Genomic DNA, 57,299 nt, shown 5'->3' with positions numbered 1-57,299 from the left:
TCTCGTGGGTGACGACCATCATCGTCATGCCTTCGCGGGCGAGCTCGATCATCACGTCGAGGACCTCGCCGACCATCTCCGGGTCGAGGGCCGATGTCGGCTCATCGAACAGCATGACGATGGGGTTCATCGACAGGGCGCGGGCGATGGCGACGCGCTGCTGCTGTCCGCCGGAGAGCTGGCCCGGATATTTGTGCGAATGCGCCGAGAGGCCGACCCGCCCGAGGAGCTTCAGGCCGCGGTCATGGGCATCGTCCTTGGCCCGTCCCAGCACCTTGCACTGGCCGAGCATCAGGTTGTCGATGATCGACAGGTGGGGGAACAGCTCGAAATGCTGGAACACCATGCCGACGCGGGCGCGCAGCTTGGGCAGATTGGTGCCCTTGGCCTGGACGCCGATGCCGTCGACGGTGATCGCCCCCTTCTGGATCGGCTCCAGGGCGTTGACCGTCTTGATGAGGGTGGACTTGCCCGACCCGGAGGGGCCGCAGACGACGACCACCTCGCCCTTGGTGACCTGCGTCGTACAGCCGTTGAGAACCTGGACCGGGCCATACCATTTGCTGATGTTGTCGATGGCGATCATCGGCTTCGTCGAAGCCTGGGGATCGATGGCGGACATGACGGATCCTCGAGAGCTTAGCGGATGATGGCGACGCGGCGCTGAAGACGCCGGACGAGGGTCGAGGCGGTGATGCAGATCACCAGGTAGACGGCCGCGGCGAACAGATACATCTCCACGAGACGACCATCGCGCTGGGCGACCTTCGAGGCGGCGCCGAGGAAGTCGGTGAGGGAGATGACGTAGACCAGGGACGTGTCCTGGAAGAGCACGATGGTCTGGGTCAGCAGCAGCGGCAGCATGTTGCGGAAGGCCTGCGGCAGGATCACCGTCCGCATGGTCTGGCCGTAGGTCAGGCCGATGGCCTGCGCCGCCGCCGTCTGCCCCTTCGGGATCGCCTGGATGCCCGCGCGCATGATCTCGGAGAAGAACGCCGCCTCGAACAGGGTGAAGGTGACGAGGGCCGAGGTGAAGGCACCCACCGAGATCGGCCGCGACGCGCCCGTCATCCATTGGCCGATATAGGGAACGAGGAAGTAGAACCAGAAAATCACCAGAACGAGCGGCAGCGACCTCATGAAGTTCACGTAGATCTTGGCCGGGAGCGCCAGGGCGGTGATCCCGGAGAGACGCATCATCGCGATGATGGTGCCGAGGATGATGCCGCCCGAGGCGGCGAGCGCGGTGAGCGTCAGCGTGAACACCATTCCCGTCCCGAACAGGTACGGCAAGGATGAGAGGACGACTCCGAAGTCGAAATCCGTGAACATCGGTCCTCTAGTCCCGTCTGACGGTCGCGAAGGATGGGGAGAAGGAACGCGCCGTCATCAGCGCGATCCCGGGACGGCGATGCGGGTCTCGAGCTTGCTCGACACCGTCACGACGATCAGGCTGATGCCGAGATAGATGACCGTCGCCGCCGTGAAGGATTCGAAGACCTGCGAGGAGAATTCCTGCATCGAGCGTGCCCGCGCGGTGAGTTCGAGCAGGCCGATGGTGAGCGCCACCGAGGTGTTCTTGAGGTTGTTCAGGAACTCGGAGGTCAGCGGCGGCAGGATCACCCGGTAGGCGTTGGGCAGCAGCACGTAGCGATAGGTCTGCCACGTGGTGAGGCCCAGAGCCGTGCCGGCCATGCGCTGGCCGCGCGGCAAGGTCTCGATGCCGGTGCGGACCTGCTCGGCGACGCGGGAGGCCGTGAAGAAGCCGAGGCAGATGACCGCCGTGTAGAACGACGAGTTCGGCAGTTGCTTCAGCCAGGTCCCCCAGGAGCCGGGCAGGATCTCCGGCACCACGTAGAACCAGAGGAACATCTGCACGAGGAGCGGGATGTTGCGGAACAGCTCCACATAGGTGGTGCCGACCCGTTGGGCCCCCCGGCTCGGAAGGGTGCGCAGCACCCCGATGAGCGAGCCGAGGGAGAAGGCGATGATCCAGGAACAGAGCGCCGTGGCGATCGTCCAAGAGAGGCCGGAGAGAAGCATGTCGGCATAGGTGCCGGTGCCTTCCGGCGACGGTTCGAAGAAGATCCGCCAGTTCCAGTTGTAATTCATCGCCTGTCGTCTGCTCCGATGCGGCGGCTTAGTAGGCGGCCGGGTCGGCGCTGTCGCTCGGCGACTCGAAGGCCTTCTTCATGGGCTCGCTCATGGGAAGGCTGAGGTTGATGCCGCGCGGCGGGATCGGCTTGGTGAACCAGGTCTCGTACAGGGCCTTGCCCTCGGGGCTCTTGTAGAGCTTGGCCGTCGCCTCATCGACCACGGCCTTGAACGGCGCGTCGTCCTTGCGGAGCATGATGCCGTAGGGCTCGGGCTTCGACAGGGCCTCGCTGGAGATGGCGTAGGCACCCGGCTCCTTCGAGCTGGCGGCCAATGACGCGAGGAGCACGTCGTCCATCACGAAGGCGGCGGCGCGGCCGGTCTCGACCATGAGGAAGGCTTCGGCGTGATCCTTGGCGGGCAGGATCGTCAGGCCGAGGCTGCGGGCGGTGTTGGCCTCGTTGATCTGGCGGATGTTGGTGGTGCCCGAGGTGGACACGACGGTCTTGCCCTTCAGATCCTCGATCGTGTCGAGCTTGGCCGACTTCTTCGCCACGTAGCGGGTGGCGGTGAGGAAGTGGGTGTTGGTGAAGGCGACCTGCTTCTGGCGGTCGACATTGTTGGTGGTCGAGCCGCATTCCAGATCGACGGTGCCGTTGGCGATCAGCGGGATCCGGGTGGCGGAGGTGACGGGATTGAGCTTCACCTCGAGCTTCGTCAGCTTCAGGTTGGTCTTCACCGCCTCGGCGATCTTCTTACAGATCTCGAAGGCGTAGCCGACCGGCTTCTGGTCGCCGTCGAGGTAGGAGAACGGGACCGAGGCGTCGCGATAGCCGATGGTGATTTCGCCGGTCTCTTTGATCTTCTTGAGGGTGCCGGTCAGTTCCTGGGCACTGGCACCGGATGCGCCGAGCGTGATGCCCATTGCCGATGCGAGGACGACCGCCGCCGACAGAGCGGTGGACCTGTGATGACCAAAATGCATGTGAAGGCTGGCTCCCGGAGGGGTTCTCGCCGATCGGACGACCGGCACGTGAGGCTCAACGTAGCAGCGGTCTCGCCCATCGCAATCGGTGAATGAGGCCTCACCGGAGATGTCAACCGCTCGACGACGTTATAGCAATCGGCGTGCCGTGCGCGCGACCGGGATCCATTTCGGCGAAACAATGCCCCGCATTTGAAATTGCAACAGGTCTGAGAAGATGAGGACCCCGGACCGGCACAGCACATGAAAAAGGCCCGGCTTTGCAGCCGGACCTTTTTCAGAACATCTTGAGTGATCTTGCGGGATCGGAGCATGGCTCCGATCCCGCCGACCATCGATGCTTAGAAGTCGCGCTGGACGCGCATACGCACCTGGTAGGTGTCGTCGGCGGTCACGGTGCGAACGGCGCCGGAGGCGATGTTCGCAGCGTTGACAGTGCCGCTCGACTGGGTGCGATCCACGACGCGGCCGTTCTGAACGCCGACCTTGGTGTAGAAGCCTTCGACACCGATATCGAGATCCTTCACCGGCGACCAGATCAGGCTCGCGCCAGCGACGATCTGGTAGGTGTCACGCAGAACCGGGCTGACGTCGAAGGAGACCTGGCCGGGAACGCCGGTGAACTGACCAGTCGCACCGGTGGTCTGGAACGCCGCCGCATTGGCGGCGCGAGCGCCACGGGCGAAGGAGAGCTCGCCGTAGCTGCCGAACACGGCCGAACGCCACTCAGGCGACCAGTAGTGCAGGAACGAACCGACCACGGTGAAGCTGGTGGACAGCTCGATCTTGCCCGTGAAGGGGTTGAGCGTGGCGTCGGACATGAAGGGATCGAAGGCAGCGCCGTTGATGGTGCTGGCGATGGATGTGTAGCTGCCGTTGTAGGACGAGTAGCCCGTGTAGAGGGTGGAACCCTCGCCATAGGCACCCTGCAGGTACAGGGTATCGCCGGGAGCGATGAACGGGGTGTTGATCTTCACGCCACCCTGGACAGCCCAGCCGTATTCGTTAGACGGCCGCTCGGTGACCGCAGAGAAGCCGCCGAATCCGGGAGCTGTGGCAACGCTTGTCACGCCAGCGATCGTATTGCCGACATTGACTTCCTTGACGGCGGCAGAGATCTGAGCCGAACCCCAGGCAGCATCATAGCGCAGGACGCCGACGAAGTCGGGCATGCGGTTGCGCTGGGCAACGTCGAAGTTCTGGAAGTTGCTGCCAAGCCCACCGGGGCCGACGAAGATCGGTGAAGGCGCACTGGCCGTACCGGCGCCGACAACGTAGGTCTGCGAGTAGATCGTGTTGCGACGGAAGGTCGGGTCTTCGAGCGAAACCGTAGCCGAGAAGCCTTCACCGAACTTCGCGGAATAGGCGAGGAGGTTGGTGGACTGGACGTCGGAGTTGAGCGTCGCGCCGGCGAACTCGAAGTCGTGTGCGTAGAAGTCGAAGAACGAGGAAGCGCGACCGGCGGTGAGGCCGGCGAACTGGATGAACGCCTTGTCGGTGTTCACGAACTGCTGGGCGCGACCGAACTGATCCTGACCGGTGGCGCTGAAGGCCGAGCCGATGCGCTCCTGGGTGCCGGAGCGGAGGCCGCCGGTGGAGCCGGTGCGCGAGGCGAACTGGATGCGGGTGAAGGCGCGCAGGGTGCCGTAGGCCGTCTGGGTGCGGGCATCGACGTTGATGCGGGCGAGACCGATATAGCCGGTCGTGTCGCCGTTGCCGCCGGAGCGGCTGTCCGTCGGCTGGTAGCCGATGTCGAGGCGGGCGCGGCCCGAGAGACGGATGCAGGTATCCGTTCCGGGGATGTAGAAGAAGCCGGCGCCGTAGGCGGAGCAGACGCGGACGTATTCGATCGGCACGGCCTTCTTCACGGGAAGGTCGGCGGCATGCGCTCCAGCGACCGACGCAAAGGCTGCGGCAGTACCGAGGAGTGAGCTCTTCAAGAGCTTCATTGATATCTCCAAAAGCTTCGAGACCCGAGGGACAGGCAACTTCAACCCGGCATGGACCGGCGTTCGTTTGCCTTTATTTGTTAGCCGGCAGGACTTGAGTGCCCCGTTCCGACCGCGCCCCGGGGTTTCCCCAGTGCGTATTCACTCTGTGCGAGCGGGTTCCTGCGAGCAACTCGGAATCGCGAATGCCACATCGGTTCTGAACTGCTGTGGCGGCGCTGCAACGTTCGTCAGGCGGCAAACCATGTCATCGCCGGGACAGATCGATGTGGAGAGGGAGGGCTCGGAGAAGAAAACCAATGCATCCTGCGGCGCTATTGAGATGAGTTGACCCCGCCAACGCACCCTTTGCTTAGTTTTTGTGCTTCGCACCGTCACCGGACCGTCATGAATCGGACCTTGGCCCGATCCGGCGCCGGCCGACGCATCCGTGCCGGAGGGAGGGAGGGGTCATTTTTTGGCGATGGCCGTCAGGCTCCTGGATTGTTGCGCCTCACACGGGACGGACGGGTCATCGCCTCGAGTTCAAGCAGGTGATCGAGCTGGGTCTCCGTCAGAAGTCCGTCCTCCAACACGATGTCGGCGACCGGGCGATTCTCCGCCAGGGCGCGCTGGGCCACCCTCGAACACGCCTCGTATCCCAGTGCCGGCACCAGGGCGGTCACGAGGCCGATGGAACCATGGACCAGGGAGCGGCAGCGTTCACGATCGGCCTCGATCCCTTCGATGCAGCGTTTCGTGAGGGTATCCACCGCGGCGGTGAGCATGCGCAGGGAACTGAGAACGCAGTATCCGATGGTCGGCTCGAAGGCATTGAGCTGGAGTTGCCCTCCCTCGGCGCAGAGGGTCACGGTGAGGTCGTGGCCGATCACCAGGAAAGCGACCTGATTCACCACTTCCGGGATCACCGGGTTGACCTTGCCCGGCATGATCGAGGAACCGGCCTGGACGGCCGGCAGCCGGATCTCGCCGAAGCCAGTGCGCGGCCCGCTCGAGAGCAGGCGCAAATCGTTGCAGATCTTGGAGAGCTTCACCGCCACGCGCTTCAGCACGCCCGAGAACAGCACGAACGCGCCGAGATCGGACGTCGCCTCGATCAGGTTCGAAGCGAGCACCATCGGGTGCCCGGAGATGCGCGACAGCTCCTCCACCGCCAGGGACGCATAGCGCGGGTCCGCGTTGATGCCGGTGCCGATGGCGGTGGCACCGAGATTGACCTCGCGGAACAGACCGACGATCTCGTTCAGCCGGGCCACATCCTCCTTCATGGTGGCGTGGAACCCGTCGAATTCCTGGCCGAGGGTCATCGGCACCGCGTCCATGAGCTGGGTACGGCCCATCTTGAGGACATCGGCGAATTCCACGGCCTTGCCCTTGAAGGCGTAGGCGAGGTCGTCGAGGGCCTTGATGAGGGGCTGGGTCGCGAACATCACGGCCAGGCGCAGGGCGGTCGGATAGGCGTCGTTGGTGGATTGCGCCATGTTGACGTCGTCGTTGGGATGGAGCGCCGCGTAATGCCCCAGCGGGTGCCCCATCAGTTCCAGGGCGACGTTGGCGATCACCTCGTTGGCGTTCATATTGGTCGACGTGCCGGCCCCGCCCTGGATCGCATCCACCACGAACGATTCGGCAAAGCGCGGCTCGGTGGCGACGAGGGTGCAGGCGCGGTCGATGGCATCGGCCTTGTCGGCGGAAAGGTAGCCCAGCCGCCGATTGGCGCGAGCGGCCGCCTGCTTCACCAGGGCGAGGCTTTTGACGAATTCGGGAAAGTGCCCCACCGGCACGCCGGTGATGGGGAAGTTGGCGACCGCGCGCTTGGTGTGGATGCCCCAATAGGCGCCGGCCGGCACTTCGCCATAGCCGAGGAGATCGTGCTCAGTCCGCGTCCGCGCGCCCTCCATCTCGACGGTCCGCACGGTGGCGACGGCAATGTTCTCGGCCGGCGCCTCGGTGGGCTTCTGCGTGTCCGTCGCCATCGGTTGTCTCCCTCGCGCCACGCTCGCGGCGGCTCCGCCGAAGGCCACATGCGGTGATGGAGCCGTCAAGCGCCGTGGGCCGGCAATCCTGACATCGGCTCAGTCCTGAAGCCCGATGACCTGGAAATTCGTTCTCAGCTCGTCGGACATGGGCACGTTCAGGCGCTCGCCGTTCGGCAGCCGCTTGAGGAACCAGCGCTCGTAGATCCAGCGCAGCTCGCGCGACTCGGCGAGACGTTCGAAGGTGGCGTTCACCACGCCGGCGAATTGCAGGTCGTCCTTGCGGAACATCAGGCCGTAGGGCTCGAAGGAGAGCTTGTCCGCCAACACGGTATAGGACGCCCCGTCCGAGCCGGCGGCCGCGATGAGGCCATAGAGCAGGACATCGTCGAGCCCCAGCGCGTCGGCCCGGCCGTCTCTGACCATGGCGAAGGATTCGGCGTGGTCGCGGCCCGTGACGATGGTGGCGGAGAGGTTCAACCGCGCCATCAGCGCGCGCAGGGCCGCCTCGTTGGTGGTGCCGGCGGTAACCGCGACGGTTTTGCCGGAGAGGTCGCGATAGGAGCCGATGGACGCGCCGCGCTTCACCAGGAGCTTGGTGGCGCTGAAATAGGTGATGGGCGAGAAGGCCACGAGCTTGCGGCGCTCCGCATTCGCCGTGGTCGACCCGCATTCGAGATCGATCCTGCCCGAGGTCAGCGCCGCGATTCGGGTTTCCGGGGTGACGGGCTCGTAGCGCACGGCGAGATCGGTGCGGCCGATCTCCTTGCCGATGGCATCGACCACTTCCAGGCAGAGATCGATGGCGTAACCCACCGGATGTCCGGCCGCATCCTTGAACGAGAAGGGCAGCGAGTTTTCGCGATAGCCGAGAGTTACGGCCCGCGATTCGCCGATCTTCTTCAGCGTTCCGGTAAGAACATCGATGGCGGCGGCGGGTGCGGTGCTCAAGGCGAGCACCAGGGCGCCGGCGACCGCTGCCATCATGCCCTTCGCGTGCATTGTCCGTGTCCCGTCATGCCATTGCGGTTGCCGGCGGCAGCGAGCGATGCCGCCGGCGGTTCAGGCCGGCTCGGCCAGGGGCGACACGTCCCGGTCGAGGCTCTGGTCGGTCAGTTCCAGCTGCCCCTCCCATTTCGCCACGGCGACGGTGGCGACGCTGTTGCCCAGGACGTTGGTGGCCGAGCGGCCCATGTCGAGGAACTGGTCGATGCCAATGATGAGCAGGAGCCCGGCCTCGGGGATGTGGAAGGTCGAGAGCGTGGCGGAGATCACCACCAGCGAGGCGCGGGGCACGCCGGCCATGCCCTTCGACGTCACCATCAGCAGCAACAGCATGGTCATCTGCTGCCCGAGGGTCAGCGGGATGTTGTAGGCCTGCGCGATGAACATCACCGCGAAGGTACAGTACATCATCGAGCCGTCGAGATTGAACGAATAGCCCATCGGCAACACGAACGAGGTGATCTTGTTGGGCACGCCGAAGCGCTCGAGGTTCTGCAGGGTCTTCGGATAGGCCGCCTCGCTCGATGCGGTGGAAAAGGCGAGGAGGAACGGCTCCTTGATCAGGTTGAGGAGCCGCCGCATCTGCTTTCCGACGAGCAGGAAGCCGGCGAAGGCCAGCAGGCACCAGAGCATGGCGAGGCTGAAGTAGAACTCCACCATGAACTTGCCGTAGGTCACCAGGACGCCGATGCCCTGCGTGGTGATCGTCGCCGCGATGGCCGCGAACACCGCGACGGGGGCAAAACCCATGACGTAGCCGGTGATCTTCAGCATCACGTCGGCGAGGCCCTCGATGCCCTCGGCCAGGAGCTTGCCCTTCTCCCCCAGCGCCGCGAGGGCCACGCCGAAGAAGATCGAGAACACGACGATCTGCAGGATCTCGTTGTTGGCCATCGCCTCCACGGGGCTTTTCGGCACCAGATGGGTGACGAATTCCTTGAGGGAGAGCGACGCGGCCTTGAGGTTGGTGGTGGCGCCGGCATCCGGCAGCGGCAGGTTCAGGGCGTCGCCGGGCCGCAGGATGTTGACCATCACCAAGCCGAGCAGCAGCGAGCACAGGGACGCGCCGACGAACCACAGCATCGCCTTGCCGCCGACGCGGCCGACGGAGGCGGTGTCGCCCATATGCGCGATGCCGACGACGAGGGTCGAGAAGACCAGCGGCGCGATGATCATCTTGATCAGCCGCAGGAACACGTCACTGACGAGGGCGATGTAGCCGGAGATTTCCTTGGACGTCTGAGGGTCTGGCCACGTGATGTTGCAGAGATACCCGACCCCGATGCCCAGAAGCATGCCGATGAAGATGTAAGTCGTTAGCCTGGACTGCATCGCACTTCCTCGCCGGCAGAAACGTCTCCAAGGTCCTGCATGCCACATGCCATGCTTGGCGACGTCACATCACGAAGTCTCGATACCGAGTGATCTACTTGGCCGATCCAACACGTCCCGCATGGAGCGGGCTCGGGCATTCGGCGGTGCTTCAGCCTCGATACATGCATTCTTCGTAAAGTCGATCCGGGAGGAGGCTATTCCTTTTCCTTTGCCACGCAAGCATTCATCTCCCGGTTTCAGACCTCGTCCGGCGAAGCCCCGAAGACCCGTGGATCGATACGGCGGGTCAATGCGGGCGCAGGCCCGACGCGACCCTCGCCGCCCGGCGGATGGCTTCCGGCTGCGGCTCGCCGGCCGGGACGACCCAGCTGCCGCCAACACAGAGGACCTGCGCGATCTTGAGCCAATCCGGTGCCGTCGCTTCGGTGATCCCGCCGGTCGGGCAGAAGCGGACCTGCCCGAACGGGCCGGTCAGCGCCTTTAGCGCCTTGATGCCCCCGGCGGCCTCGGCGGGGAAGAACTTGAACCGGTCGAGCCCGTGGTCGAGGCCGCGCATGATGTCGGCGGCATTGGCGACTCCCGGCAGGAAAGGGATGCCCCGAGCGATCGCGGCCCTCGTCAGCGGATCGGTGAGACCAGGGCTGACGATGAACTGCGCGCCCGCCTCCATCGCCGCGTCGAGATCCCGCTCGTTGAGCACGGTGCCCGCGCCGACCACGGCCCCTTCCACCTGCGCCATGATGCGGATCACCTCCAGGGCGGCGGGGGTCCGCAGGGTCACCTCCAGGGCCGTCAGGCCGCCATCCACCAGCGCCCTGGCGATCGGCTCGGCATGGGCGGCCTCCTCGATCACCAGGACGGGGATCACGGGAACGGAGCGCATCAGCGCGTCGATGGTCATCATGAAATGGTCCTCAGGATTGTGGAAATGACACGATGTCCGTTCGATCGCTCCGGGTCGAGCGGTCTCAACAGGCGCCCTCTCCCTCCAGGAGAGGGGAACCGCGCTTTGCTTCCCGTCTCGGAGACACGCGCGAACCGATGGGCCGCAAGACTTCCTATAATAGGACCGCCCTACAATCCCGCGGCGGCGAGCATGGCGGAGGCACCCTGCTCCGCCCCGTCCGCCCCGTGGCGCATGAAGGCGAAGAGTTCGCGGCCGGTCCCGAAAGCCGGCGGCGGCGCGGTGGCGCCCTCCCGCGCCTCCCATTCCACCGGGTCGACGATGGCCTGGAGCGTTCCGTCCTCGGCGCTGAGGCGGACGATGTCGCCGTCGCGCAGCTTGCCGAGCGGACCGCCGCCGAGGGCCTCCGGGCTGAGATGGATCGCCGCCGGCACCTTGCCCGACGCACCGGACATGCGCCCGTCGGTGATGAGGGCGACACGGAAGCCGCGATCCTGCAGGACGCCGAGCTGCGGCGTGAGCTTGTGCAATTCGGGCATTCCATTGGCTTTCGGCCCCTGGAAGCGCACGACGACGACCACGTCCCGCTCCAGTTCGCCAGCCTTGAAGGCGGCCATGACGTCGTCCTGATCGTCGAACACCCGGGCCGGGGCCTCCACCGTCCAGCGCGAGGGATCGACGGCGCTGGTCTTGAAGGTGGCTCGGCCGAGATTGCCCTTCACCAGCCGCATCCCGCCATCCGGCTGGAAGGCGTTCGCCGGGCCGCGCAGGATGCTCTCGTCATGGGAGGAAGCGGGGGCGTCCTCGAACACGAGTTCGTCCTCGATGAGTTTCGGGTCGCGGGCATGGTCGCGCAGGCGCCCGCCGGCCACGGTGAGGATGTCGTCGTGCAGCAGGCCCGCATCGATCAGGCTGGCGATGACGTAGGACATGCCGCCCGCCGCGTGGAAGTGGTTCACGTCCCCGGAGCCGTTGGGATAGACCTTGGCCACCTGCGGGATGACCGCCGAGAGCCTGTCGAAATCCTCCCAGTCGACGATGATCCCGGCGGCCCTGGCGATGGCCGGCAGGTGGATGGCGTGGTTGGTGGAGCCGCCGGTGGCCAACAGGCCGATGATCGCATTGACGATCGCCTTCTCGTCGACGCAGCGCCCGAGGGGCCGGTAATCGTTGCCGGCCGCACCGATCTCCGTGAGCCGGTGGACGGCCGCGCGGGTCACCGCCTGGCGCAGCTTCGTGCCGGGATTGATGAAAGAGGCGCCGGGCATGTGCAGGCCCATCACGTCCATCATCATCTGGTTGGAATTGGCGGTGCCGTAGAAGGTGCAGGTCCCCGCCCCGTGATAGGACGCGGATTCCGATTCCAGCAGCTCGTCGCGGCCGACCTTGCCCTCGGCATAGAGCTGGCGGATGCGCTGCTTCTCCTTGTTGGCAAGGCCCGAGGGCATCGGCCCGGCCGGGATCAGGATCTGCGGCAGGTGGCCGAAGCGCAGCGCCCCGATGAGCAGGCCCGGCACGATCTTGTCGCAGATGCCGAGCAGGGCCGCCCCGTCGAACATGCCGTGGCTGAGCCCCACCGCCGTGGAGAGCGCGATGGTGTCGCGCGAGAACAGCGACAGCTCCATGCCGCGCTGGCCTTGGGTGACGCCGTCGCACATGGCCGGCACGCCGCCGGCGACCTGGGCCGTGGCACCGACCTCGCGGGCGAACAGCTTCATCTGCTCCGGGTAGCGACCGTAGGGCTGATGCGCCGACAGCATGTCGTTATAGGCGGTGACGATGCCGATATTCATGCCCCGGCCGGCCTTGATCGCCGGCTTGTCCTCGCCGGAGGCCGCGAAGCCATGGGCGAGGTTGCCGCAATTGAGCATCGGCCGATGCACGCCGCCGTCGCGTTCGCGGGCGATCAGGTCGAGATAGGCGTGCCGGCTCGCCTTGGAGCGCGTCACCACGCGCTCGGTGACGGCTGCGACTTCCGGGTGAAGTTCGGTCATGGCAGATCCTTCCCTCGCTGATGCGAAGCCACCTGCTGTCAGGAACGTAGAGGGCTCGTCTCGCAGGCGATAGATCGGTCGCCGCGCGGTACGATCAATGACCGGATCGGCTCAGCACGATTCAGGCCATCGCGGTTCGACGCGGGCGATGGTGCGGACGGCGGGACTCGAACCCGCACAGCCTTTCAGCCGCAAGATTTTAAGTCTCGTGCGTCTACCGGTTTCGCCACGTCCGCATGCCGCCACGAGGGGTAGCGATGCACGGGCGGGAGATCAAGGCACCACGACCCGCTGCTGCCGTCACGGAGCCCAGCCGTAGAGCCAGTCGTAGCGGCGGCCCATCCCGGCGGGACCGAGGCGGCGCATGACGAGGTTGCGGGCAAAACCGACGAGCCCGCCCGCATGGTAGGTCCGGCCATTGCCGCGCGCGGCCGATTGCACGCGCCGGGTGCGGGGGGCGCGCAGGCCGGCATAAGCCGCCAGGGACGCCGCCACGTCGTCGGCCTGCAGGGTCAGGGCGAAGACGGCCGCGTCCTCGATGGCCAGCGCCGCCCCCTGCGCCAGGAACGGCAGGACCGGATGGGCCGCGTCGCCGATGAGGGCCACCCGGCCCCGCGCCATGGGCCGCGCCGTCGGCCGGTCGACCAGCGACCAGACCAGCCAGGAATCCGGCGCGGTCAGGAGCTCGGCCAGAACCGGGGTCGCGTCCGGAAACTGCGCGCGCAGGACGGCGGGTTCGCCGAGCTGGCCCCAATCCTCGCTGCCGAGGCGCTCGGGCACCACGGCCACGATGTTGATGCTCCGCCCGCCCTGGATCGGGTAATGCACCACGTGGCGGCGGCGCCCGAGCCACAGGCCGGTCTCGTCGCCCTGCAATTCCGGTGGCGCGGCATCGCGCGGGATCGTGGCGCGCCAGGCGGCCTCGCCGCAGGACCGCAACCGCCTGCCGTCGAAATGGCCGCGCAGGGTGGAGCGCACGCCATCGGCCCCCACCACGAGGTCGACGGCCAGCGTCTCGGATCGCGAGCCTTGGCCGCTTTCCAGGGTCAGCTCGACGGAGGTGTCCGATTCGGCGAGCCCCCTGACGTCCCGCCCCATCAGCAGGCGGATACCCGGCCGGCTGCGCACGGCATCGAGCAGGAGCGTCTGCAGGTCGGCCCGATGGATGACGTAATAGGGCGCGCCGTGGCGGCCGCGCAGTTCGGCCCCGAGTTCGACGCCGCCGATCTCGCGGCCGGTCCCGAGGGCACGCACCACCACCCGTGGCGGCTCGCTCGCCGCCCGGCGCAGGGCGGCGCCGAGGCCGAGGGAGATCAGCACGCGGCTGGCATTCGGGGAGAGTTGCAGGCCGGCGCCGACCTCGCTGAACCCGGTCCTGCGCTCGACGAGCGTCACCTCATGCCCTGCCGCATCCAGGGCGAGGGCGGCGGTCAGGCCTCCTATGCCCGCGCCGACGATGGCGACGGCGAGGCCGGGGGCGGCGTGAGGGGCTCGGGACCCATGGGAACCGTCGGACACCTGCGGATCTCGCCCTCGCGAATCGTGTGCGATCAGGCGGCCTTCGCGCCGTTTTCGTCCCAGACGGCGGCGGCCGGATCGGCCGTGCCGGCCTTCAGGCCGGCGCGATAGCGGTAGAGCGTCGAGCAATACTGGCAGATGATCTCGTCGTCGGTCCCCATGTCGAGGAAGACGTGCGGATGATCGAAGGGCGGCTTGGCGCCGATGCACATGAACTCCTTGGAGCCCACTTCGATCAGGGCAACTCCGAGGTCGTTGTGGAAATGCGGCACCGCCTTGTCAGCCATCGCCCGATCCTGCCTCCGTCCCGCCGGGGCCGAGCCCCGCCCGGGCACCATTGCTCCGTCCGGGCCATTCTCTACCCGCTCGTCGCCCTCAAGCCTAGCGCCGACGATTCCCCAAGCCCAGCAAAAAGCCGGTCTCGTCGAGGCTTGGCCTCCCGCGCAGGCCGCCGTAGAGAGGTATGTCTCTCAGCCGCTCTTACGAAACCACGTTCCTCATGACCCAGAACGAACAGGCCGTCGTCGAAGGCGGTCGCCGCGCGCCTCGGCCGCCGATTCACGGTCCCGAAGGGTTCGAGGGCATGCGCAAGGCCGGCCGCCTCACGGCGGAGGCCCTCGACGTGCTGATGGAGGCCACCGCCCCCGGCGTGACCACCGAGGCGTTGGACCGCCTCGCCTACGAATTCGCCATGGACAACGGCGCCTACCCGGCCTCGCTGCTGTATCGCGGCTACCCGAAGTCGATCTGCACCTCGATCAACCACGTGGTCTGCCACGGCATCCCCAACGACAAGCCCCTGCGCGACGGCGACATCGTCAATCTCGACATCTGCCTCATCGTCGACGGCTGGCATGGCGACAGCAGCCGCATGGCCTATGTCGGCGAGGTGCCGCGCAAGGCGGCACGCCTGTGTGAGATCACCCACGAATGCCTCATGCGGGGTATCGCCGCGATCAAGCCGGGCGGCTCCACCACGGATATCGGCCGGGCGATTCAGGCTTATGCCGAAGCCGAGCGCTGCTCCGTGGTGCGCGATTTCTGCGGGCACGGCCTCGGGCGCATCTATCACGACGCCCCGACCATCCTGCACTATGTCGAGCCGAGCTACGACGTAGCCTTCGAGCCGGGGCAGTTCTTCACGGTCGAGCCCATGATCAATCTCGGCCGCCCGGCGGTGAAGGTGCTCTCCGACGGCTGGACCGCGGTGACGCGGGATCGCTCGCTCTCGGCGCAGTTCGAGCACACGGTGGCGGTGACGGAGACGGGGGTCGAGGTCTTCACCTTCTCGCCCAAGGGCCTGCATCAGCCGATCGCCCCCTCCGCCTGACGATGCCGGGATCCGGAGGCAAGACGATGCCGCGCCTCCCCCTCGAATCGCCCGCCGGCGAGGCGGCCCCGGACGCTCCCCATTATCTCGGGCACCGCGACCGGCTGCGGGCGCGCTTCGCCCAGGCCGGGGCGGATGCCCTGCCGGATTACGAACTCCTCGAACTCGTCCTCTTCCGCGCCATCCCGCGGCGGGACGTGAAGCCCCTGGCCAAAGCCCTGATCCGCCGCTTCGGCAGTTTCGCCGAAGTGGTGAGCGCGGAGCCGAACCGCCTCGCGGAGGTGGAAGGCGTGAGCCAGGGCGTCATCGCCGATCTCAAGCTTATCGAGGCGGCGGGCCATCGCCTGGCGAGGGGCGCCATCGCCGCGCGACCCCTGCTCTCCTCTTGGGCGGCGCTCCTGGAATATTGCCGCGCCACCATGGCGTTCTCGCCGCGCGAGCAGTTCCGCGTGCTGTTCCTCGACAAGCGCAACCACCTCATCGCCGACGAGGTCCAGGGCCGCGGCACCGTCGATCACACCCCGGTCTATCCGAGGGAGGTGGCCCGCCGCGCCCTCGAACTCTCGGCCACCGCCATCATCCTCGCGCACAACCACCCCTCCGGCGATCCGGCGCCGTCGGCGGCCGACATCAGGATGACGCGGGAGATCGTGGCGATCCTCGACCCGCTGGGGATCGTCGTCCACGACCACGTCATCCTCGGCCGGGATGGACACGCGAGCCTGAAGGGGTTGAAGCTGATGTGAACGTGCTACTCTGACGATCGGATCGCGGCGGATCGTTCGCTCCGCGGTGATCGGACGACACCATCGGTCTGCTGCGAAGCGCACATCGTCCCGGTGGCGCGCCTCTTGCGAAGATGCCGGGATAAAAGGGGAGGCGCGAATGGCGCTCGCTGCGTTCGACGAAATGAATGGGATACCGGGAGCCGCCCTGGGCGATGCCTCGGTTCGCGAAGCCTATGACAGCCTGAAATCGTGGCTCGAGACGACGCCGCCCGAGCACTTCAACACGCGGCGCAGCCAGGCCGAGATGCTCTTCCGGCGCATCGGCATCACTTTCGCCGTCTACGGTGCCAACGAATCCACCGAACGGCTGATTCCCTTCGACATCATCCCACGGGTGATCACGAAGCCGGAATGGAGCTTCCTCGAGCGGGGGCTGAAGCAGCGCGTCACGGCGATCAATGCCTTCCTCAGCGACATCTATGGCGCCCAGGAATGCATCAAGGCCGGAATCATTCCAGCCGATCTGGTCTATCGCAACCCGCATTACCGGATGGAGATGCGGGCCTTCAAAGTCCCGCACGACCTCTACGTCCACATCGCCGGCATCGACATCGTCCGCACCGGCGAGAACGACTTCTTCGTGCTGGAGGACAATGCCCGCACGCCGTCCGGCGTCTCCTACATGCTGGAGAACCGGGAGGTGATGCTGCGGCTCTTCCCGGAACTGTTCTCGCGCCATCGCGTGGCGCCGGTGGAGAACTATCCCGACGCGCTCCTGGCGACCCTGCGCAGTCTCGCCCCGCAGACGGCGACGCGCGACCCCTCCGTCGTGCTGCTCACCCCGGGCCGCTACAATTCCGCGTTCTACGAACACTCGTTCCTGGCCGACAAGCTCGGCGTCGACCTGGTGGAGGCCTCCGACCTCTTCACCAAGGACGACGTGGTCTACATGCGCACCACGGAAGGCCCGCGCCGGGTGGACGTGATCTATCGCCGCCTCGACGACGACTTCCTCGACCCCCTGGTGTTCCGGCCCGATTCGGTGCTCGGCGTGCCCGGCCTGATGAACGCCTACGAGCGCGGGACGGTGACCCTCGCCAACGCGGTCGGCACCGGCATCGCGGACGACAAGGCCGTCTACAGCTACATGCCGGAGATCGTGAAGTTCTTCACCGGCGAGGAGCCGATCCTGCACAACGTGCCGACCTATCGCTGCCGCGAGAAAGAGGCCTTCTCCTACGTGATGGACAACCTCGCCGACCTCGTCGTGAAGGAAGTCAACGGATCGGGCGGCTACGGCATGCTGGTGGGCCCGCACGCCACCAAGCGGGAGATCGAGGATTTCAGCCGCAAATTGCGGCATGCGCCGGACGGGTTCATCGCCCAGCCGACCCTGGCGCTGTCCACCTGCCCGACCTTCGTCGCATCCGGCGTCGCGCCGCGCCACGTCGACCTGCGGCCCTTCGTGCTATGCGGCTCCGACGAGATCCGGATCGTTCCCGGCGGCCTGACCCGCGTCGCCCTCAAGGAAGGGTCGCTCGTCGTCAATTCGAGCCAGGGCGGGGGCACCAAGGATACCTGGGTGCTGGACGCCTGACGCTACGTCAAAGCCCACCCCGGATGCGGGGTGGATCGTTTTCTCGCCCATCGCCTTAACGGAAGCCCATGCTGTCCCGGACCGCCGACAATCTGTACTGGCTCTCGCGCTACGCCGAGCGGGCCGAGTTCGTCGCCCGCATCCTCGATGCGGCCCATCGGCTCGCCGCCCTCCCCTCGAGCTATGGTGGCGGCGAGACCAACGAGTGGGCGTCGGCCCTGGCCTCGGCGGGCGACCCGGAGGTGTTCAAGCCGCTCTATGACAGCGTCAACGAAGCGACGGTGTGCAACTTCCTCGCCTTCTCGCCTCACAACCCGTCCTCGATCCGCTCCTGCATCGAGACCGCGCGCGAGAACGCCAGGTCCGTCCGCACCGCCCTGACCACGGAGATGTGGGACGCGATCAACGGTGCCTGGCTCGAACTGCGCAACTACGAAGGCCGCGATCTCAATCGCGACGAGTTCAGCCGCTTTCTCGAATGGGTGAAGGGCGTGTCCCTCGCCTTCGACGGCTCGGCCTACCGCACCATGCTGCGCAACGACGCCTACTGGTTCACGCGGCTCGGCACCGCCATCGAGCGGGCCGACAACACCGCCCGCATCCTCGACGTGAAATATCGCATCCTTCTGCCGGCCACGGAGAAGGTCGGAGGCAGCCTCGATTATTTCCAGTGGACCACGATCCTGCGCGAGGTCTCGGCCTTCAACGCCTATCACTGGGTCTATCGCGAGAGCGTGAAGCCGCTCCTGGTGGCCGACCTGCTGATCCTCAACCGGCAGATGCCGCGCTCCCTGACCAATTGCTACGGCATGCTGGTGGAGCATCTCGATCTCATCGCCGACGCCTATGGCCGCCGCGGCGCGAGCCAGCGCCTGGCGAGCAACACCCTCGCACGCCTGGAAGGCGAGAACATCGACCGGGTCTTCCGATCGGGTCTGCACGAGTTCGTCACGGCCTTCATCGTCGAGAACAATCGTCTCGGCGCGGCGGTCATCGAACAATATCTGGTGTAGGGTTTCGTCGGATCCCGAGTTCTGCAAGAGACGTCCATGCGCATCCGCGTCTTCCATGAGACCAACTACACCTACGAGCAGCCGGCCCGGGGTCTCATCCAGCTTCTTCGCCTTCGACCACGCGACCATGACGGGCAATATGTCCGCCGCTGGCGGATCGAACCCTCGGTGGATGGGCGGATCAGCGAGCGCGAGGACGGGTTCGGCAACGTCACCCACTGGTTCACGGCCGACGAGCCGGCCGACGCCCTGACGATCCGGGTGACCGGCGAAGTCGACACCAACGAGATGCACGGCATCGTCCGCGGCACGGTGGAACGCCTGCCCGACGTGTTCTACCTTCGCGATTCCGATCTCGCGACGGCCAATGCCGAGCTTCAGGCTTTCGCCAAGAGCGTGGTCGACGAGGGTGATTCCTCGGTTCTCCCCTGCCTTCACCGACTTCTCGCCGCCGTCTTCGACACGGTCGCGTTCGAGCCGGGTCCGGCCAGCGCCAGCACCACCGCCGCGCAATCCTTCGCCGCCGGAAAAGGCGTCTGCCAGGATCTTGCCCATATTTTCATCGCCGCCGCGCGGCATCTGGAAATTCCCGCTCGCTACGTTTCCGGCTATTTCTTCCATGCCGACAGCGAGGAGGACCTGGGATCGGGGCATGCTTGGGCGGAAGCTCTGGTGCCCGGTCTGGGATGGGTGGGTTTCGACCCGGCCAATGGTATCGCTACGACGGAGGCGCATATCCGCGTCGCCATCGGGCTGGATTATTTAGGTGCGGCCCCGATCAGAGGCAGTCGGATGGGTGGCGGGACTGAGACACTCGAAGTAAAGCTTCGCGTCGAACAGGCTCAGGCCGCCGTCCAGGTCTAGCCTGTCACAGCATCGAGAATGGCCTGAGAGTCTCGGGCCATCAGGGGTATCGGTATCATGACCTATTGCGTCGGGCTCCTTGTCGAGGAAGGGCTCGTGATGGTTGCCGACACCCGCACCAATGCGGGCCTCGATGACATCTCGACCTACCGCAAGCTGCATCACTTCAACGTGCCCGGCGAGCGCGTGATGATGCTGGCATCAGCCGGCAACCTCTCCGTGACCCAATCGGTGCTCAGCATGCTCGCCGAGGGCGTTGCCGGCGACGACGGCGAGCCCACGCTGAAGCTCACTGAAACCACGACGATGTTCCAGGCCGCCCAGCTCATCGGCAAGGCGATCCGTCGCGTCCGCGCCATCGAGAAGGCCGGGTTCGAGGCGGCCAATCTCCGGTTCTCCATCTCGCTGCTGTTCGGCGGTCAGATCGGCAACGAGCCCATGCGCCTATTCTTGATCTATTCGGCGGGCAATTTCATCGAGTGCAGCACCGATGCGCCGTTCCTGCAGATCGGTGAGCACAAATACGGCAAACCCATCCTCGATCGGGCCGTGAAGTTCGAGACGGACCTCTACGATGCCCTGAAGGTGAGCCTCGTCTCCATGGATTCGACCATGCGGTCGAATCTCGGCGTGGGTTTGCCCATCGATATCGCCGTGGCCCGTCGCAATGCGCTCGACCTCGAAGTGAGCCATCGGATCGAGGCGGGAGAATCCTACTTCCACGATCTGCGCGAACGGTGGTCCGCGGCCCTGCGCGCGGCGCACCGGGCCATCCCACGTCCCCCTTACGGCCCCGCTGCACACTGAACGCCTTCGCTTCGTTCAGCCCCCGGGAGTCGCCGGTTCCAAGACGCGGGACCGGCGAGCTTCGTTGCGAGGCCTGCTCAACTCCAGGTCTCCCAGGCATCGAGATAGGCGCGCACCGCCGCTCGTGAATCCACCTCCGCCATGACCCCGCCCATGACGGCGATTCCGGAAAACCCGGCGTCGCGGCAAGCTCCCGCATTCGCCGGCGTGACGCCGCCAAGGGCGAAGACCGGAATTGTCGGTCTGGGACCACGTTCGAGGACGTCCGGGCCGAGCGCCGGCCCATATCCCGGCTTGCTTCGTGTCGCGAAAATGGGACTGAGGCTGGCGTAATCCACGCCCGCTTCGGCGGCCCGGCTCACCTCCACGGGTGAATGGGCCGAGACGCCGAGAAGGCATCCGGGCGGAAGAGCCCGCCGCGCCGCCGCGATGTCCGGGGGCATCGCCCCTCCGCCGAGATGAACCCCGTCGGCACCGATGGCGCGCGCGAGGGCCACATCCCCCCCGACGATGAGCCTTGCCCCAAAGTCCCGTACCGGCCCCATCAACTCTTCGGCCAGGACACGGCGTGACACCGCGTCGAGGTCGCGGTCCCTGAACCAGATCCAGCGGGCGCCGCCCGCCAGCGCCGCCTCGACCCTCCCAACCAAGCCCATCGGGCTTCCGGCCCGGTCCGTGACCAGAAGAAGCCCCGAGAGCTTACGCGTCACGAACCCACGAGTCCGAGCTGCGGGCTCGACGGTTCGGCGCGTCCCCGCTTGGGGATGCGGCCGGCGAGATGGGCGAGCCGGCCGGCTTCGACGGCGTGGCGCATGGCGCGGGCCATGCGGACGGGGTCGTCGGCCTTGGCGACGGCAGTGTTGAGGAGGCAGCCGGCGGCGCCGAGTTCCATGGCCACGACGGCGTCGGAGGCGGTGCCGATCCCCGCATCCACGATCACCGGCACGCTGGCGCGGCGGCAGATCAGTTCGAGATTCGCGGGGTTGGCGACCCCCATCCCCGAGCCGATGAGCGACCCCATCGGCATCACCGCCGCGCAGCCGATATCGGCGAGCCGCTGGCACACGACGGGATCGTCGTTGCAATAGGGCAGCACAACGAACCCGTCATCGACGAGGTGGCGACAGGCTTCCAGTAACTCGGCCACGTCCGGATAGAGCGTTTCGCGGTCGCCGATGACCTCGACCTTGATCCAGTTGGTGTCGAGCGCCTCGCGGGCCAGTTCGGCCGTCATGATCGCGTCGCGGGCGGTCTCGCAGCCGGCGGTGTTGGGCAGGAAGCGATAACCCTTCAGGCGCCGCACCGTATCCGAGCCATGGCCCTGGAGGGAGACGCGGCGGATCGAGGCGGTGACGACCTCCGCCCCGGAGGCTTCCACCGCATCGACCATGATGCTCTGCGTGGGATATCCCGCCGTGCCGATGAAGAGGCGGGAGCCCAAGCTCACGCCGGCGATGACCAGCGCGTCGTCGGCAGCAGCTTCGATCGTGTGTCCGTTCATGATCCCGATCCCTCGACTATCCGCCCTGCATGGCGCGCACGATCTCGACCTTGTCGCCCTCGGCGACAGGGGTCGTCTCCCAGTCGCGACGGCGGATGACGGTGCCGTTCAGCGCGATGGCGATGCCCTGCGGGCTCTCGATCCCCGTCTCCTCCGCCTCGATGTGGAAGAGGGTCGACAGGTCCGCCGCCTCGACCTCGCGCGGGTGCCCGTTGATGGTGAGCCTCATGCGAAAGCCCTCCTCTCGGCCCGCGCGGGCCGCCGGAATCGGGAGAGGCCGAAGTCGCGTGCGAAATCGGGCAGTGCGCCGGTGGTGAGAAGGGCGCAGACGGCGTCGGCCGTGGCGGGAGCCAGGAGGTATCCGTTGCGATGATGGCCGGTGGCCGCCACGAGGCCGGGCGCCAGCGTGTCGATGATCGGCGCATCGTCGTCGGACGTCGGCCGGAAACCGCTCCAGACCGCCGCGACCTCCATCTCCTCGATGCCGGGCAACACGCGTCGCGCCCCTTCCAGGAGCGCGTAGAGACCGCCGGCCGTGACACCCGGAACGAAGCCGCGATCCTCCACCGTGGCTCCCACGATGAGATGGCCATCGGCCTTCGGGGCCATGTGGACCTGCTCCGTCCACACCATGTGCGAGAGGTTGCCCGTCCGGGCAGTGGTCTTCAGCGCCAGCGACTGGCCGCGGATCGGCCGAACCGGCAGGGCGAGTTCCTCCGGCAGGAGCCCGGCCTGCCCGCTCCATGCGCCCGCCGCGAGAATCACGGTCCCGGCCGAGGCGGTTCCTCGAGGTGTCGCGACGCCCCGGACGCGTCCCCCCTCCCAATCCAGCGCTTCAGCCGGACATCGCTCGACGATGGTCACTCCGGCCGCCTGGGCCGCGCGGGTGAGCGCCGCCATGACGAGGGGCGGGTCGACCTGATGATCCTCCACGCAGAACAAGCCGGCGGTGACCGAAGGGCGAAGGGCCGGCTCGCGGGCACGGACCTCCGTCCCCGACAGCCAGCGTGCCGTGAGGCCGGAGCGGATCTGGAGGTCGTGCCGAAAGCGTAGGCGGTCGACCTCGTCGCGGCCGATGGCGAGGACGAGGGTCCCCTCCTCCCGGTAATCGATGCCGATACCGGAGGCGGCCTCGAGTTCGTCGCGAAAGCCCGGCCAGCGCGCGAGGCTCTCGAGGGCCAGGGGAAGCAGCGGATCGGAGCCCGGTTCGTGTTCCGCCGCGGGCGCGAGCATCCCCGTGGCCGCGAGACTCGCCCCGGCGCCCACGGTGTCACGCTCGATCACCGTGACGGTGAGACCCGCCCGAGCCAGGCGCCAGGCTGCGGAAAGGCCGATCAGACCGGCGCCGACGATCACGACGTCGCTTCGCGCGGGCAGAGCGTTGCCGTCGATGACGAGACCGGTCGTCCGGCGCGACAGGATAGTCGGGGTGGCTGAGACGTCCAAGAAGAACCTCCGCGATGATCCGCAGAGATTGGTGTCCTTCAGCTTCCGATCCGAAGCGTGCCGGGCTTCCCTGAACGGAAAACCCACGGTCCAATCCCTACGCCGGTATGAGCCGGTTCAGGTTCGAAGGATTTCCGCGCCGCACGGACTTGTGGTCCACGCTCATCGGTTTCTCAGCCCCTTGACGGGGATCTCCCTGGAACACCCCAGATGTGGGCAAGGACCACGCTCCGGTCAATCCCCGCCAACGCCGTTTGATATGCCAGCCGGTGTCAGAGTGCCGCCGGTGTCCGGCCCGGCCGGTAGACGCCCATCGGTTCGGCGAACCCGTCGAGCGCGTGCTCGCCGAGGGATTCCGACTCGTCCCAGAGGAAATCGACGAAGGGCTTCGACATCAGGAGCGGTTCGCCGAGGACCTTGTTCAGGCGCGCGAGCCGGCTCGCCAGATTCACGTCGCGGCCGATGACGGTGAAGTCGAGGCGCGCGCCGGAACCGACATTGCCGTAGGCCGCCTCCCCGTGGTGGAGCGCGATGCCGGCAACGACGGGCTGCGCGAAACGCCCGATGGCATTCGCCTCGTCGAGGGCGGAGAGGGCGGAACGAGCGGCGATGAGCGCGCCCTTGGCGGCCCCGCCGAGATCGTCGCCGCGCTCGCGGAAGATCGCCAGCAGCCCGTCGCCGAGATATTTCAGAACCTCGCCGCCTTCCCGCTCCACCGCCGGCACCAGGCAATCGAAGAAGATGTTGAGGAGGTCAACGGCCTCCTCGGGCGTCATGTTGGCGGAGATCTGGGTGTAGTCTCGCATATCGGCGAACAGGATGGCCGAGCGGATGCGCTTGACCTGCCCGCGACGTATATCGCCGGACAGGATCGCCCGGTGGGGCTCGTCGCCCACATAGATGCGCAGGACCTGATCCAGCGTCTTGTTGACGATCCGCATCTCCATCACCGCCGCCAGGGTCGGCATGACGAACCGGAGTATGGCGATGTCCTCGTCGCGGAATCCGTCCGGGGCGCGGGTCGCGAAGGTGATGCCGTTGCGCGAGCCGTTGGTGAAGAACAGCGGCGCCACGATGTAATGCGTATAGCCCCCGGCCTTGAGATCGCCGATGATCGAATATCGCAAATCATCCGCGTCGTTCAGGTCGACCATCAGCCATTCGCCGGTCTCATGGACGGTGAAGAACGGGCTGTCGTGATAGGCCTTGTCGGACGCTTCCCCATGCGGGAACAGGCGCACGGTCGATCCGCTCTCGGGGGTCCAGAATCGGCCGACCCCGGAATACTCGGAATGGAGCGTGTCGATGGCGGTGGATGCCCGGTCGACGGGAACGCCGAGGGCGATCAGTCGCTCCGACATCCCCGCCAGGAGGTCGTCCGCCTGCGGCAGGCGCGCTCCTTCGATCAGGAGCCAATCCCTCAGGGCGACACATTCCTGCAGGGACCCGAACGGCACGTCGTTCGCCTCCGACCCATCCGCTTCGGCAGTCGGCGAGGGATGAGGCGGGCCAAGATCGAGCATGTTTCCAAAGTGGGTCGGAGTGGGCCGGGCGGCAACGGTTGTCGCTCCGTTCATCGCGAAGTCCGACGGGAATTATCGTCCCATTGGTGCCATGATAAGGTGAAAATGACGATCACCGGCTAAACGTGATGCCGAGATTCTACTCCCGTCATCGGAACCACCCATGCCTATCGCACCCCGCGCCGTCGCCCTCGTGATCGCCATGGCGCTTGCCGGGGCCGCGCAGGCCGGTCCCGTCCTGCTTCCCGCCGCCAACACTCCCGTGCAGACTCCCCCCGCATCGCGGGACGAAGCCGGCTCTCCGACGACATCGAGCTTTTCGGAGTCCAACGAAGCCAGCAGCCGGCGTCAGACGGTCTTCAACGAGCGGATCGCCCGCCGCGGAGAACGGGCCATCGCCTCTCTCTGCACGGGTTGCAGGACGGATGGGTCTCGACAGAAGCAGCGCGTCGCCGGGCGCGTGCCCCCTGTGGCGGGCGCCGTCATGCCCGACGCCGAAAGCATCTATTCGCGCAAGCGCGGCTTCGATCCGGCTCAGGCAGGGAACCAATGAGGGCTCGGAGGCAAAGTATAGCCTCCCCTAGCGTGAAAACGTAATCGGAAACGACAATGGCGCACCCTTCGGTGCGCCATTGTCGTTTCCGATAGACACTCCCCCATCACGAAAGAGAGGGCTGTTCCGCCCTCAATTGTCGAGGAAGCTCCGCAGCTTGCGCGAACGGCTCGGGTGCTTGAGCTTGCGCAGCGCCTTCGCCTCGATCTGACGGATACGCTCGCGGGTCACCGAGAATTGCTGACCGACCTCTTCGAGGGTGTGGTCGGTATTCATGCCGATGCCGAAGCGCATGCGGAGCACACGCTCCTCGCGCGGCGTCAGCGAAGCCAGCACGCGGGTCGTGGTCTCGCGCAGGTTCGACTGGATCGCCGCATCGATCGGCAGAACGACGTTCTTGTCCTCGATGAAATCGCCGAGATGCGAATCCTCCTCGTCGCCGATGGGCGTCTCGAGAGAGATCGGCTCCTTGGCGATCTTCAGGACCTTTCGGACCTTTTCCAAAGGCATGGCCAGCTTCTCGGCCAGCTCCTCGGGAGTCGGCTCGCGGCCGATTTCGTGCAGCATCTGGCGCGAGGTCCGAACGATCTTGTTGATCGTCTCGATCATGTGCACCGGAATGCGGATGGTGCGGGCCTGATCGGCGATCGAGCGGGTGATCGCTTGTCTGATCCACCAGGTGGCATAGGTCGAGAACTTGTAGCCCCGGCGATACTCGAACTTATCGACCGCCTTCATCAGGCCGATATTGCCTTCCTGAATGAGGTCGAGGAACTGCAGGCCGCGGTTGGTGTATTTCTTGGCGATGGAGATCACGAGGCGGAGATTGGCCTCAATCATCTCCTTTTTGGCCTGACGGGCTTCGCGCTCGCCCTTCTGGACCATGTTGACGATCTTGCGGTACTCGCCGATCTCGAGACCGGTCTCGGAGGCGAGCGTCAGGATCTGCTCGCGCAGGTCGGCGACCTGCTTGGCGCCCTTCTCGACCAGGTTCTTCCAGCCCTTGCCACCGAGCTTGCCGACACGCTCCATCCAGTTCGGATCGAGCTCCCAGCCCTGGTAGTGGCGCAGGAACTCGTCACGAGCGACGCCGTGGCTCTCGGCATAGCGCATGAGGCGGCCCTCGTGGCTGATGAGGCGCTTGTTGATGTCGTAGAGCTGCTCGACGAGCGCCTCGATGCGGTTCGAGTTCAGGGACAGTGACTTCACGTCGGCGACGACGGTGTCCTTGAAATCGGACTGCTTCTGGCTCTGGGCGGAGGTCTGCGTGCCACCGCCGGCCTTCAGGTCGGCATGCTCGTTCTGGAGCTTGCGCAGCTTCTTGTAGTTGTTGGCGATGTTGTCGAACGTCTCGAGAACGCGCGGCTTGATCTCGGCTTCCATCGCCGCGAGCGAGACGTTGTTCTCCATGTCGTCTTCGTCGTCGCCGCCCTCGGCGGGGATCGGTGCCTCCGCCTCGGCCTCGTCGCCCTCCTCGCCCTCGGTCAGCTGCGGTGCATTCTTGGCGTCCGGGCCGGCATAGGTGGCTTCGAGATCGATGATGTCGCGCAGGAGCACGCGGCCGTCGACGAGCTCGTCGCGCCAGATGATGATGGCCTGGAATGTCAGCGGGCTCTCGCAGAGGCCCGCGATCATGGCTTCGCGGCCGGCCTCGATGCGCTTGGCGATGGCGATTTCGCCCTCGCGGGAGAGAAGCTCCACCGAGCCCATCTCGCGCAGGTACATCCGCACCGGATCGTCGGTCCGGTCGGTGGGCTCCTTGGCCGTCGTCTCGCGCACGGCGAGGGGCTTGGTCGGCGCGATCTCGGCGACTTCCGTCCCCTCGGCGGCCTCGTCGTCGTCGGAGGCTTCGCCGTTGGCCGGCTTCTCGCCACCGGCATCCTCGGTCTCTTCCGCCTCGACGACGTTGATGCCCATCTCGGAGAGCTGCGACAGCACGTCCTCGAGCTGGTCCGGATCGGACTGGCCCTCGGGCAGCACCTCGTTGATCTCCTCGTAGGTGATGTAGCCGCGCTTCTTGGCGAGCTTCACCATCCGCTTGACCGAGGCATCGGTCAGATCGAGGAGCGGTCCGTCCGTCTGTTGCTCAGGAGCAGCATCGGTTTCGTCCCGTTCCGTTGCCTTCGTCGCCATGGTCCGCCTATTGTTGCCCTGGTCGCGTTGAGCGGGAGCGTTCGGCTCACTCCGCGTCGTCCACGCCGCCATTCTCTTTGATGTGCGGCGCGCACGAGGCGACCGCGTCGATATCTCATGTCCCGGTCTACAAGCGCTACGCTTGACCGACTGTTAACCATGTGCCGCAAGCGGCACCCTAAATTCCGGTTCGTCGCGGTTACGCGGCCGCCGTATCGTCCGATTCTGGCACTTCGGCGTCCGCCTCCGCCCCTGCGACCACGGCCATACGTTCCTTGACGTCACATAGCCAAGCGAAGTTGGCCTCGGATCCCTCCTCGGCCAGTGCTCTCTCGGCAGCGCGAAGTTCGCTATTTAGCGCGCCAGACTTCCGGTGCAAGATCACGGCCTGACGCAATGCGTCTTCCAGACGCATCCGGTCCGCGTGCGAATCGAGTGTCCAGCGGTCTCCCGGCCTAACGTGGGTCGCAAGGCGTGTGGCTGCGCCGTCGAGCCCCGCCCTCCGCAATCGGCTCTCCAGAACCTCAACATCGGGCTGATCGGCATCCGCCGCCTGGTCCAGCAGGAGGGACCGCAGCGCCTGCGCATCGGGATCGTCGAGCTCCAGAGCCGCAAGATCCTCGGCTTCTATCCCCAACAATTCCGGGTGGGCGAGGAGACTGGAGACGATCATCGCCTCGCGATCCCTGAACATAGCCGTCCCGCCGGAATTCGTCGACCCGGCGAAGAGCGGATTGAACTTCGTGGTGATTCGCGGCGAGGGCGGCGGGTCTCCCGGCCTCGGCTTGCGCTGGAACGTCGAGCCTCCTCCGCTCCGGGGCTCGTAGCCGGTCCGGCGCTGGCCGCCGCCACCGCCGCCGGGAGAAAGGGCGCGCAGGCGCCCCTCGATCTCGTCCTTGTAGAACCGCCGCACCGTCTCGTCGCGGATCGAGGCGACCATCTCCCGCAGGTTTTTAGCGAGGCCGGCCTTGCGTTCGGGCGTATCCGTCGGCGTCGATTCGGTGGCGCGCGACCACAACACCTCCACGAGGGGGCGGGCTCCGTCGAGCACCCGGTCGATGGCCGAGGCGCCGGCCGAGCGGAGCAGGTCGTCGGGATCCTGCCCTTCCGGCAGGAGGGCGAAGCGGAGCGACTTGCCCGGCGTCAGCCCCGGCAGCGCCACGTCGAGGGCCTTGAACGCCGCGCGCTGACCCGCACCGTCGCCGTCGAAACACAGAATCGGCTCGTCGGCATGGCGCCAGAGCAGGGCCAGCTGTTCCTCCGTCAAGGCCGTGCCGAGGCCGGCGACCGCGTTCGGGTGTCCGGCCATGGTCATGGCGATGACGTCGACATAGCCTTCCACGGCGATGATCGTCCCGCGATCATGGGCGGCCTTGCGGGCGCCATGCAGGTTGTAGAGCACCTGCCCCTTGTGGAAGAGCGGGGTCTCCGGCGAATTCATGTACTTCGCCTTGGCGTCGGCCTGCATCGCGCGGCCGCCGAAGGCGATGACCCGGCCCCGGCTGTCGGTGATGGGAAACATCACCCGGTCGCGGAACTTGTCGAAGGGGACGGCGATGTCGTCGCCACTGACGAGCAGGCCGAGTTCGGCCATCAGCTCCTTGTCCACGTCCTTGGCGGCCAGATAATCGCGCAGGCCGTAGCGCTCCGACGTGGCGTAGCCGAGCCGGAAACGCGAGCGGATCTCGGGGCCGAGTTCGCGCCGGTCGAGATAGGCGCGGGCGCTGGTGCCGAGGCGGCCCTTGAGCTGGTCCTCGTAATAGGAAGCTGCCAGTTCCATGAGCTCGAAAGCGCCGGTGCGCTTCGTCTCCATCTCCCGCGCATCGGCGCTTGGCGCGGGCAGGGTCACCCCCGCCTCCCCGGCCAGGCGCTCCACCGCCTCGGGAAAGCTGAGGCCCTCGGTCTCCATCAGGAAGGTGAAGACGTCACCGTGCTTGCCGGACGAGAAGCAGTGATAGAACTGCTTCTGGTCGTTGACGTAGAAGGACGGGGTCTTCTCCGAATTGAACGGCGACAGGCCGCGCCACTCGCGGCCAGCCTTCTTCAGCCGCACGCGCCGCCCGACCACGTCGGAAGCGGGAAGCCGCGCCCTGATCTCTTCGAGGATGTGGGGTGGGTAGCGCACGGGTGAACCAGACCTTTGCAGGCCGGCAGTCTAGCCTACAGCGTTTAAGGAGTCCCGAACGCTTCGACGCATCCGCCCCTCGCGCCTCGATATGAGACGGTGACGAGTGGGCCTCATCACCGTCCGTTCGATGGATGCCGGCCTTCAGGCCTTGGCGTTGAGCACGTCCTTGACCAAACCGCTCGCCTTGCCGAAATCCATCCGGCCGGCGAACTTGCCCTTCAGGGCGGCGATGACCTTGCCCATGTCCTTCGGGCCGGCCGCGCCGGTCTCGGCCACGGCACCCTCGATGGCGGCGCGGGTCTCGGCTTCGTCCATCTGCTGGGGCAGGTAGCCGGCGATGATCGCGGCCTCGGCCCGCTCGGTCTCGGCGAGCTCGGGACGACCGCCCTGGTCGTAGACGCCGGCCGATTCGTTGCGCTGCTTGATCATCTTCTGCAGCAGGGCGAGGATTTCCTCCTCGGAGGCCGGCTCCTTGCCGAGGCCACGGGCCTCGATGTCCTTGTCCTTCAAGGCGGCCTGGATCATCCGCACGGTGGCGAGCTTGGCCTTGTCGCCGGCCTTCATGGCCTCTTTCATCTCGGTGGTGAGGCGCGCGCGCAGCATGGTCGTCTCCTGAAAATCGTCTCGGCGGAATGTCATAGCTGGGCTCGGCGCCCGGATGGTCTGCGAATTGCTGAGATCGGCCGACCGAGGTGGTTGAGCCGGTCGGGAACAGGGGCCACATTGACCCCATCACGGCCCGCTCGTTATGAGCGCCGCACAATGCGCCACCCGCACGTGCCGTCGCACCGGCGTCGATGGGTCGGCCGGACATAAGCGAGATCGCGACGATGCTGCAAGACGAAGGCGCCCCGGCGCAATCCTCCTCCACGCCCGCACCCTGGGCCGAGCCCGTCGCGACAGCCCTCCTCGTGCTGGCCGACGGCACCGTCCTCGAAGGATTCGGCATCGGCCAGACCGGGGCCGCCGATGGCGAGGTCTGTTTCAACACGGCGATGACCGGCTACCAGGAGATCCTGACCGACCCCTCCTATGCCGGCCAGATCGTCACCTTCACCTTTCCGCATATCGGCAATACCGGCACCAATGACGAAGACCTGGAGAGCCTCGACGCGGCTCCGGCCTCCGGCGTCCGCGGCGCGGTCATCGCCTCGGCCGTCACCAACCCATCGAGCTGGCGCTCGTCGAGCCATCTCGACGCCTGGCTGAAGGCGCGCGGCATCGTCGGCATCACCGGGATCGACACGCGGGCGCTCACCGCCCTCATCCGCGACCAAGGCATGCCCAACGCCGTCATCGCCAACGATCCGGAAGGCCGGTTCGACCGCGAGGCACTGAAGGCGCGCGCCGCCGCCCTTGCCCCGATGGAGGGACTCGACCTCGTTCCGCCGGTCACGAGCCGCGAGACGTCCGACTGGTCGCAGACGACCTGGGCGGTGAAGAGCGGCTACGGCAGCCGCCAGATCGGCGCGGGCCTCAAGGTCGTCGCCATCGATTACGGGGTGAAGCGCAACATCCTGCGCCTGCTCGCCGAGGCCGGCTGCGATGTCACCGTCGTGCCCGCCACCACCTCCGCCGCCGCGATCATGGCGATGAAGCCCGACGGCGTCTTCCTCTCGAACGGTCCGGGCGATCCGGCCGCCACTGGCGAATACGCGGTCCCGGTGATCCGCGAGCTTCTGAACGAGAAGGTGCCGACCTTCGGCATCTGCCTTGGGCACCAGCTCATGGGTCTGGCGCTCGGCGGACGCACCGTGAAGATGGCTCAGGGCCATCACGGGGCCAACCACCCGGTGAAGGACAAGACCACGGGGAAGGTCGAAATCGTCTCGATGAACCACGGCTTCGCCGTCGATCCGGCCAGCCTGCCCGACACGGCGGTGGAGACGCACATCTCGCTGTTCGACGGCTCGAATTGCGGCCTTACCCTCACCGACCGCCCGGCCTTCTCGGTTCAGCACCACCCGGAAGCCTCGCCGGGCCCGCGCGACAGCCACTACCTGTTCGAGCGGTTCGTGGCGCTGATGCGCAGCGGCAAGGCGGAGACGGCCCCCACCACCGCCGCGTAGGGCCGTATCGCTCACCACACCGGGCACATTCTTCGTGTTCCAACAACCCCTGGCGGATCGCCGCCGGGGCATTCGCGAAATGGTTCCCGCGCCCGTCACAAAAAACCCGGCTTTGACCGGCACTCCCCGAAGCCAATGACGATGGGCACGGCAACGCCGCCGCAACGATCGTCCGGCTGCCACGAGCACGGGGTTTTCCACATGACGTTCGACGACGCGCGCGATGATTTCTCACGCCTGCATCGGGTCTTCACGTTCCATCTCGGCGTGGGTGTCGCCCTCGCCTGGATGACCGCCCTGTATTCGGCCTGCTACGCCCCGTGGGTCCGCAACATCCGCGCGCTCATCGACCCGGCCGGCGGCACCCAAACCGTCGAGAGCACCTGGTCCTTCCTGTTCGTTCTGCCCGTCGTCCTCACCATCGCCTGGCTCAGCCTGTTCTTCGGCCGCGAAATCCTGCGCCGCTCGCAGACCCTGCCCAACGTCGCCCTCGAATTCGCCGCCGCCGCCGCCGTGGCCTTCGGCGTGTTCTACCTCTCCATCGATCGCGCGGTGGCCGCCCTCTATATCGGCCTCTGACGGCACCGCGCGGGTAGTCGGAGGCGGCTAGGCGCCGCCTCCTCTCTCACCTCACTGAACCTGGGCGAGCAGGGGCTCGAACCGCTTGGCGGCGAGCTTGTTGTGCGTCACCGCCTTCGCCGCTTCGAGGTTCTCCGGCTTGTCGCCGACCACCACCACGGCGATCATGCCCATGAGGTAATGCGGCGAGCACTTGATGCCGTAGACCCCGGGCTTGTCGAACTTGACGACCTCCTCCTTGCCCAGGACGGTCTTGAAAGTCTCCGCCCCCTCGGGCGCCATGCCCTTGATCAGCTCGGCATTGTGCCCCTTGTCCTGGGGGACGAACTTGATGCTGTCGCCTGGCGCCAACTTCACGAAGGCAGGGTCGAAGACCATCAGACCACCCGGCCCGCTGTTGAGGGTCTTCACGGTGATCTCGGCGGCGAAAGCGGCTGGGCCGGTGGCGATGCACAGGGCCAGCGTGCCCACGAGCGTTCCTAGCTTTATCATTCTTATCCTCGATTTAGACTTGTTCGAGATCGACAAGGCGCCGATCGTCTCAATTACATGGCTCCGTCGAGGGAGCAATATTTTGTGTCTTCTTAGATTTATAGTTATTATAGCTTGATTGTCCTTGGCGGCAGAACGGCAGACGTCCGGGGCGGGCACAATCGTCGCCAAGTCTCTCGGCGCTCTTCCAAAACCCTCCCGCCGCGTGTAGACGCGAACCCTAACGATCATTCACGCCGCTCGCGTCCATATCCGGCCCGCTCCAGATTGTGGCGCCGCGCTTGACGGACGCGCGCGTCGGCAAGCCAAGGCGCCCGATGCCGAAACGCACCGACCTCTCCACGATCCTCATTATCGGTGCCGGTCCGATCGTGATCGGACAGGCCTGCGAGTTCGACTATTCCGGGACGCAGGCCTGCAAGGCGCTGCGCGAGGAGGGGTACCGGATCGTCCTGGTCAATTCGAACCCGGCGACCATCATGACCGACCCGGACATGGCGGATGCGACCTATGTCGAGCCGATCACGCCGGAGATCGTCGCCAAGATCATCGAGAAGGAGCGCCACGTCCTTCCCGGCGGCTTCGCCCTGCTGCCGACCATGGGCGGCCAGACGGCCTTGAACTGCGCCCTTTCGCTCAAGAAGCTGGGCATCCTCGAAAAATTCGACGTCCAGATGATCGGCGCCACGGCAGAGGCCATCGACAAGGCCGAAGATCGGCAATTGTTTCGTGACGCGATGACCAAGATCGGCCTGGAAACGCCGAAATCGGCCGTCGCCAACGCATCCGCCGCCAAGAAGGTGGATCGCGAGAAGTACCTCGCCGAGATCGCCCGGATCGAGACCTCCACCGACGAGGCCGCTCGCCCGGCCGCCCTCGCCGCGTTCGAGAAGAAGTGGCACGCGGGCGAGTCCGACCGGCGCAAGCGCTACGGCGAGCATGCCATCGGGCAGGCGCTGATCGCGCTGGCCGAAGTCGGCCTCCCGGCCATCATCCGCCCTTCCTTCACCATGGGCGGCACCGGCGGCGGCATCGCCTACAACCGGGAAGAGTTCCTCGACATCGTCGAGCGCGGCATCGACGCTTCGCCGACCAACGAGGTCCTGATCGAGGAGAGCGTCCTCGGCTGGAAGGAATACGAAATGGAGGTCGTTCGCGATAAGAACGATAACTGCATCATCGTCTGCTCCATCGAGAACATCGATCCGATGGGCGTCCATACCGGCGATTCCATCACCGTGGCCCCGGCCCTGACGCTCACGGACAAAGAGTATCAGGTGATGCGCGACGCATCGCTCGCAGTTCTGCGTGAGATCGGCGTGGAGACCGGCGGCTCGAACGTGCAGTTCGCCATCGACCCGGCCACCGGCCGGATGATCGTCATCGAGATGAACCCGCGCGTGTCGCGCTCGTCCGCGCTCGCCTCCAAGGCCACGGGCTTCCCCATCGCCAAGGTCGCGGCCAAGCTCGCGGTGGGCTACACCCTCGACGAGATCGCCAACGACATCACCGGCGGCGCGACCCCTGCCTCCTTCGAGCCGACCATCGACTACGTCGTCACCAAGATCCCGCGCTTCGCCTTCGAGAAGTTCCCGGGCGCCGAGCCGACGCTGACCACGGCGATGAAGTCGGTGGGCGAGGCCATGGCCATCGGCCGCTGCTTTGCCGAATCGCTGCAGAAGGCGCTGCGCTCCCTGGAGACCGGCCTCACCGGCCTCGACGAGATCGAGATCGAGGGTCTCGGCAAGGGCGACGACCACAACGCCATCAAGGCGGCCCTGGGCACGCCGACCCCGGACCGTCTCCTGAAGGTGGGACAGGCGCTCCGCCTCGGCGTCAGCCACGAGGAGGTCCACGCCTCGTGCAAGATCGATCCGTGGTTCCTCGAACAGCTCCAGGCGATCATCGACCTGGAGAACCGGGTCAAGGCCCACGGCATCCCCACTACACCCGGCGCCCTGCGCCAGCTCAAGGCGGCGGGCTTCTCGGATGCCCGCCTCGCGGTGCTCGCCAAGACCGACGAGGACAGCGTCCGCGCCGCCCGCAGGGCGCTGGGCGTCCGCCCGGTCTTCAAGCGCATCGACACCTGCGCGGCCGAGTTCAAGGCGCCCACCGCCTACATGTATTCCACCTACGTGGCGCCCTTCGCCGGCACCGTGGTCGACGAGGCGCAGCCCACCGACGCCAAGAAAGTCATCATCCTCGGCGGCGGACCCAACCGCATCGGCCAGGGCATCGAGTTCGACTATTGCTGTTGTCACGCCTGCTTCGCGCTCACCGAGGCCGGCTACGAGACCATCATGGTCAACTGCAACCCGGAGACGGTCTCCACCGATTACGACACGTCGGACCGGCTCTATTTCGAGCCACTGACCGCCGAAGATGTGTTGGAGATCATCGAGACCGAGCGGCAGGCTGGCACGCTGCACGGCGTCATCGTCCAGTTTGGCGGCCAGACCCCGCTCAAGCTCGCCCGCGCCCTCGAAGCGGCCGGCGTGCCGATCCTCGGCACCTCCCCTGACGCCATCGACCTCGCCGAGGACCGCGACCAGTTCAAGCGGCTCCTCGACAAGCTCGGGATGAAGCAGCCGAAGAACGGCATCGCCTATTCCGTCGAGCAGAGCCGCCTCGTGGCCTCCGATCTCGGCCTGCCCTTCGTGGTGCGCCCGAGCTACGTGCTGGGCGGCCGCGCCATGGCGATCATTCGCGACGAGGTCCAGTTCGCCGACTATCTCCTCGACACGTTGCCGAGCCTGATCCCGTCGGACGTGAAATCGCGCTATCCCAACGACAAGACCGGCCAGATCAACACGGTGCTGGGCAAGAACCCGCTCCTGTTCGACCGCTATCTTTCGGATGCCACCGAGATCGACGTGGATGCCATCTGCGATGGCAAGGACGTCTACATCGCCGGCATCATGGAGCACATCGAGGAGGCCGGCATCCATTCAGGCGATTCCGCCTGCTCGCTGCCCTCACGCTCGCTCTCGCCAGAGACCATCGCCGAACTGGAGCGCCAGACCAGGGCGATGGCCCTGGCCCTACAGGTCGGCGGCCTGATGAACGTGCAATACGCCATCAAGGACGGCGCGATCTACGTGCTGGAGGTGAACCCGCGGGCATCCCGCACGGTGCCCTTCGTCGCCAAGGTCATCGGCGAGCCCATCGCCAAGATCGCGGCGCGCGTCATGGCGGGCGAGCCGCTCGCGAGTTTCGGGCTCGAGCCCAAGGTCCTCGAACATATCGCCGTCAAGGAAGCCGTGTTCCCCTTCGCCCGTTTCCCCGGCGTCGATGTCCTGCTCGGACCGGAGATGCGCTCCACCGGCGAGGTCATCGGCCTCGATTCGAGCTTCGGCGTGGCCTTCGCCAAGAGCCAGCTCGGCTCGGGCACCCTCGTGCCGAAGAGCGGCGCGGTGTTCGTCTCGGTCCGTGACGCCGACAAGGCCCGCATCCTGCCGGCCATCCGGGAGTTGTCGGAGGCCGGATTCGTCATCGTCGCCACCAGCGGGACGCAGCGCTACCTCCTGGAGAACGGCGTCCCGACGGAGCGGGTGAACAAGGTGCTGGAGGGCCGGCCGCACGTGGTCGATTCGATCAAGAACGGCGACATCCAGCTCGTGTTCAACACGACGGAAGGTGCAGGCGCCCTGGCGGACTCGCGCTCCCTGCGCCGGGCGGCCCTCTTGCATAAAGTGCCGTACTACACCACTCTAGCCGGAGCGATGGCGGCGGCCGAGGGGATCAAGGCCTATCTCGAGGGTGATCTCCAGGTGCGCGCCTTGCAGGAATACTTCGCGGCTTAACATTTGATGTGGTGTCCGTCTTGACGGACACGGCAGATGCCAAGCTTCAAGACCATCTTACTCTGGCCCGGAGGGAGCGTCCCGCTCCCGACCGGGCCTATTCATTGTGGCGCGAGACGATGACGATAGACAAGGTTCCGATGACGGTGCGCGGGTTCGCTGCGCTGGAAGCCGAGCTGAAGCATCGCCAGCAGGTGGAGCGTCAGCGCATCATCCAGGCCATCTCCGAAGCGCGGGCGCTCGGCGACCTCTCGGAAAATGCCGAGTATCATGCCGCCAAAGAGGCGCAGTCCCACAACGAGGGGCGGGTGATGGAACTCGAGAGCATGATCGCCCGGGCCGAGGTCATCGACGTCACCAAGCTGTCGGGCACTAAGATCAAGTTCGGCGCCACGGTTAAGCTCGTCGACGAGGATACCGAGGAGGAGAAGACCTACCAGCTCGTTGGCGAGCCTGAGGCCGATGTCCGTTCGGGGCTGGTCTCGATCACCTCCCCCATCGCCCGCGCCCTCATCGGCAAGGGCGTCGGGGACACGGTGGAGGTGACGACCCCCGGCGGTGGCAAGTCCTACGAGGTCGTCGCGGTCCAGTACGGCGTTTGACGCCCGAGGCTCGGACCATGCGCCAGACAGTATTCAGCCGGTCCATCATGGGCTGGCGGCGGGCTTCGATCGGCCTCGTCACGATCCTGGCCATGGCTTCCCCTACCCTGGCCGAGGGTCTGTCGTCCTTCGGCGCCACGCGGCTGTCGGCGATCCGCGTCGATGTGGGGCCGCTTCTGGCGGCAGGCGGCGGCGCTCCCGCGGAAGCGTTGCGTGACGATCTTCTCGGCGCGCTGAACCGCGAATTCGCGGACAGGATCGGGGGCGCCGGACCGGTTCTGGTGGTGAGGATCAAGAGCCTGTCGCTCCGGCCCTATACCGGGAGCGAGGGGGGCCGCAGCGGCTTCGGCGGCGGCTCGCAATCCGATTATCTCGACGGGGAAGCCCTGATCGTCGGTCGCCGCGGTGAGTTCCTCGCCCGGCATCCGCAGCTGTCCGCGCTGCCATCGAGCTCGGGCGGGGCGTGGTACGATCCGGATTCGGAACGTCGCCGCGTCGCCGCGATCGCCCAGCATTATGCCGGCTGGCTGCGCCGGGCATTTCCGTCGAACTGACGCCGCCATGTCGATCTTGGGAGCGTCCGGCGTGATGCGATCTGCTGGAGAAAAACTCGGCACCGGCTCCGCGGCCCATCTCGCCCATGTGGGAGCGTGGATCGTCACCGACGGAAAAGCCGGTGACGAGAACCAGTGTATCGGCCTCGCGGAGACCCTCGGTCTCGATTTCGAGATCCACCGCGTCACGCCCCGCCCCCCCTTCGGCTGGCTCGCCCCGTGGGGGCCGATCGACCCGCGCGACCGCCCCGGCCATCGCGGCGGCGCCCTGGCCGGCCCGTTTCCCGAAATCGTGATCGCCTCGGGACGCCGCGCGGTTCCCTATCTCCGCGCGATCCGCAAGGCGTCGAAGGGCCGGACCTTCACCGCCTTCCTGAAGGATCCTCGGACGGGCCACGACACCGCGGATTTCATCTGGGTGCCGGATTACGACGACCTTCGCGGGCCTAACGTATTCACGACCCTGACGGCACCGCATCAGGTAACGGCGGCGCGGCTAGCCGCAGCGCGCCGTTCCCCCGACCCGCGCCTGATCCAGTTGCCGAAGCCTCGCGTCGCGGTGCTGATTGGCGGCGACAGCCGCCATCTGAGCTATCGTTCCGCCGACATGAAGCGGCTGCTCGCCAAATTGACGAAACTCGCCGATGGCGGATCGTCGCTCATGCTCACGGTGTCCCGCCGGACGCCGCCGCCCCTGCGGACGGCGCTTCAGCGCCTCGTCGCGGAGAAGGGCGGCTTCTTCTGGGACGGTTCGGGGGCGAACCCCTACGTCTCCCTGCTCGCTCTCGCCGACGCCATCGTGGTCACGTCGGATTCCGCCAACATGGTGGGAGAAGCAGTGAGCAGCGGTGCGCCGGTGCTTCTCTTCGATCTCCCGAAGACCTACATCCGGCACAGGCGGCTCTTTGCCGGACTGGCGATGGTGGGCGCCTTGAAGCCCTTCACCGGTCGTCTGGAAGAGTTGCATTACACCCCCCTCGACGCCACACCGGCCATCGCGGAAGCTATGGCCTGTGCCTTTGTCGAGCACCGCGCCGGGTTGGCACCTGCGCCGCGGCCGTAGGAGACGTCCGAACCATGGCCCCCCACCATTCCAAGCTCATCATCATCGGCTCAGGCCCCGCCGGCTACACCGCCGCCATCTATGCCGCCCGCGCCATGGTTGAGCCGCTGCTGATCTCCGGCTTCCAGCCCGGCGGCCAGCTCATGATCACCACCGATGTCGAGAATTATCCGGGCTTCGCCGACCCGATCCAGGGGCCGTGGCTGATGGAGCAGATGCGGCTCCAGGCCGAGCATGTGGGCACCAGGATCGTCTCCGAATACATCACCAAGGTCGACCTGCAGGCGCGGCCGTTCCATCTGGAGGCGGATTCCGGCGAGACCTACACCTGCGATGCGCTCATCATCGCCACCGGCGCTCAGGCGAAGTGGCTCGGCCTTCCCTCCGAGGCCAAGTTCCAGGGTTTCGGCGTCTCGGCCTGCGCCACCTGCGACGGGTTCTTCTTTCGCGGCAAGGAGGTCGTGGTGGTCGGCGGCGGCAACACCGCCGTGGAGGAGGCTCTCTACCTCGCCAACCTCGCCGCGAAGGTCACGGTGGTGCATCGCCGGGGCGAGTTCCGCGCCGAGCGCATTCTCCAGGAGCGCCTGTTCAAGCATCCTAACGTCGAAATTGTCTGGCATCACGCGATCGAGGAGATCTGTGGCACGCAGGCGCCGCCTTCGGTCACGCATCTGCGCCTGAAGGACGTGCGCTCGGGCGCGATCACGGAGCTCAAGGCGGACGGCGTGTTCATCGCCATCGGGCATCAGCCGGCGACGGGGATCTTCGAGGGACAGCTCGCTATGCGTCACGGCGGCTACATCGAGACGAAGCCGGGCACGACGGAGACGGCGATCCCCGGCGTCTATGCCGCCGGCGACGTCACGGACGATGTCTACCGGCAGGCGATCACCGCGGCAGGAATGGGCTGCATGGCGGCTCTGGAGGCCGAAAAGTACATCGCGGCCCTCGAACTCGGCGAAACCCCACAGCAGGCTGCAGCGGAATAGGGAAATCTTTGTTCGGCGCCTTGCGTCGGGCATCAACCTAATCGCAAGATCGTTGTCCTAAAACCAGCGTGAGCCGAGTTTCATCGGCTCGGCGTCCCATGTTGCCCGGCCGAACCGAATGAAACGGCGGCCGGGCACGCCGAGACACGGCAAGGGCCGATGCTTGACCGTACAGGGTCCGGCATCGGGCGACCGGCTATCGGCACGGGGCTGCGTGAGGGGGTTGGACGCCGTGGACTGGGACAAGATCCGGATCTTCCTCAACGTCGCAGAAGCCGGCAGCTTCACGCGTGCCGGCGACGATATCGGCCTGAGCCAATCGGCGGTGAGCCGGCAGATCAGCGCTCTCGAACGGGAGTTGAAGGCCCCTCTCTTCCACCGCCATGCGCGCGGCCTCATCCTGACCGAGCAGGGCGACCTGCTGTTCCGGGCGGCGCGGGACATGAAGCTGCGCCTGGAGAACACCAGGGCGCGTCTCGTGGAGACGAGCGAGCGTCCGAGCGGCGACCTCAAGGTGACGACGACGACGGGCCTCGGCACTTCGTGGCTCGCCCAGCGCGTCGCCGAGTTCCTCGACCTCTATCCCGACGTGCGTGTCGAACTGATCCTCACCAACGAGGAACTCGATCTCGCCATGCGCGAAGCGGACGTCGCCGTCCGGATGCGGCGCCCGGCCCAGCCCGATCTGATCCAACGGCGGCTGTTCACGGTCCACTACCATGCCTTCGCCTCGGCCGATTACGTGAAGCGATTCGGCGAACCCAAGGCGATCGCGGATCTCGACAACCACCGCCTCGTGTCCTTCGGCGGCAACGAGCCGTCCTACCTGCTGGCGACCCATTGGCTCTCGACAGTGGGCCGCGAAGGCCAGGAACGGAGGACGATTCACTTTACGGTGAACAACATCGCCGCCCTGCAGAACGCGATGGAGACCGGCGCCGGCATCGGCATCCTCCCCGACTACGCCGTGGAGGGACAGACCGGCCTCATGCAGGTGCTGCGCGACGTCGAGATGCCGCATATGGAGAGCTACCTCGTCTATGCCGAAGAGATGCGCTCCGTCGCCCGGGTGCAGGCCTTCCGCGACTTCCTCGTGGCCAAGGCCCAGCGCTGGACCTATTGACCGGAAGCCCGCTCAGACGAACAGGCGCTCGTTCTCGAGTCCCTTGTAGAGCCCGGCCACCTGCTCGCCGTAGCCGTTGTAGATCAGCGTCGGAACACGCTGGTCGGTGCCCAGCACGCGCTCCGATGCCTGACTCCAGCGTGGATGTGAGACCGCCGGGTTCACATTAGCCCAGAAGCCGTATTCCGAGGCCTGGAGTCCTTCCCAGAAGGTCTTCGGCCGCTCGGCGACGAAGGACAGCTTCACGATCGACTTCACCGATTTGAAGCCATACTTCCACGGCACCGTGAGGCGGATCGGCGCGCCGAACTGATTGGCTAGCGGCTTGCCGTAGATGCCCGTAGCGATGAAGGCGAGATCGTTGTTGGCCTCCTCCATCGTCAGCCCTTCCACATAGGGCCAGGGATACAGGAACGAGCGCTGCCCCGGCGCCATGGACTTGTCCATGAAGGTCTCCATGCGGAGGTACTTCGCGCCGGATGTGGGCTTCGCCAGGGCCACCAGCTTCGAGAGCGGGAAGCCCGTCCAGGGCACCGACATCGACCAGGCCTCGACGCACCGGTGCCGGTAGAGGCGCTCCTCCAGCCCCATCTTCCGGACGAGATCGTCGATCCCGATCTCGAACGGCTTCTCCACGAGGCCGTCGATCTTGATCGTCCAAGGCCTCGTCTTGAGCGCGTTGGCCGCCGGCAGCACGGTCTTGGACGTGCCGAACTCGTAGAAGTTGTTGTAATCCGCCGAGAACTTCTCGGCCGTCAGCGGACGGTCCAGCGCAAAGGCCTCGTTGCGCGCGGCCGGGTATAGGCCACTCGTCGGGTCGGCGGAGGCGAAGGCGCCCTCGACGCCCACAAGGGACGTCGCGGCGAGGCCGGCGGCGCCGCCGAGCAAGGCGCGGCGGTTCAGGAACACGCTCTCGGGCGTGGCGAGGCGCTCAGGCATTTCCCAGCCGCTACGGCGCTTGATGTACATGTGGCGTCCTCGAACAAGGATGGGGATGGCCGCGCAGAGCGGCCTCGTCCCACGAAGATCGACCCCGCCGCCCATCCGTGCAAGCGGGGCCTATCGTCACCGTTCGGCGAGACGCCGTCGCCGGTTACATTAGCGGAGCTCGTCAGGGGCGCGACGCCGCGTCGCGGAGAGCCCGACGGAGCACCTTGCCGACATTGGTCTTCGGCAGCGCGTCGTGGAAAACGACGCGCCTCGGCACCTTGTAGCCGGTGAGTTGCTGACGCGCGTAGGTCCGCAGCGCCTCGACGCCGACGCTGCCGTCCTTGAGCACCACATGCGCGACGACCATTTCGCCGGTCTCCTCGCATGGCGTGCCGACCACGGCGCATTCGAGCACGCCGGGATGGCCTACGAGGATCTCCTCCACCTCGTTCGGATAGACGTTGAAACCCGAGACCAGGATCATGTCCTTCATCCGGTCGACGATACGCACCTGCCCGTCCGCCTGGAGGATTGCCACGTCGCCGGTGCGGAAATAGCCGTCGCTGGTCGTCGCCCGCGCGGTCTCGTCCGGCCGTTTCCAATAGCCGGCCATGACCTGCGGGCCGCGCACGCAGAGCTCGCCGGGCTCGCCTGGGAGGACGTCCCTGCCCTCGGCATCGCGGATCGCCACATCGGTGGAGGGAACCGGGAAGCCGATCGTGCCGGTCCAATCCGCCCGAGGATCGTTCACGCAGACCACGGGCGAGGTTTCGGAAAGCCCGTAGCCCTCGACGATGGACTTGCCCGTGATCGCCTTCCACCTGGCCGCCACGGGAGCCTGCACGGCCATACCGCCGGCGATGACGAAATGGATCCTGGAGAAATCCACCTCCGCGATCTTCGGATGGTTGTTGAGCAGGTTGAACAGCGTGTTCACCCCGGAGAAATGGGTGAAGCGGTTGCCCTTCAGGGTCTTCACGAACCCGTCCACGTCGCGGGGATTGGGTATGAGCAGGCAGCATCCGCCTATGCTCATGAATAGGAAGAAGCAGCCGGTAAGGGCGAAGATGTGATAGAGCGGCAGGGCCGTGACCATTATCCGGTCGACCCCGTCGGTTTCCGACACGCTGAACCAGACCCGGCACTGAGCCACGTTGGCGACGACGTTGGCATGGGTCAGCATGGCGGCCTTGGCGGCGCCCGTCGTCCCTCCGGTATATTGCAGGAACGCGAGATCCAGCGGCCCGACCGTCACCGACGCCTTCGGCAGGCCTCGCCCGCGGCGCAGGACCGTCTCGAAGCGCAGCGTCTTACCCTCGGGCAGACGATAGGAAGGCACCGCCTTCTTGATATGGCGCGAGACGAGATCGACGATCCGCCCCTTGAGGCCGAGGCCGTCGCCCGGTCCGGCGACGACGATACGGTCGAGATTGATGTCGGCGCCCGCGCTGGCGACGGTATGGGCGAAATTCTCAAGGACGAAAAGCGCACGAGCCCCCGAATCGTTGATCTGCACCGTCAGTTCGCGCGGTGTGTAGAGTGGGTTGATATTGACTACGACACAGCCGGCCAGAAGGATCCCGTAGATCGCCGCCGGATAGGCCGGCACGTTCGGCATCATGATGGCGATCCGGTCGCCCTTCACGAACCCTTCGGCCACCAGCCAAGCGGCGATCGCCTCGGCGGAGGCGCCGAGTTCGGCATAGGTGACGGACTTTCCGAAACAGCGGATCGCCGGGCGGGCGGCACATTCCGTCGTGCTGAGGCGCAGGATGTCCACGAGGGTGCGCCAGCTCGCGACATCGATTTCGGCCGGGACGCCGGGCGGATACATGGAAAGCCATGGGCGCACGGAAACCGGCCCTGGGGCCATGCCTTGGATCATCTCGATCCTCCCTTTGATGCGCGGGGCGGCTTGGTGCCGCCTTCGTTCACATGTAAACTATCTTTTCGGTGTCCTGCCCATCCGATCAAGCCGCGATGGAGAGGGTATCCGGTTTCGTTCGCCGTGATCTGTCACGAAGCGCCAGCCAGACCAGGATGGCATGGGGCAGGAACGCGGCGAGAACGAGGGACACCCCCATCCCTGCCTCGCCGGCCGACATTGCGCGGCGGGGCCAGGGGCCGAAACCGGCTGGATGGGCCTGCCCGATCACCGCGAAGGCGAACCACAAGGCGAGAAAGCCCGTCCCGCATCGGAAGAGACCGGTCGCAAGGCGGCGGCCCAAAGACGGGGCGGACGCACCACCGCCGATAAGGATCCGGCTGACGGCCAAGGCCGACCCGAAGACGAAAGCCGACGCCGCGGCGCCGATGGCATAGGCGGCGTTCATGGGCTGGTAGGTGAGGAAGGTCATGCCGCCGGTGGCGAAGCCCGCCCGGAGAACGAGACCGCCGAAGGTCGGATAAAGGCCGAGGGCGAGGAGCAGCGCGGCCCCCGCCAAGGCCCCGGCGATGCGCCTGGAGAGCGACGCCGTGCTCGTCGCCGCCATCGCGACGATCCGCGCGAGAGCGTAGATCAGCGCGAATGTGAAGAGCGGGTATTGCAGCAGGAAGAACCCGTAGAACCGGGCGGCGATTTCGGGCGGCAGCGCCGAGGCCTGGCTCAGCCCGGTCAGGGCTGCGGCGCAGACGGCGAGCACCGCAGCCATGATCGGAAGCGCCGCAGCCACGACAGAAAGTGCCGCGGCTGCGGGAGGAGAGGCGGCGGCCGGGACAAGCACCGCGGACGCGCTGCCGGATGCCATCACGCCTCGTAATTGTCGCGCACGAGCCGGTCGAGGAGACGCACGCCCCAGCCGGCGCCCCAGCTCCGGTTGATCTCGCTGGGGCTCGACGACATCGCGACGCCGGCGATGTCGAGATGTGCCCACGGCACGTCGTTGACATAGCGCTTGATGAAGGACGCGGCGGTGGCCGCGCCGCCATGGCGCCCGCCGGTGTTCTTCATGTCGGCGAACTTCGAATCGATGGCCTTGTCGTAGGCCGGGATGAGCGGCATCCGCCACACCGCCTCGCCGGTGGCCTCGCTGGCGGCGGCGATCTTGGCGGCGAGCGCATCGTCGTTGGAGAACATGCCGGCGATGTCCTGGCCGAGGGCGACGATGATCGCCCCGGTGAGGGTCGCCAGATCGATCATGAATTTCGGCTTGTAGGCACTCTGCACGTGCCAGATCACGTCGGCGAGAACGAGGCGCCCCTCGGCGTCGGTGTTGATGATCTCGATGGTCTGGCCGGACATGGAGGTGACGATGTCGGCCGGGCGCATGGCGTTGCCGTCCGGCATGTTCTCGACGATGCCGATGGCACCGATGGCGTTGACCTTCGCCTTGCGCGAGGCGAGCGCGAACATCGTGCCCACGACGCAGGCGGCGCCGCCCATATCGCCCTTCATGTCTTCCATGCCGCCGGCGGACTTGATCGAGATACCACCCGAATCGAAGCAGACGCCCTTGCCGATGAAGGCGATCGGCGCCTCAGAGGCATCGTCGCCGCCGTTCCAGCGCATGACGACCACGCGGGCCTCACGCGTGGAGCCCTGAGCGACGGCGAGGAGCGCTCCCATGCCGAGGGCCTCGAGCTTGCCGGGACCGAGAACCTCGACCTCGACGCCGAGCTTGGTCAGTTCCTCGGCGCGCCGCGCGAACTCCTCGGGGAAGAGCACGTTCGGCGGCTCGTTGATGAGTTCACGCGCCAGGAGGACGCCGCCGGCCACGGCCTCCGAGACCTTGGAAGCCGCCTCCGCCGCCGAGGGATCGGCGACCATGAGAGTGAGCGCGGTGACGCGGGCCTCCTCGCCCTCCGGCTTCTTCTTCGTCTTGTAGCGGTCGAAGCTGTAGGCGCGCAGACGCGCACCGAGAGCGAAATCGGCGGCGTTCGCAGGGCTCACCGAGGAGCCGGGCCAATCGAGGGCGACATGGGCCTGGCGGCCGCTGACCTTGCTCGCGGCATAGCCGCCCAGCGCTGGCCAATCGATCTTAGTGCGGTCCTTCTCCGAACCGAGGCCGATGACGAGGAGCCGGTCGGCATCGATCCCGGCGGGGGCCGGGAGTGCCAGGGACGTCAGCGACTTGCCCTTGAACCGCTCGCTCGCGGCGGCGCGCGCCACCAGGTCGGCCGCGCCGCGGCCCAGGGCCTGCGCGACCGTGGGCGAAAGCGCCAGATCATCGCCGACGAAGAGAACGATGTCGCCGTGGCCGACCGGGCCGAGCGGCCCGAATGCGATCGTGATACCGTCCGCCATAAGTCACGCTTTCCGAAGGTCTGAATTGGTCCGTGCGGCCCGACACATGGCGCCGCGACGCTCCCTGTGTACCCGTTGATGCGAAGAACGCAACGCGATGCGACCGCCGCGAAAGCGCCTGATTTGACGTGCCCCAAGGCGATCGACATCGGTGGACGGGTACGATGCCGGGGGGCATGAGGAAGGCCCGTGGGACGCGTCCCACGCAAGCCGCGCGTAAGGCCCGCCACGAGATCCGATGACGCAGATCGAGCGCTACATATTCAGGATCGCGGCCGGGGCCTTCCTCGCTTGCCTGATCGGCCTCACGGGTACGATCTGGGTGACGCAGGCCCTGCGCGAACTCGACCTGATCACGGCCAAGGGCCAGACCCTCATCGTCTTCTTCCTGATCACCGGATTGTCGGTGCCGACGCTGATCACCGTGATCGCGCCCGTGGCCCTGTTCATCGCCGTGGTCTATGCCCTGAACCGGCTGAACGGCGATTCCGAGCTCATCGTCATGTCGGCGGCCGGCATGCAGCCGCGGCGCATCCTTCGCCCGTTCCTCACCCTGGGGCTCATCGTGAGCGCCGGCGTCGCCTTCCTCACCATCCAGGTGATGCCGTCATCGTTCCAGGAACTGCGCGACGTGCTGACCCGCGTGCGCGGCGACTTCATCGCGAACGTGGTGAAGGAGGGCCAGTTCACCGAGCTCGACAGCGGCATCACCTTCCATTTCCGCGAGCGCGGCCCGGGTGGAACGCTGCAGGGCATCTTCATCCAGGACAAGCGCGAGGCCGGAAAGACGGTGGTCTATCTCGCCGAGCAGGGTCAAGCTGTGGATTACGAGGGCCAGAGCTACCTCGCCCTTGAGAAGGGCAGCATCCACCGGCAGCAGAAGGATTCTCGGGATTCCTCGATCATCACCTTCGAGCGCTACACGGTGGACCTCGCGGCCTTCACCCCCCCGGACGGCGAGACCGTCTACAAGCCGCGCGAACGGTCGACGGCGCAGCTTCTCTTCCCCGATACGACCGAGACCTATTACCAGACGCAGAAGGGCCGCTTCCGCGCCGAGGTGCATGACCGGCTCTCGGCCTGGCTCTACCCGCTCGCTCTGACCCTCATCGCTTTCGCGGCACTCGGCGACCCGCGCACCACGCGCCAGGGGCGAGGCCTCGCCATGGCGGGCGCCGTCGTCGCCGTCATCGTCCTGCGCATCGCGGGCTTCGCGGCCAGCAGCGCTGCGGTGCGAAGCCAGGGGGCCGTCGTCGCGATCTACGCCGCCCCCGCCCTGGCGCTGGCGATTTCCTGCCTAATCGTCTTCAACGGTGCCGCGGTGCGGGACTGGAACGCGCGCGTCTCCAGGACCCTCTCGAATCTCGGCCGCGCCGTGATGCGTCGACCGCGCCTCGGCGACCGGTGAGGCCGCCGCCATGATGATCGGCTTCACCCTCGGACGCTACTTCGCCCTGCGCTTCCTGCGCACGGTGCTCGGCGTGTTCATCACCGTCTTCGCCCTGGTCTACACGCTGGATTTCGTCGAATTGCTGCGCCGGGCGGGCGACACGGAGGGCGCGTCCACAAGTTTGATGGCGCAGCTCTCGCTCTATCGCACCCCGGCGGTGGCCGAGGGCGTGCTGCCCTTCGCGATCCTGTTCGGCTCCATGGCGGCGCTGCTCCAGCTGTCGCGCAAGCTCGAACTCGTGGTGGCGCGGGCCGCGGGCATCTCGGCCTGGCAGTTCCTCCAGCCCGGCATCCTGGTGGCGCTGGCCATCGGAGCCTTCACGGTGGGCATCTACAACCCGCTCTCCGCCGCGATGAAGCAGCGCTCCAGCGAGATCGAGGCCAGGATCTTCGCGAAATCAACGAAGGCGAATTCCGGCAAGGATTTGTGGATCCGCCAGAACAGCCTCGACGGACAGGCGATCCTGCGCGCCGGGACGGCGATCGACGGTACGACCACCCTGGCCGGCGTGTCGGTCTATACGTTCGACGAGGCCGGGGTCTTCGTGTCGCAGATCGAGGCTGCGCGCGCGACGCTGCATGACGGCTACTGGACCCTTCAGGACGCGCGGCTCCTCGCCAAGGGCCAGCCTCCCGAGAGTTACGACACCTACATTCTCGCCTCGAACCTCGACGCCGGACAGGTGAAGCAGCGCTTCACTCCTCCGGAATCTGTGCCTTTCTGGCAACTGAACGAGACCATCGCACGCACGGAGAGGGCAGGGTTGGATGCGACGCGCTACCGACTCCAGTATGATGTCCTCATGGCGAGGCCCGTTCTCTTCGTTGCCATGGTGCTCGTGGCAGCCAGCGTTTCCTTAAGGTTCTTCCGCTTTGGTGGAGTGGGCAAGCTTGTGCTTGGCGGTGTGGCGGCGGGGTTTGTCCTCTACGTCGCGCGGCAGGTCATGGAAGGCCTCGGCGCATCAGGCATCGTGTCGCCCCCGGTGGCGGCATGGTTCCCGGCCGTGGTAGGGAGTCTTCTCGGTACGCTCACGCTTCTCTATCAGGAGGACGGCTGATGCCGTTGTCGGTGACGGGACGCGAAACGAGGCCGAGGCAGAGGTTGGGACACGGGTTGCGTACAGTCTCCGACATCGCGAAGCTCGCCGGGTTGCTGGCGTTCGTCTCCGGCGCCGCGCTCACGCTCGGCTCCGATGGTGCGAGCGCGCAGGCTGCCGGCCAGAGTGACAGAGGCCAGGCCCGCAAGGCTGCGGCGCCCAAATCCGCTGCGGCACCCAAGGCTGCCGCGCAGCCCGCTCCTGCCCCCACGGGCAAGCCGGCCGAGCGGCTCCTCGTCGAGGCCGCCGAGCTGATCTACGACAACGATAACAACACCGTCACGGCGCGCGGCAATGCCGAGCTGCATTACGGCCCGCGCACCCTGCAGGCCGACCGCGTGCGTTATGACAGGGCCAGCAGTCGCGTCTTCGCCGAGGGCAACGTCCGCCTCACCGACGAGACCGGCGCCGTCGTGACCGGCGACACGATGGAACTGACGGACGATTTCCGGAACGGATTCGTCGATGCCCTGCGCATTCAGCAGACCGTGGAAATGCGGGGCCAGCCGGTCCGCACGCGCTTCTCCGCGCCGCGCGGCGAGCGGGTGGACGGCGAACAGACGACCTTCGAATCCGGCACCTACACTGCCTGCGAGCCGTGCAAGAACAATCCGGAGACGCCGCCCCTGTGGCAGGTGCGCGCCGCCAAGATCATCCACAACAACGAGACCCACACGATCGGATTCGAGGAATCGACCCTCGAGATCGCCGGTATCCCCGTCGGTTACCTTCCCTATTTCGAGGCGCCGGACCCGACGGTGAAGCGCAAGACCGGCTTCCTCACGCCGCGCTTCATCACCTCCACCGCCCTCGGCAGTGGCATCTCGACGCCGTTCTTCATCAACGTCGCGCCGAATTTCGACATCACCCTGACGCCGTCCTTTCTGAGCGAGCAGGGTATCCTCGGCCAGGGTGAGCTGCGTCACCGGCTCGACACCGGAACTTACACCATCCGCGCCAGCGGCATCTTCCAGACGACGCCCAGCGCCTTCCTCCCCGGCCCGCTCGGCGCGGGAGACCGCGACTTCCGTGGTTCGATCGAGACCACGGGCCAGTTCTACATCAACGACCGGTGGCGCACGGGCTGGGACGTGGTCGGCGTCACCGACAAGTGGTTCCTCGACAATTACCGCGTCCGCAATTCGAGCATCACCACGGATTACTTCCGTGAGGCGGTCTCGACGGCCTACCTGATCGGCCAGGGCGACCGCTCCTGGTTCGAGGCGCGCGCCTACTATTTCAAGGGTCTGTCGAGCTACGATTGGCAGAAGGAGCAGCCGGTCGTCGCGCCGGTGATCGATTACGACAAGCGCATCAACGGTCCGGGCTTCCTCGGCGGCGAAGTGCGTTTCGAGGCCAACATCACCCATCTCGACCGTGAAGCCACCGATTTCCAGGCGATTCCGCGCACGGGCTCCTACTACTTCAATCCCACGGTCAACGGGACGACCTACTCGCTCTACGAGACCTGCACCACCTTCACGCGCAGCACCTGCATCATCCGCGGCCTGTCGGGGAGCAACACCCGCGCATCCGCGCAGCTGTCATGGCGCCGGACCTTCATCGACGATGCCGGCCAGGTCTTCACTCCCTTCGCCTATCTGCGCACGGACGCTTTCTTCGTCGATCCGCGCAATTCCGGCTATCAGAACGCCCTCGCGCAGACGATCAGCACCACGGATTCGGATTTTTCCGGGAGGGTGATGCCGGCGGTGGGTCTCGATTACCGCTATCCCTTCGTGAGCAATTTCGGGCCGCTGGGCGTCCACACCCTCGAACCCATCGCGCAGGTCGTGATCCGTCCGAGCGAAACGCATATCGGCCGCCTGCCCAACGAGGACGCGCAGAGCCTCGTCTTTGACGACACGTCGCTGTTCGAGTGGGACAAGTTCTCCGGCTACGACCGTGTCGAAGGCGGTGTCCGCACCAATCTCGGCGCGCAATACTCGGTGGTGACGCCGTCGGGCTGGTACGCGAACGTGATGTTCGGCGAATCCATCCAGGTCGCAGGGGTCAACTCGTTCCGTCGGGGCGATCTCGCCAACGTCGGCCTCGATTCCGGCCTGGAGCGCCGGGAATCCGATTATGTTGGGCGCTTCCAGCTCTCGCCCAACCAGAACATCAGCTTCGTCACCCGTGCGCGGTTCGAGCAGCGGGACTTCACCGTCAACCGCCTGGAGACGGGCGTCATCGCGCGCCTCAACCCCTTCGCGCCCATCGACCTGTCGATGTTCTATTCCTACTACGCCGCCCAGCCCCTGCTCGGTTTCAACAACCGCAGAGAGGGCCTGACCGCCTCGGCGACCTACCACATCACCCCGAACTGGTTCGTCACCGGCTCGGCCCTCGTCGATCTCACGCACTATCTCGACGTGCGCGATAATTTCGCCAACGCCTACACCTCCTATCTCGCCAATCCCGTGGGCGCGGCGCCGGTCTATACCAATCCCGGCCGCGCCAACCTCGCCGGATTGAGCATTGGCGGCGGTTATCAGGACGAGTGCACCACCTTCTCGCTTAACTACATCGTCTCTCCGACGGCCGCGGCCCTCGGCGTCACGGAGCGCAACCGCACGGTGCTGCTGCGCGTCGAGTTGAAGACCCTCGGCGAAGTCGACCTGCGCCAGAACGTCAACATCGCGAGCACGGCCGACGGCATCGCGGCGACCCGGTGAGATCGCACGAGAACCCGGCCTCGCCTTCTTCCGGCGACGACAGCAGGCCATGACGGTGCACAGACCCATTGCGCTTACGATGGGCGATCCCGCCGGTATCGGGCCGGAGATCGCCCTCATGGCCTGGCTGTCCCGGGACGAAGGGGCCGGGCTTCCACCGTTCTTCCTCATCGGCGATCCCGATTTCATCGAGGCGCGGGCGAGCAGCCTCGGCTTTCAGGTGCCGGTGGCGGAGGTCGGACCCGATCTTGCAGTCGAGGTCTTTCCGCGTGCGCTACCGGTCATGCCCCTGCCGAGCGGCACGCGTGTCGGCGCCGTGGCGGGACGGCCGAGTGCGGCGGATGCCGGCGCGACCCTCGAATCGATCATGACGGCGGTCGGTCTGGTTCGCTCAGGCGAGGCGATCGCCCTCGTCACCAATCCGATCGCGAAATATGTCCTGACCAGCGTCGGCTTCGCCTATCCTGGCCATACGGAGTTCCTGGCTGCCCTGGCGGCAGAGCCCGGCAAGGCCGCGCCGCTCCCCGTGATGATGCTGTGGAGCGAGACGCTGGCGGTGGTGCCGGTGACGATCCATGTCGCCCTGCGCCGCGTACCCGATCTGTTGACGCAGGACCTCGTGGTCCGGACGGCACGCATCGTGGCGCGGGACCTGACGGAACGCTTCGGCATCCCCCATCCCCGCCTCGTCCTGTCGGGGCTGAACCCCCATGCGGGTGAGGCCGGCACGATGGGGACGGAAGACCGCGACGTTCTGGAACCCGCCGTGGCGCAGCTCCAGGACGAAGGGATCGACATCAGAGGACCGCTTCCGGCGGATACGCTGTTCCATCCCCGCGCCCGGGCTGCATACGACGTTGCGCTGACGCCGACCCACGACCAAGCTCTGATCCCGATCAAGACCATCGCCTTCGACGATGGCGTCAACGTCACGCTGGGTCTGCCCTTCATCCGGACCTCGCCCGATCACGGCACCGCCTTCGACATCGCGGGCAAGGGCGTGGCGCGGCCGGACAGTCTGATGGGCGCCCTGCGGCTCGCCGCCAGACTTGCGGGGCAACACGCGTGAGCGAGGACGGACTCCCCCCCCTGCGCGAGGTCGTGCTGAAGCACGATCTCGCGCCGAAGAAGGCGCTGGGTCAAAACTTCCTGTTCGACCTCAACCTCACCGGGCGGATCGCCCGCGCCGCCGGCCCGCTGGAAGGGGTCACGGTGGTTGAGGTGGGGCCGGGCCCCGGCGGCCTGACCCGCGCCCTCCTCTCTGCCGGCGCCGCCCGCGTGGTCGCCATCGAGCGCGATCCCCGCGCCCTGCCGGCGCTGGCCGAGATCGCCGCGCATTATCCGGGCCGCCTGAACGTGGTCGATGCCGACGCGCTGAAATTCGATCCGCGCCACCTCGTGGGTAACGGGCCGGTACGGATCGTCGCCAACCTTCCCTACAATGTCGGAACTCCCCTGCTGACGGGGTGGCTCACCGAAGCGGCCTGGCCGCCCTGGTGGGACTCGCTCACGCTTATGTTTCAGCGCGAAGTGGCTGAGCGGATCGTCGCGGACGAATCCGACCGCGCGAATTACGGGCGCTTGGGCGTCCTGTGCGGCTGGCGCACCGAGGCGAACATCCTGTTCGACGTGGCGCCCTCGGCCTTCGTGCCGCCACCCAAGGTGACATCGAGCGTCGTCCACCTGCGGCCGAGGCTTACCCCCCTGCCCTGTTCTGTATCGGCACTCGAACGGGTGACGCGGGCGGCATTCGGCCAGCGCCGCAAGATGCTGCGTCAAAGCCTGAAAGCGGCAACACCCGACCCGGCGCGCCTACTCGACGCGGCGGGTATTCCCGAGACGGCCAGGGCGGAGGAAGTGCCAGTCTCAGGCTTTGTCGCAATGGCACGGGCGCTGGACTGAATCCCGCCCAGACTACTACGTCGTATGGTTACCCAAGCCGGGCCGCCGCAGGGTTGACGGCCGGAATCGTTCAGAACTTGCCGAGCATCGGGAAATCGACACTGAGGGCGGATTCCGCTGCGAGCGGCGCCTCGCGGCGGCGTGGCTTGCGGTTGATGACCTGCTTCAGCTTCGACTTCAGCACCGACATGTCGAACGGCTTCAGGATGAAGGCGTCCGCCCCGGCCTGGTGAGCGAGGTTGATGTCCTCGAAATCGAAGGAGGCTTCGGTGAGGATGAAGGGCGTGTTCATGAGCGCGTCATCGCCGCGGATTTCGCGCAGGAGCGTCAGCCCGTCCATCGGCTCCATCATCAGGTCCGAGATCACGAGGGCGTATTTGCGCTCGCGCAAGCGCTCCAGCGCTTCGGGACCGCTGGTCACGCCGTCGACATCGGGGAAACCGATCCGCGTCATCAACAGGATGACCAGCTTCAGCAGTTTCTCCTGATCGTCGACGATCAGGATCGGTGGGGTCTCACTCATGGGCTTTCGAAGCTCAAAGTCGGATATCCGACATCAGGAAGACTGGGACGAAGCATCAGACGAAGAGATGGTCGATGCCCTGTTTGGCCAGCGATTCGGCCTGCAGGGCAACGGCGAGGGAATGGATCACCCCGCCTTTCGGAGTGCCGCGCTGAAACATCGGCAGCAGGCCGGCCTTCTGGAAGATCGCGTCGTTCGCCGGGTTGCGGATGACGGTCACGAACGAATTGACGAATTCCCGCTTCACGATCTCGCGCCACTCGACGATCTGCACGTCGCGATGCCGGGTATCGTTGCTGATCCGTCCGAACGTGTCGTTCACGGAGGTGCGCTCGCCTTCGATGATCTGGGCGGCGAAATTCTGCTCCACCAGCAGGAAGCTCGTGATGACGGAGAATTCGTTCTTCTTCTGCGCCTGCCGCGTGATCTCGCCGAGTTGGCGAGTCCGGCCCGCCGCATCGGCGGCGAGATTGAGGCGCGAGAAATAGATGAGATGGACGAGGGTCGTCCGCTTGCTCTTCATGATCCCTCTCCGCTGCGCCAACGGCCCGACGATAACCGACCTGGACATAACGCTGGGTAAACGACGCCGGCACTCTATCACGAAACCGGCAAAAGCTGCCGGGGCATTCCAGGCAAATGTCGGTTCTTGCCGGCCATCTAAAGAACTAATCTTGTATTTTCAATGATTTAGATTTGGCATCCCGCTTGCGGATGATGGCATGAACCGATCTCGGTCCACATCATTTTCAACAAAGGTTGCCGGTCATGGATGTGTTTACCGCGTTGCAGACAGCGGTCTCGGGCATGAAGGCCCAGGGCTTCTCCCTTGAGAACATCTCCGGCAACATCGCCAACTCGCAGACCACGGGCTTCAAGCGGGTCGATACCAGCTTCGTCGACCTCGTCGCCGAGCAGGCACCCAGCCGCCAGGTCTCCGGCAGCGTCAGGGCGAATTCCGTCCTGACCAACTCGGTCCAGGGCAACATCATCGCCACCGAGATTCCGACCAACATCGCCTTGAACGGGCCGGGCTTCTTCGCCGTGCAGGCAGGGGCTGGTAGCATCAACGGACAGACAGCGTTCACGCCCGGCAACCTCTACACGCGTCGCGGCGACTTTAAGCAGGATAACGAAGGCTATCTCCGCAATGGCGGGGGCGCTTACCTGACCGGGACCAGCCTCGACCCCGCTACGGGACTTGCCACTGGTGAAGGCCCGATCCAGATTTCGACATTGCCGGTGCTGGGCAAACCAACGTCTACCATTGAGTACTCGACATCCCTTCCGCAAACGCCCGCAGCAAAGCTCACCGGCGCAGTCTTCAGCGCTGACTCGAAGACGCCCATCATTCTGGATGGCACCGGTCAGACCGGGACGGTTGCAGCCGGTGATGCGAGCACGTTAATAAACGGCAGCCTTGAGGGCCCGATACTGCAGCTGTACTCGTCGAGCGGGCAGCCAGTTACGGTCAACACAAGATGGGCAAAAGTACAGGATGCGACGGCTCAGGTAGGCGAGACGGCTGCTAAGCCAGCAGTTTGGAACCTCTACTATGCTAATAGTAGCACTGCAGGACAGACCAGCTCGCAATGGACGAATGCCGGCACCGCCTTTCAATTCGATACAACTGGAAAACTTACGAGTCCGGCGACGAACTCAATCTCCATCCCTAATATTACCGTCAATAACGTTGCCCTCGGAAATATCACAATGAGCTACGGAGCGGGCGGTTTAACCACGACCAATGGGAACACGATAACTCCCAACTACTTCAGGCAAGACGGTTTCACCTCCGGCACCCTGAAAGGTATCTCGGTCAGCGAGAGTGGTGAAGTCGTCGGCAGCTATACGAACGGCAACACCATTGCTCTTGCGAGGATCAACGTCGTTCAGTTTGCCAACCCCGATGGACTGAAGGCGGACTCGTCAGGCAATTATCGTCAGACGCTTGATTCCGGAGTCCCGCTCACGGGCCTCAACGGCACCACGATCGAAGGCCAGAACATCGAGCAGTCGAATACGGACATTGCGAGCGAATTTTCTAAGATGATCGTAACCCAACAGGCCTATTCTGCGAACACGAAGGTCATCTCGACCGCGCAAGACATGATGTCCTCGTTGATCAATATCATCCGCTGAGGTCCGAGGTTTCCGGTGACGTAGAAGGAGGGCAAGCGTGTCGTTCTCAGCCCTGAACACGGCCGCGGCCGGCCTGAAGACCACTCAGGCCGCCATCGGCATCGTCTCGCAGAACATCGCGAATGTCGGCACCACCGGCTATGTCAAGCGCTCGCTCGACACCGTGGCGCAGGGGCCCGGCAATTCCGGCGTCGCCATCGGCACCATCAACCGGGTCTTCGACGAGAATTCGGTGAAGCAGCTGCGGCTCGAGACGTCCGGCGCGTCCTATACAAGCATGATGGCGGACGTCCGGACCCAGCTCGACAAGCTCTACGGCACGCCCGGCACGACGAGCGCCCTCGACGGAGTGATGAACAGCTTCACCCTGGCGCTCCAGACCCTCGGCGCTGCCCCGGACTCCGCGCCCGCCCGCTCCGCCGTGGTCGCGGCGGCATCGAACCTCGCGACGAAGATCGGAAGCATCGCGGAGGGGGTCCAATCCCTGCGCACCGCGACCGAGAGCCAGCTCTCCAACGATACGTCGGCGGCGAGCGGCCTGCTCTCGTCCATCGCCCAACTCAACGTCAAGATCGCGGCCACCAGCGACGATGGGTCCAAGGTCGCCCTGCTCGACCAGCGCGACCAGGCCCTCAATTCCCTCTCCGGCTATCTCGACGTGCAGGCCTCGGTGCAGCGCGACGGGACCGTCACGGTCATGACCAATTCCGGCATGACCCTGGTGGACCGGGCCAGCGCGGCGAGTTTGAGCTTCGGCGGCCGCGGCACGCTCGGCCCCGAGGACAGCTACTCCGCGGACCCGGCCCAGCGCGGCGTCGGAACCATCACGGCGACCACGCCGGGCGGCGGAACGATCGATCTGGTGGCCTCGAACGCGATCCGCTCAGGCTCGCTGGCCGCCGGAATCGAGCTGCGCGACACGGTTCTGCCCCAGGCCCAGCGCCAGCTCGACGATCTCGCGGCGGGCCTGTCGCGGTCGCTGTCCGATACGTCGGCGGTGGGCACGCCCGCCTCCACGACGACCGGAGCGGGTTTTGACATCGACCTGACCGGCCTCAGCGCCGGCAACGCCATCACGGTCAGCCTCAAGGATGACAAGGGCGCCCAGCGCAACCTGATCCTGGTTCCGTCCAAACTGAATCCGCCCGCCGCCGTGAACCGGACCGATGTCGCCGACCCGCTGGCGACCATCGTGCCGTTCACGCTGGAGAGCGACCCGGCCAAGCTCGGCGCCTCGATCGCCGCTGCCCTCGGCTCGTCATTCACCGTGACGTCCAACGGCACTGTCGGCAAGGAAGGCGCGGTCAGAATCCTGACCCCGGCGAACGGGGCCACGACGATCCAAGGGATCAGCGCCAGCGTCACCCAGTCGAAAACAGCCGACGACGTGACGAACGGCAAGCCGCAGATCCCGCTCTTCGTCGATGGCGGCGGCCAGGCCCGTCTCTTCACCGGCTCGTTCGATGGCGGCTCGCAGCTGACGGGCTTTGCTCAACGCATCGCCGTGAACCCCGCGGTGGCGGCGAAGACCGAATCGCTGGTGAAGATGTCGTCATCCACTCCGGCCAACGACGTATCGCGACCGCAATACCTCCACAACGCCCTCACGACCGCCAACCGGACCTTCTCGGCGGCGAGCGGAATCGGCGGCATCAGCGCCCCCTTCACGACCTCGGTTCAG

At 66.2% G+C, this 57,299-nt stretch carries 49 protein-coding genes, 1 tRNA gene and 1 riboswitch (2 of these 51 only partly in view); of the genes, 22 read left to right on the top strand and 28 right to left on the bottom strand.

The window, feature by feature from the left end; all coding sequences use genetic code 11:
• The 13 genes from ASF26_RS18750 to ASF26_RS18690 all read right to left on the bottom strand — a co-directional run.
• Window positions 1-586 carry the 5' portion of an amino acid ABC transporter ATP-binding protein gene (locus tag ASF26_RS18750; RefSeq protein WP_198290855.1) on the bottom strand. Its footprint begins 143 nt before the window's first position, so 586 of the gene's 729 nt are visible here — the first part of the coding sequence; its start codon is at window positions 584-586; the stop codon falls past the left edge of the window.
• Between the two features lie 53 nt (window positions 587-639).
• Window positions 640-1,332, bottom strand: a complete 693-nt coding sequence (locus tag ASF26_RS18745) for an ABC transporter permease subunit (protein ID WP_018044823.1) — start codon at window positions 1,330-1,332, stop codon at window positions 640-642.
• A gap of 57 nt (window positions 1,333-1,389) precedes the next feature.
• Entirely contained in the window at window positions 1,390-2,112 is a 723-nt protein-coding gene (locus ASF26_RS18740) for an amino acid ABC transporter permease (protein ID WP_056257514.1), read from the bottom strand.
• Between the two features lie 28 nt (window positions 2,113-2,140).
• Window positions 2,141-3,079 (bottom strand): amino acid ABC transporter substrate-binding protein, encoded by a 939-nt coding sequence (locus ASF26_RS18735; RefSeq protein WP_244475988.1) that lies wholly within the window; start codon window positions 3,077-3,079, stop codon window positions 2,141-2,143.
• A 341-nt stretch (window positions 3,080-3,420) separates the two neighbouring features.
• Complete coding sequence (locus tag ASF26_RS18730) at window positions 3,421-5,028, bottom strand: porin (protein ID WP_056257511.1); 1,608 nt, start codon at window positions 5,026-5,028, stop codon at window positions 3,421-3,423.
• 470 nt (window positions 5,029-5,498) lie between these two features.
• Window positions 5,499-7,004 carry an aspartate ammonia-lyase gene (locus tag ASF26_RS18725; protein WP_082477701.1) on the bottom strand — a complete coding sequence of 502 codons (1,506 nt, stop codon included), beginning with the start codon at window positions 7,002-7,004 and terminating at the stop codon, window positions 5,499-5,501.
• A 99-nt stretch (window positions 7,005-7,103) separates the two neighbouring features.
• Window positions 7,104-7,991, bottom strand: a complete 888-nt coding sequence (locus ASF26_RS18720; RefSeq protein WP_056257606.1) for an amino acid ABC transporter substrate-binding protein — start codon at window positions 7,989-7,991, stop codon at window positions 7,104-7,106.
• Between the two features lie 75 nt (window positions 7,992-8,066).
• A complete protein-coding gene (locus tag ASF26_RS18715; RefSeq protein ID WP_056257507.1) occupies window positions 8,067-9,341 on the bottom strand; it encodes a dicarboxylate/amino acid:cation symporter in 1,275 nt (424 codons plus the stop codon).
• A gap of 289 nt (window positions 9,342-9,630) precedes the next feature.
• A complete protein-coding gene (eda, locus tag ASF26_RS18710) occupies window positions 9,631-10,248 on the bottom strand; it encodes a bifunctional 4-hydroxy-2-oxoglutarate aldolase/2-dehydro-3-deoxy-phosphogluconate aldolase (protein WP_056257499.1) in 618 nt (205 codons plus the stop codon).
• 170 nt (window positions 10,249-10,418) lie between these two features.
• A complete protein-coding gene (gene edd, locus ASF26_RS18705; protein ID WP_056257495.1) occupies window positions 10,419-12,242 on the bottom strand; it encodes a phosphogluconate dehydratase in 1,824 nt (607 codons plus the stop codon).
• Window positions 12,243-12,391: 149 nt separating this feature from the next.
• A tRNA-Leu gene (locus tag ASF26_RS18700) sits at window positions 12,392-12,478 on the bottom strand.
• Between the two features lie 64 nt (window positions 12,479-12,542).
• Window positions 12,543-13,760 carry an FAD-dependent monooxygenase gene (locus tag ASF26_RS18695; protein WP_056257492.1) on the bottom strand — a complete coding sequence of 406 codons (1,218 nt, stop codon included), beginning with the start codon at window positions 13,758-13,760 and terminating at the stop codon, window positions 12,543-12,545.
• A gap of 32 nt (window positions 13,761-13,792) precedes the next feature.
• Window positions 13,793-14,047, bottom strand: coding sequence for a zinc-finger domain-containing protein (locus ASF26_RS18690; protein ID WP_056257488.1), 255 nt, complete (start codon window positions 14,045-14,047; stop codon window positions 13,793-13,795).
• Window positions 14,048-14,259: 212 nt separating this feature from the next.
• Here ASF26_RS18690 and map point away from each other — a divergent pair, with 212 nt between their 5' ends.
• From map to ASF26_RS18660, 6 genes are all read left to right on the top strand, one after another.
• Window positions 14,260-15,090, top strand: a complete 831-nt coding sequence (gene map / locus ASF26_RS18685; RefSeq protein WP_018044834.1) for a type I methionyl aminopeptidase — start codon at window positions 14,260-14,262, stop codon at window positions 15,088-15,090.
• Window positions 15,091-15,116: 26 nt separating this feature from the next.
• Window positions 15,117-15,836, top strand: a complete 720-nt coding sequence (gene radC, locus ASF26_RS18680) for a DNA repair protein RadC (protein WP_056257603.1) — start codon at window positions 15,117-15,119, stop codon at window positions 15,834-15,836.
• Between the two features lie 139 nt (window positions 15,837-15,975).
• Window positions 15,976-17,415 (top strand): circularly permuted type 2 ATP-grasp protein, encoded by a 1,440-nt coding sequence (locus ASF26_RS18675; RefSeq protein WP_018044836.1) that lies wholly within the window; start codon window positions 15,976-15,978, stop codon window positions 17,413-17,415.
• 68 nt (window positions 17,416-17,483) lie between these two features.
• A complete protein-coding gene (locus ASF26_RS18670) occupies window positions 17,484-18,428 on the top strand; it encodes an alpha-E domain-containing protein (protein ID WP_018044837.1) in 945 nt (314 codons plus the stop codon).
• Between the two features lie 36 nt (window positions 18,429-18,464).
• Window positions 18,465-19,292: a transglutaminase family protein gene (locus tag ASF26_RS18665; RefSeq protein WP_056257485.1), complete on the top strand. Its 828-nt coding sequence runs from the start codon at window positions 18,465-18,467 to the stop codon at window positions 19,290-19,292.
• A gap of 57 nt (window positions 19,293-19,349) precedes the next feature.
• The gene (locus ASF26_RS18660; protein WP_056257482.1) at window positions 19,350-20,099 is read left to right on the top strand and encodes a hypothetical protein; all 750 of its coding nucleotides are present in this window, start codon (window positions 19,350-19,352) and stop codon (window positions 20,097-20,099) included.
• 77 nt (window positions 20,100-20,176) lie between these two features.
• Here ASF26_RS18660 and ASF26_RS18655 read toward each other — a convergent pair whose 3' ends face one another.
• The 5 genes from ASF26_RS18655 to ASF26_RS18635 all read right to left on the bottom strand — a co-directional run bounded on the left by ASF26_RS18655 (window position 20,177) and on the right by ASF26_RS18635 (window position 24,569).
• On the bottom strand, window positions 20,177-20,809 hold the full coding sequence (locus ASF26_RS18655) for a thiamine phosphate synthase (protein ID WP_280136366.1): 633 nt from the start codon (window positions 20,807-20,809) through the stop codon (window positions 20,177-20,179).
• Window positions 20,806-21,600 (bottom strand): thiazole synthase, encoded by a 795-nt coding sequence (locus ASF26_RS18650; RefSeq protein ID WP_018044841.1) that lies wholly within the window; start codon window positions 21,598-21,600, stop codon window positions 20,806-20,808. Before ASF26_RS18650 ends, ASF26_RS18655 begins: the two co-directional genes overlap by 4 nt.
• A 16-nt stretch (window positions 21,601-21,616) precedes the next feature.
• Window positions 21,617-21,829, bottom strand: a complete 213-nt coding sequence (thiS, locus tag ASF26_RS18645) for a sulfur carrier protein ThiS (protein WP_056257477.1) — start codon at window positions 21,827-21,829, stop codon at window positions 21,617-21,619.
• The gene (gene thiO / locus ASF26_RS18640) at window positions 21,826-23,022 is read right to left on the bottom strand and encodes a glycine oxidase ThiO (protein ID WP_244475992.1); all 1,197 of its coding nucleotides are present in this window, start codon (window positions 23,020-23,022) and stop codon (window positions 21,826-21,828) included. Before thiO ends, thiS begins: the two co-directional genes overlap by 4 nt.
• Before the next feature lie 100 nt (window positions 23,023-23,122).
• Window positions 23,123-23,253: riboswitch (TPP riboswitch) on the bottom strand.
• Window positions 23,254-23,318: 65 nt separating this feature from the next.
• Complete coding sequence (locus ASF26_RS18635) at window positions 23,319-24,569, bottom strand: adenylate/guanylate cyclase domain-containing protein (RefSeq protein ID WP_056257474.1); 1,251 nt, start codon at window positions 24,567-24,569, stop codon at window positions 23,319-23,321.
• 163 nt (window positions 24,570-24,732) lie between these two features.
• Here ASF26_RS18635 and ASF26_RS18630 point away from each other — a divergent pair, with 163 nt between their 5' ends.
• Window positions 24,733-25,122, top strand: a complete 390-nt coding sequence (locus tag ASF26_RS18630) for a hypothetical protein (RefSeq protein ID WP_056257469.1) — start codon at window positions 24,733-24,735, stop codon at window positions 25,120-25,122.
• A 132-nt stretch (window positions 25,123-25,254) separates the two neighbouring features.
• Here ASF26_RS18630 and rpoD read toward each other — a convergent pair whose 3' ends face one another.
• The 3 genes from rpoD to ASF26_RS18615 all read right to left on the bottom strand — a co-directional run bounded on the left by rpoD (window position 25,255) and on the right by ASF26_RS18615 (window position 29,986).
• On the bottom strand, window positions 25,255-27,255 hold the full coding sequence (rpoD, locus tag ASF26_RS18625) for an RNA polymerase sigma factor RpoD (protein ID WP_056257466.1): 2,001 nt from the start codon (window positions 27,253-27,255) through the stop codon (window positions 25,255-25,257).
• A 199-nt stretch (window positions 27,256-27,454) separates the two neighbouring features.
• On the bottom strand, window positions 27,455-29,380 hold the full coding sequence (gene dnaG, locus ASF26_RS18620) for a DNA primase (protein ID WP_082477700.1): 1,926 nt from the start codon (window positions 29,378-29,380) through the stop codon (window positions 27,455-27,457).
• Window positions 29,381-29,524: 144 nt separating this feature from the next.
• Window positions 29,525-29,986: a GatB/YqeY domain-containing protein gene (locus ASF26_RS18615; RefSeq protein ID WP_056257596.1), complete on the bottom strand. Its 462-nt coding sequence runs from the start codon at window positions 29,984-29,986 to the stop codon at window positions 29,525-29,527.
• Between the two features lie 227 nt (window positions 29,987-30,213).
• On the opposite strand from ASF26_RS18615, the gene carA reads away from it, so the two are divergent.
• A complete protein-coding gene (gene carA / locus ASF26_RS18610) occupies window positions 30,214-31,452 on the top strand; it encodes a glutamine-hydrolyzing carbamoyl-phosphate synthase small subunit (protein WP_056257459.1) in 1,239 nt (412 codons plus the stop codon).
• Between the two features lie 201 nt (window positions 31,453-31,653).
• Window positions 31,654-32,031: a hypothetical protein gene (locus tag ASF26_RS18605; RefSeq protein WP_056257450.1), complete on the top strand. Its 378-nt coding sequence runs from the start codon at window positions 31,654-31,656 to the stop codon at window positions 32,029-32,031.
• A 51-nt stretch (window positions 32,032-32,082) separates the two neighbouring features.
• Here the strand turns inward: ASF26_RS18605 and ASF26_RS18600 are convergent, their stop codons facing one another.
• Window positions 32,083-32,523 (bottom strand): pseudoazurin, encoded by a 441-nt coding sequence (locus ASF26_RS18600; protein ID WP_056257448.1) that lies wholly within the window; start codon window positions 32,521-32,523, stop codon window positions 32,083-32,085.
• 317 nt (window positions 32,524-32,840) lie between these two features.
• Here ASF26_RS18600 and carB point away from each other — a divergent pair, with 317 nt between their 5' ends.
• The 6 genes from carB (at window position 32,841) to ASF26_RS18570 (ending at window position 40,657) form a co-directional block, all read left to right on the top strand.
• Window positions 32,841-36,326, top strand: a complete 3,486-nt coding sequence (gene carB, locus ASF26_RS18595) for a carbamoyl-phosphate synthase large subunit (protein ID WP_056257446.1) — start codon at window positions 32,841-32,843, stop codon at window positions 36,324-36,326.
• A 125-nt stretch (window positions 36,327-36,451) separates the two neighbouring features.
• On the top strand, window positions 36,452-36,928 hold the full coding sequence (greA, locus tag ASF26_RS18590) for a transcription elongation factor GreA (RefSeq protein WP_187273304.1): 477 nt from the start codon (window positions 36,452-36,454) through the stop codon (window positions 36,926-36,928).
• A 17-nt stretch (window positions 36,929-36,945) separates the two neighbouring features.
• Window positions 36,946-37,482: a hypothetical protein gene (locus tag ASF26_RS18585; RefSeq protein WP_156463041.1), complete on the top strand. Its 537-nt coding sequence runs from the start codon at window positions 36,946-36,948 to the stop codon at window positions 37,480-37,482.
• Window positions 37,483-37,516: 34 nt separating this feature from the next.
• Window positions 37,517-38,545: a mitochondrial fission ELM1 family protein gene (locus ASF26_RS18580; RefSeq protein WP_056257593.1), complete on the top strand. Its 1,029-nt coding sequence runs from the start codon at window positions 37,517-37,519 to the stop codon at window positions 38,543-38,545.
• 14 nt (window positions 38,546-38,559) lie between these two features.
• Complete coding sequence (gene trxB / locus ASF26_RS18575; protein ID WP_056257441.1) at window positions 38,560-39,534, top strand: thioredoxin-disulfide reductase; 975 nt, start codon at window positions 38,560-38,562, stop codon at window positions 39,532-39,534.
• A 232-nt stretch (window positions 39,535-39,766) separates the two neighbouring features.
• Window positions 39,767-40,657, top strand: a complete 891-nt coding sequence (locus ASF26_RS18570) for a LysR family transcriptional regulator (RefSeq protein ID WP_026176123.1) — start codon at window positions 39,767-39,769, stop codon at window positions 40,655-40,657.
• Between the two features lie 12 nt (window positions 40,658-40,669).
• On the opposite strand, the gene msrP is transcribed toward ASF26_RS18570, so the two are convergent.
• The 4 genes from msrP to ASF26_RS18550 form a co-directional block, all read right to left on the bottom strand.
• Window positions 40,670-41,626: a protein-methionine-sulfoxide reductase catalytic subunit MsrP gene (gene msrP, locus ASF26_RS18565; protein ID WP_056257438.1), complete on the bottom strand. Its 957-nt coding sequence runs from the start codon at window positions 41,624-41,626 to the stop codon at window positions 40,670-40,672.
• Between the two features lie 142 nt (window positions 41,627-41,768).
• Entirely contained in the window at window positions 41,769-43,460 is a 1,692-nt protein-coding gene (locus ASF26_RS18560; protein WP_056257590.1) for an AMP-binding protein, read from the bottom strand.
• A gap of 97 nt (window positions 43,461-43,557) precedes the next feature.
• A complete protein-coding gene (locus ASF26_RS18555) occupies window positions 43,558-44,238 on the bottom strand; it encodes a hypothetical protein (RefSeq protein WP_244475987.1) in 681 nt (226 codons plus the stop codon).
• Between the two features lie 95 nt (window positions 44,239-44,333).
• On the bottom strand, window positions 44,334-45,830 hold the full coding sequence (locus tag ASF26_RS18550) for a leucyl aminopeptidase (protein ID WP_056257432.1): 1,497 nt from the start codon (window positions 45,828-45,830) through the stop codon (window positions 44,334-44,336).
• 238 nt (window positions 45,831-46,068) lie between these two features.
• Between ASF26_RS18550 and lptF the strand changes: the two genes are divergently transcribed.
• From lptF to rsmA, 5 genes are read left to right on the top strand one after another with little or no spacing between them, the layout of a single operon-like run.
• Window positions 46,069-47,238, top strand: coding sequence for an LPS export ABC transporter permease LptF (gene lptF, locus ASF26_RS18545; RefSeq protein ID WP_056257428.1), 1,170 nt, complete (start codon window positions 46,069-46,071; stop codon window positions 47,236-47,238).
• Between the two features lie 10 nt (window positions 47,239-47,248).
• A complete protein-coding gene (lptG, locus tag ASF26_RS18540; protein ID WP_056257422.1) occupies window positions 47,249-48,337 on the top strand; it encodes an LPS export ABC transporter permease LptG in 1,089 nt (362 codons plus the stop codon).
• Between the two features lie 56 nt (window positions 48,338-48,393).
• Window positions 48,394-51,051 (top strand): LPS-assembly protein LptD, encoded by a 2,658-nt coding sequence (locus tag ASF26_RS18535; RefSeq protein ID WP_056257417.1) that lies wholly within the window; start codon window positions 48,394-48,396, stop codon window positions 51,049-51,051.
• 49 nt (window positions 51,052-51,100) lie between these two features.
• The gene (gene pdxA, locus ASF26_RS18530) at window positions 51,101-52,120 is read left to right on the top strand and encodes a 4-hydroxythreonine-4-phosphate dehydrogenase PdxA (protein ID WP_056257412.1); all 1,020 of its coding nucleotides are present in this window, start codon (window positions 51,101-51,103) and stop codon (window positions 52,118-52,120) included.
• Complete coding sequence (gene rsmA, locus ASF26_RS18525; protein WP_056257408.1) at window positions 52,117-52,953, top strand: 16S rRNA (adenine(1518)-N(6)/adenine(1519)-N(6))-dimethyltransferase RsmA; 837 nt, start codon at window positions 52,117-52,119, stop codon at window positions 52,951-52,953. The genes pdxA and rsmA overlap by 4 nt, the downstream gene beginning before the upstream one ends.
• A gap of 70 nt (window positions 52,954-53,023) precedes the next feature.
• On the opposite strand, the gene ASF26_RS18520 is transcribed toward rsmA, so the two are convergent.
• Together ASF26_RS18520 and ASF26_RS18515 are read right to left on the bottom strand one after the other, a co-directional pair.
• Window positions 53,024-53,476, bottom strand: coding sequence for a response regulator (locus ASF26_RS18520; RefSeq protein WP_018044867.1), 453 nt, complete (start codon window positions 53,474-53,476; stop codon window positions 53,024-53,026).
• A gap of 55 nt (window positions 53,477-53,531) precedes the next feature.
• On the bottom strand, window positions 53,532-53,999 hold the full coding sequence (locus ASF26_RS18515) for a BLUF domain-containing protein (RefSeq protein WP_018044868.1): 468 nt from the start codon (window positions 53,997-53,999) through the stop codon (window positions 53,532-53,534).
• Between the two features lie 245 nt (window positions 54,000-54,244).
• Here ASF26_RS18515 and ASF26_RS18510 point away from each other — a divergent pair, with 245 nt between their 5' ends.
• Entirely contained in the window at window positions 54,245-55,618 is a 1,374-nt protein-coding gene (locus ASF26_RS18510) for a flagellar hook-basal body complex protein (protein ID WP_056257588.1), read from the top strand.
• Window positions 55,619-55,655: 37 nt separating this feature from the next.
• A protein-coding gene (flgK, locus tag ASF26_RS18505) for a flagellar hook-associated protein FlgK (protein ID WP_056257404.1) crosses the window boundary here: on the top strand, window positions 55,656-57,299 show its 5' portion. Its footprint extends 234 nt past the window's final position; only the first 1,644 of its 1,878 coding nucleotides appear in the window; it begins with the start codon at window positions 55,656-55,658; its stop codon lies beyond the right edge, outside the window.

The organism is Methylobacterium sp. Leaf93, assembly GCF_001422345.1.
Taxonomy (GTDB): domain Bacteria; phylum Pseudomonadota; class Alphaproteobacteria; order Rhizobiales; family Beijerinckiaceae; genus Methylobacterium; species Methylobacterium bullatum.
The sequence above is the reverse complement of the archived record's forward strand: the minus strand, read 5'-3'. Positions and strand labels throughout refer to the sequence as shown.

Bases quoted from the DNA above. Each gene is read 5' to 3' on its own strand.
- ASF26_RS18745 (WP_018044823.1), bottom strand. From the start codon at position 1,332: ATGTTCACGGATTTCGACTTCGGAGTCGTCCTCTCATCCTTGCCGTAC.
- ASF26_RS18740 (WP_056257514.1), bottom strand. From the start codon at position 2,112: ATGAATTACAACTGGAACTGGCGGATCTTCTTCGAACCGTCGCCGGAA.
- ASF26_RS18735 (WP_244475988.1), bottom strand. From the start codon at position 3,079: ATGCATTTTGGTCATCACAGGTCCACCGCTCTGTCGGCGGCGGTCGTC.
- ASF26_RS18730 (WP_056257511.1), bottom strand. From the start codon at position 5,028: ATGAAGCTCTTGAAGAGCTCACTCCTCGGTACTGCCGCAGCCTTTGCG.
- ASF26_RS18725 (WP_082477701.1), bottom strand. From the start codon at position 7,004: ATGGCGACGGACACGCAGAAGCCCACCGAGGCGCCGGCCGAGAACATT.
- ASF26_RS18720 (WP_056257606.1), bottom strand. From the start codon at position 7,991: ATGATGGCAGCGGTCGCCGGCGCCCTGGTGCTCGCCTTGAGCACCGCA.
- ASF26_RS18715 (WP_056257507.1), bottom strand. From the start codon at position 9,341: ATGCAGTCCAGGCTAACGACTTACATCTTCATCGGCATGCTTCTGGGC.
- eda (WP_056257499.1), bottom strand. From the start codon at position 10,248: ATGATGACCATCGACGCGCTGATGCGCTCCGTTCCCGTGATCCCCGTC.
- edd (WP_056257495.1), bottom strand. From the start codon at position 12,242: ATGACCGAACTTCACCCGGAAGTCGCAGCCGTCACCGAGCGCGTGGTG.
- ASF26_RS18690 (WP_056257488.1), bottom strand. From the start codon at position 14,047: ATGGCTGACAAGGCGGTGCCGCATTTCCACAACGACCTCGGAGTTGCC.
- map (WP_018044834.1), top strand. From the start codon at position 14,260: ATGACCCAGAACGAACAGGCCGTCGTCGAAGGCGGTCGCCGCGCGCCT.
- radC (WP_056257603.1), top strand. From the start codon at position 15,117: ATGCCGCGCCTCCCCCTCGAATCGCCCGCCGGCGAGGCGGCCCCGGAC.
- ASF26_RS18675 (WP_018044836.1), top strand. From the start codon at position 15,976: ATGGCGCTCGCTGCGTTCGACGAAATGAATGGGATACCGGGAGCCGCC.
- ASF26_RS18670 (WP_018044837.1), top strand. From the start codon at position 17,484: ATGCTGTCCCGGACCGCCGACAATCTGTACTGGCTCTCGCGCTACGCC.
- ASF26_RS18665 (WP_056257485.1), top strand. From the start codon at position 18,465: ATGCGCATCCGCGTCTTCCATGAGACCAACTACACCTACGAGCAGCCG.
- ASF26_RS18660 (WP_056257482.1), top strand. From the start codon at position 19,350: ATGACCTATTGCGTCGGGCTCCTTGTCGAGGAAGGGCTCGTGATGGTT.
- ASF26_RS18650 (WP_018044841.1), bottom strand. From the start codon at position 21,600: ATGAACGGACACACGATCGAAGCTGCTGCCGACGACGCGCTGGTCATC.
- thiS (WP_056257477.1), bottom strand. From the start codon at position 21,829: ATGAGGCTCACCATCAACGGGCACCCGCGCGAGGTCGAGGCGGCGGAC.
- ASF26_RS18635 (WP_056257474.1), bottom strand. From the start codon at position 24,569: ATGCTCGATCTTGGCCCGCCTCATCCCTCGCCGACTGCCGAAGCGGAT.
- ASF26_RS18630 (WP_056257469.1), top strand. From the start codon at position 24,733: ATGCCTATCGCACCCCGCGCCGTCGCCCTCGTGATCGCCATGGCGCTT.
- rpoD (WP_056257466.1), bottom strand. From the start codon at position 27,255: ATGGCGACGAAGGCAACGGAACGGGACGAAACCGATGCTGCTCCTGAG.
- ASF26_RS18615 (WP_056257596.1), bottom strand. From the start codon at position 29,986: ATGCTGCGCGCGCGCCTCACCACCGAGATGAAAGAGGCCATGAAGGCC.
- carA (WP_056257459.1), top strand. From the start codon at position 30,214: ATGCTGCAAGACGAAGGCGCCCCGGCGCAATCCTCCTCCACGCCCGCA.
- ASF26_RS18605 (WP_056257450.1), top strand. From the start codon at position 31,654: ATGACGTTCGACGACGCGCGCGATGATTTCTCACGCCTGCATCGGGTC.
- ASF26_RS18600 (WP_056257448.1), bottom strand. From the start codon at position 32,523: ATGATAAAGCTAGGAACGCTCGTGGGCACGCTGGCCCTGTGCATCGCC.
- carB (WP_056257446.1), top strand. From the start codon at position 32,841: ATGCCGAAACGCACCGACCTCTCCACGATCCTCATTATCGGTGCCGGT.
- ASF26_RS18585 (WP_156463041.1), top strand. From the start codon at position 36,946: ATGCGCCAGACAGTATTCAGCCGGTCCATCATGGGCTGGCGGCGGGCT.
- ASF26_RS18580 (WP_056257593.1), top strand. From the start codon at position 37,517: ATGCGATCTGCTGGAGAAAAACTCGGCACCGGCTCCGCGGCCCATCTC.
- trxB (WP_056257441.1), top strand. From the start codon at position 38,560: ATGGCCCCCCACCATTCCAAGCTCATCATCATCGGCTCAGGCCCCGCC.
- msrP (WP_056257438.1), bottom strand. From the start codon at position 41,626: ATGTACATCAAGCGCCGTAGCGGCTGGGAAATGCCTGAGCGCCTCGCC.
- ASF26_RS18560 (WP_056257590.1), bottom strand. From the start codon at position 43,460: ATGGCCCCAGGGCCGGTTTCCGTGCGCCCATGGCTTTCCATGTATCCG.
- ASF26_RS18555 (WP_244475987.1), bottom strand. From the start codon at position 44,238: ATGGCTGCGGTGCTCGCCGTCTGCGCCGCAGCCCTGACCGGGCTGAGC.
- ASF26_RS18550 (WP_056257432.1), bottom strand. From the start codon at position 45,830: ATGGCGGACGGTATCACGATCGCATTCGGGCCGCTCGGCCCGGTCGGC.
- lptF (WP_056257428.1), top strand. From the start codon at position 46,069: ATGACGCAGATCGAGCGCTACATATTCAGGATCGCGGCCGGGGCCTTC.
- lptG (WP_056257422.1), top strand. From the start codon at position 47,249: ATGATGATCGGCTTCACCCTCGGACGCTACTTCGCCCTGCGCTTCCTG.
- pdxA (WP_056257412.1), top strand. From the start codon at position 51,101: ATGACGGTGCACAGACCCATTGCGCTTACGATGGGCGATCCCGCCGGT.
- ASF26_RS18520 (WP_018044867.1), bottom strand. From the start codon at position 53,476: ATGAGTGAGACCCCACCGATCCTGATCGTCGACGATCAGGAGAAACTG.
- ASF26_RS18515 (WP_018044868.1), bottom strand. From the start codon at position 53,999: ATGAAGAGCAAGCGGACGACCCTCGTCCATCTCATCTATTTCTCGCGC.
- ASF26_RS18510 (WP_056257588.1), top strand. From the start codon at position 54,245: ATGGATGTGTTTACCGCGTTGCAGACAGCGGTCTCGGGCATGAAGGCC.